The 46,834-nt window shown below is 67.1% G+C and carries 51 protein-coding genes and 1 pseudogene; 15 read left to right on the forward strand and 37 right to left on the reverse strand.

The window, feature by feature from the left end; all coding sequences use genetic code 11:
- The 4 genes from VE759_RS16250 to VE759_RS16265 all read right to left on the reverse strand — a co-directional run.
- Nucleotides 1–688 (reverse strand): acyl-CoA thioesterase domain-containing protein (locus VE759_RS16250; RefSeq protein ID WP_324934263.1); only part of this gene is annotated, 688 nt, incomplete at its 3' end.
- 37 nt (nt 689–725) lie between these two features.
- Complete coding sequence (locus tag VE759_RS16255; protein WP_324934265.1) at nt 726–1,571, reverse strand: sugar phosphate isomerase/epimerase; 846 nt, start codon at nt 1,569–1,571, stop codon at nt 726–728.
- Nucleotides 1,572–1,625: 54 nt separating this feature from the next.
- Nucleotides 1,626–2,570, reverse strand: coding sequence for a hypothetical protein (locus VE759_RS16260; RefSeq protein WP_324934267.1), 945 nt, complete (start codon nt 2,568–2,570; stop codon nt 1,626–1,628).
- Complete coding sequence (locus VE759_RS16265; RefSeq protein WP_324934269.1) at nt 2,567–3,571, reverse strand: Ppx/GppA phosphatase family protein; 1,005 nt, start codon at nt 3,569–3,571, stop codon at nt 2,567–2,569. Before VE759_RS16265 ends, VE759_RS16260 begins: the two co-directional genes overlap by 4 nt.
- 147 nt (nt 3,572–3,718) lie before the next feature.
- On the opposite strand from VE759_RS16265, the gene VE759_RS16270 reads away from it, so the two are divergent.
- The 3 genes from VE759_RS16270 to VE759_RS16280 all read left to right on the forward strand — a co-directional run bounded on the left by VE759_RS16270 (nt 3,719) and on the right by VE759_RS16280 (nt 5,308).
- The gene (locus VE759_RS16270; protein ID WP_324934271.1) at nt 3,719–3,916 is read left to right on the forward strand and encodes a hypothetical protein; all 198 of its coding nucleotides are present in this window, start codon (nt 3,719–3,721) and stop codon (nt 3,914–3,916) included.
- 310 nt (nt 3,917–4,226) lie between these two features.
- The gene (locus VE759_RS16275) at nt 4,227–5,012 is read left to right on the forward strand and encodes a hypothetical protein (RefSeq protein WP_324934273.1); all 786 of its coding nucleotides are present in this window, start codon (nt 4,227–4,229) and stop codon (nt 5,010–5,012) included.
- A complete protein-coding gene (locus tag VE759_RS16280) occupies nt 5,009–5,308 on the forward strand; it encodes a YciI family protein (RefSeq protein ID WP_324934275.1) in 300 nt (99 codons plus the stop codon). The genes VE759_RS16275 and VE759_RS16280 overlap by 4 nt, the downstream gene beginning before the upstream one ends.
- Nucleotides 5,309–5,327: 19 nt before the next feature.
- Here VE759_RS16280 and regX read toward each other — a convergent pair whose 3' ends face one another.
- The 3 genes from regX to VE759_RS16295 all read right to left on the reverse strand — a co-directional run bounded on the left by regX (nt 5,328) and on the right by VE759_RS16295 (nt 8,120).
- Nucleotides 5,328–6,014, reverse strand: coding sequence for a two-component sensory transduction protein RegX (gene regX, locus VE759_RS16285; protein WP_324934277.1), 687 nt, complete (start codon nt 6,012–6,014; stop codon nt 5,328–5,330).
- Nucleotides 6,015–6,026: 12 nt separating this feature from the next.
- Entirely contained in the window at nt 6,027–7,193 is a 1,167-nt protein-coding gene (locus VE759_RS16290) for a sensor histidine kinase (protein WP_324934279.1), read from the reverse strand.
- Nucleotides 7,194–7,325: 132 nt separating this feature from the next.
- On the reverse strand, nt 7,326–8,120 hold the full coding sequence (locus tag VE759_RS16295; protein WP_324934281.1) for a PaaX family transcriptional regulator C-terminal domain-containing protein: 795 nt from the start codon (nt 8,118–8,120) through the stop codon (nt 7,326–7,328).
- 94 nt (nt 8,121–8,214) lie between these two features.
- On the opposite strand from VE759_RS16295, the gene VE759_RS16300 reads away from it, so the two are divergent.
- Entirely contained in the window at nt 8,215–9,366 is a 1,152-nt protein-coding gene (locus tag VE759_RS16300; RefSeq protein WP_324934283.1) for an aromatic ring-hydroxylating oxygenase subunit alpha, read from the forward strand.
- A 45-nt stretch (nt 9,367–9,411) separates the two neighbouring features.
- Here the strand turns inward: VE759_RS16300 and VE759_RS16305 are convergent, their stop codons facing one another.
- From VE759_RS16305 to VE759_RS16325, 5 genes and pseudogenes are all read right to left on the reverse strand, one after another.
- Nucleotides 9,412–9,546, reverse strand: coding sequence for a hypothetical protein (locus VE759_RS16305; protein ID WP_324934285.1), 135 nt, complete (start codon nt 9,544–9,546; stop codon nt 9,412–9,414).
- Between the two features lie 148 nt (nt 9,547–9,694).
- On the reverse strand, nt 9,695–10,444 hold the full coding sequence (locus tag VE759_RS16310; RefSeq protein ID WP_324934286.1) for a phosphoglyceromutase: 750 nt from the start codon (nt 10,442–10,444) through the stop codon (nt 9,695–9,697).
- A gap of 12 nt (nt 10,445–10,456) precedes the next feature.
- Nucleotides 10,457–10,951 carry a YbjN domain-containing protein gene (locus tag VE759_RS16315; RefSeq protein WP_324934288.1) on the reverse strand — a complete coding sequence of 165 codons (495 nt, stop codon included), beginning with the start codon at nt 10,949–10,951 and terminating at the stop codon, nt 10,457–10,459.
- 38 nt (nt 10,952–10,989) lie between these two features.
- Nucleotides 10,990–12,216, reverse strand: a pseudogene (gene mshA / locus VE759_RS16320) (D-inositol-3-phosphate glycosyltransferase); the annotation flags it as partial.
- 20 nt (nt 12,217–12,236) lie between these two features.
- Nucleotides 12,237–13,517, reverse strand: coding sequence for an ROK family protein (locus VE759_RS16325; RefSeq protein WP_414687934.1), 1,281 nt, complete (start codon nt 13,515–13,517; stop codon nt 12,237–12,239).
- Between the two features lie 160 nt (nt 13,518–13,677).
- Between VE759_RS16325 and VE759_RS16330 the strand changes: the two genes are divergently transcribed.
- Nucleotides 13,678–14,424, forward strand: coding sequence for an SDR family oxidoreductase (locus tag VE759_RS16330; RefSeq protein ID WP_324934292.1), 747 nt, complete (start codon nt 13,678–13,680; stop codon nt 14,422–14,424).
- On the opposite strand, the gene VE759_RS16335 is transcribed toward VE759_RS16330, so the two are convergent.
- Nucleotides 14,402–15,661 carry a L,D-transpeptidase gene (locus VE759_RS16335; protein ID WP_324934294.1) on the reverse strand — a complete coding sequence of 420 codons (1,260 nt, stop codon included), beginning with the start codon at nt 15,659–15,661 and terminating at the stop codon, nt 14,402–14,404. The genes VE759_RS16330 and VE759_RS16335 overlap by 23 nt on opposite strands.
- 58 nt (nt 15,662–15,719) lie before the next feature.
- Nucleotides 15,720–16,772 (reverse strand): UDP-N-acetylmuramate dehydrogenase, encoded by a 1,053-nt coding sequence (locus VE759_RS16340; protein WP_324934296.1) that lies wholly within the window; start codon nt 16,770–16,772, stop codon nt 15,720–15,722.
- A gap of 26 nt (nt 16,773–16,798) precedes the next feature.
- On the opposite strand from VE759_RS16340, the gene VE759_RS16345 reads away from it, so the two are divergent.
- The 3 genes from VE759_RS16345 to VE759_RS16355 are packed head-to-tail and all read left to right on the forward strand — an operon-like array spanning nt 16,799 to nt 19,082.
- Entirely contained in the window at nt 16,799–17,305 is a 507-nt protein-coding gene (locus VE759_RS16345) for a DUF2505 domain-containing protein (RefSeq protein WP_324934298.1), read from the forward strand.
- Nucleotides 17,306–17,328: 23 nt separating this feature from the next.
- Nucleotides 17,329–18,141 (forward strand): carbon-nitrogen hydrolase family protein, encoded by an 813-nt coding sequence (locus VE759_RS16350; protein ID WP_324934300.1) that lies wholly within the window; start codon nt 17,329–17,331, stop codon nt 18,139–18,141.
- Nucleotides 18,138–19,082 carry a DUF2993 domain-containing protein gene (locus VE759_RS16355; protein ID WP_324934302.1) on the forward strand — a complete coding sequence of 315 codons (945 nt, stop codon included), beginning with the start codon at nt 18,138–18,140 and terminating at the stop codon, nt 19,080–19,082. The genes VE759_RS16350 and VE759_RS16355 overlap by 4 nt, the downstream gene beginning before the upstream one ends.
- Nucleotides 19,083–19,088: 6 nt before the next feature.
- Here the strand turns inward: VE759_RS16355 and deoC are convergent, their stop codons facing one another.
- From deoC to VE759_RS16385, 6 genes are all read right to left on the reverse strand, one after another.
- Nucleotides 19,089–19,763, reverse strand: a complete 675-nt coding sequence (gene deoC / locus VE759_RS16360) for a deoxyribose-phosphate aldolase (protein WP_414687935.1) — start codon at nt 19,761–19,763, stop codon at nt 19,089–19,091.
- Nucleotides 19,763–20,158 carry a DUF2599 domain-containing protein gene (locus VE759_RS16365; RefSeq protein ID WP_324934354.1) on the reverse strand — a complete coding sequence of 132 codons (396 nt, stop codon included), beginning with the start codon at nt 20,156–20,158 and terminating at the stop codon, nt 19,763–19,765. The genes deoC and VE759_RS16365 overlap by 1 nt, the downstream gene beginning before the upstream one ends.
- A gap of 6 nt (nt 20,159–20,164) precedes the next feature.
- Nucleotides 20,165–20,440 carry a DUF2516 family protein gene (locus tag VE759_RS16370; protein ID WP_324934304.1) on the reverse strand — a complete coding sequence of 92 codons (276 nt, stop codon included), beginning with the start codon at nt 20,438–20,440 and terminating at the stop codon, nt 20,165–20,167.
- Between the two features lie 43 nt (nt 20,441–20,483).
- Nucleotides 20,484–21,077 carry a heparin-binding hemagglutinin gene (locus VE759_RS16375; RefSeq protein WP_324934306.1) on the reverse strand — a complete coding sequence of 198 codons (594 nt, stop codon included), beginning with the start codon at nt 21,075–21,077 and terminating at the stop codon, nt 20,484–20,486.
- Between the two features lie 67 nt (nt 21,078–21,144).
- The gene (locus VE759_RS16380) at nt 21,145–21,588 is read right to left on the reverse strand and encodes a helix-turn-helix transcriptional regulator (protein ID WP_324934356.1); all 444 of its coding nucleotides are present in this window, start codon (nt 21,586–21,588) and stop codon (nt 21,145–21,147) included.
- 43 nt (nt 21,589–21,631) lie between these two features.
- Nucleotides 21,632–22,921 (reverse strand): DUF445 domain-containing protein, encoded by a 1,290-nt coding sequence (locus VE759_RS16385; protein ID WP_324934308.1) that lies wholly within the window; start codon nt 22,919–22,921, stop codon nt 21,632–21,634.
- A 78-nt stretch (nt 22,922–22,999) separates the two neighbouring features.
- Here VE759_RS16385 and VE759_RS16390 point away from each other — a divergent pair, with 78 nt between their 5' ends.
- Nucleotides 23,000–23,698: a TetR/AcrR family transcriptional regulator gene (locus VE759_RS16390; RefSeq protein ID WP_414687936.1), complete on the forward strand. Its 699-nt coding sequence runs from the start codon at nt 23,000–23,002 to the stop codon at nt 23,696–23,698.
- Nucleotides 23,699–23,709: 11 nt separating this feature from the next.
- Nucleotides 23,710–24,564 (forward strand): PPK2 family polyphosphate kinase, encoded by an 855-nt coding sequence (locus VE759_RS16395; RefSeq protein WP_324934310.1) that lies wholly within the window; start codon nt 23,710–23,712, stop codon nt 24,562–24,564.
- Nucleotides 24,565–24,578: 14 nt separating this feature from the next.
- Here the strand turns inward: VE759_RS16395 and VE759_RS16400 are convergent, their stop codons facing one another.
- The 3 genes from VE759_RS16400 to VE759_RS16410 form a co-directional block, all read right to left on the reverse strand.
- Entirely contained in the window at nt 24,579–25,439 is an 861-nt protein-coding gene (locus tag VE759_RS16400; protein ID WP_324934312.1) for a 3-hydroxybutyryl-CoA dehydrogenase, read from the reverse strand.
- 185 nt (nt 25,440–25,624) lie between these two features.
- A complete protein-coding gene (gene aceA, locus VE759_RS16405; protein ID WP_324934314.1) occupies nt 25,625–26,911 on the reverse strand; it encodes an isocitrate lyase in 1,287 nt (428 codons plus the stop codon).
- Between the two features lie 269 nt (nt 26,912–27,180).
- Nucleotides 27,181–27,975 carry an acyl-[acyl-carrier-protein] thioesterase gene (locus VE759_RS16410; RefSeq protein WP_324934316.1) on the reverse strand — a complete coding sequence of 265 codons (795 nt, stop codon included), beginning with the start codon at nt 27,973–27,975 and terminating at the stop codon, nt 27,181–27,183.
- A gap of 122 nt (nt 27,976–28,097) precedes the next feature.
- Between VE759_RS16410 and ramB the strand changes: the two genes are divergently transcribed.
- Both ramB and VE759_RS16420 read left to right on the forward strand, forming a co-directional pair.
- A complete protein-coding gene (gene ramB / locus VE759_RS16415) occupies nt 28,098–29,516 on the forward strand; it encodes an acetate metabolism transcriptional regulator RamB (protein ID WP_324934318.1) in 1,419 nt (472 codons plus the stop codon).
- A complete protein-coding gene (locus tag VE759_RS16420; RefSeq protein WP_324934320.1) occupies nt 29,513–30,046 on the forward strand; it encodes a carboxymuconolactone decarboxylase family protein in 534 nt (177 codons plus the stop codon). Before ramB ends, VE759_RS16420 begins: the two co-directional genes overlap by 4 nt.
- 13 nt (nt 30,047–30,059) lie before the next feature.
- Here the strand turns inward: VE759_RS16420 and VE759_RS16425 are convergent, their stop codons facing one another.
- From VE759_RS16425 to adh, 6 genes are all read right to left on the reverse strand, one after another.
- Entirely contained in the window at nt 30,060–30,329 is a 270-nt protein-coding gene (locus VE759_RS16425) for a hypothetical protein (protein WP_324934322.1), read from the reverse strand.
- On the reverse strand, nt 30,326–31,720 hold the full coding sequence (gene lpdA, locus VE759_RS16430; RefSeq protein WP_324934324.1) for a dihydrolipoyl dehydrogenase: 1,395 nt from the start codon (nt 31,718–31,720) through the stop codon (nt 30,326–30,328). Before lpdA ends, VE759_RS16425 begins: the two co-directional genes overlap by 4 nt.
- A gap of 10 nt (nt 31,721–31,730) precedes the next feature.
- On the reverse strand, nt 31,731–32,411 hold the full coding sequence (locus VE759_RS16435; RefSeq protein WP_324934326.1) for a hypothetical protein: 681 nt from the start codon (nt 32,409–32,411) through the stop codon (nt 31,731–31,733).
- A 142-nt stretch (nt 32,412–32,553) separates the two neighbouring features.
- A complete protein-coding gene (locus tag VE759_RS16440) occupies nt 32,554–32,832 on the reverse strand; it encodes a putative holin (protein WP_324934328.1) in 279 nt (92 codons plus the stop codon).
- A 27-nt stretch (nt 32,833–32,859) separates the two neighbouring features.
- Nucleotides 32,860–33,366, reverse strand: coding sequence for a DUF779 domain-containing protein (locus tag VE759_RS16445; RefSeq protein WP_324934330.1), 507 nt, complete (start codon nt 33,364–33,366; stop codon nt 32,860–32,862).
- A 66-nt stretch (nt 33,367–33,432) separates the two neighbouring features.
- On the reverse strand, nt 33,433–34,956 hold the full coding sequence (adh, locus tag VE759_RS16450; RefSeq protein WP_324934332.1) for an aldehyde dehydrogenase: 1,524 nt from the start codon (nt 34,954–34,956) through the stop codon (nt 33,433–33,435).
- Between the two features lie 146 nt (nt 34,957–35,102).
- Between adh and VE759_RS16455 the strand changes: the two genes are divergently transcribed.
- Nucleotides 35,103–37,112, forward strand: coding sequence for a prolyl oligopeptidase family serine peptidase (locus VE759_RS16455; protein ID WP_324934334.1), 2,010 nt, complete (start codon nt 35,103–35,105; stop codon nt 37,110–37,112).
- Here VE759_RS16455 and VE759_RS16460 read toward each other — a convergent pair.
- From VE759_RS16460 to VE759_RS16475, 4 genes are read right to left on the reverse strand one after another with little or no spacing between them, the layout of a single operon-like run.
- Nucleotides 37,109–37,957, reverse strand: coding sequence for a hypothetical protein (locus VE759_RS16460; RefSeq protein ID WP_324934336.1), 849 nt, complete (start codon nt 37,955–37,957; stop codon nt 37,109–37,111). The genes VE759_RS16455 and VE759_RS16460 overlap by 4 nt on opposite strands.
- 9 nt (nt 37,958–37,966) lie before the next feature.
- The gene (locus tag VE759_RS16465) at nt 37,967–39,490 is read right to left on the reverse strand and encodes an aldehyde dehydrogenase family protein (RefSeq protein ID WP_324934338.1); all 1,524 of its coding nucleotides are present in this window, start codon (nt 39,488–39,490) and stop codon (nt 37,967–37,969) included.
- A gap of 33 nt (nt 39,491–39,523) precedes the next feature.
- A complete protein-coding gene (locus tag VE759_RS16470) occupies nt 39,524–40,036 on the reverse strand; it encodes a mycothiol transferase (RefSeq protein ID WP_324934340.1) in 513 nt (170 codons plus the stop codon).
- Nucleotides 40,037–40,053: 17 nt separating this feature from the next.
- The gene (locus VE759_RS16475; RefSeq protein WP_324934341.1) at nt 40,054–40,434 is read right to left on the reverse strand and encodes a VOC family protein; all 381 of its coding nucleotides are present in this window, start codon (nt 40,432–40,434) and stop codon (nt 40,054–40,056) included.
- Between the two features lie 47 nt (nt 40,435–40,481).
- On the opposite strand from VE759_RS16475, the gene VE759_RS16480 reads away from it, so the two are divergent.
- Nucleotides 40,482–42,212 carry an N-acyl-D-amino-acid deacylase family protein gene (locus VE759_RS16480; protein WP_324934343.1) on the forward strand — a complete coding sequence of 577 codons (1,731 nt, stop codon included), beginning with the start codon at nt 40,482–40,484 and terminating at the stop codon, nt 42,210–42,212.
- Nucleotides 42,213–42,216: 4 nt separating this feature from the next.
- Here VE759_RS16480 and VE759_RS16485 read toward each other — a convergent pair whose 3' ends face one another.
- Both VE759_RS16485 and groL read right to left on the reverse strand, forming a co-directional pair.
- Nucleotides 42,217–43,089 carry a hypothetical protein gene (locus VE759_RS16485; protein WP_324934360.1) on the reverse strand — a complete coding sequence of 291 codons (873 nt, stop codon included), beginning with the start codon at nt 43,087–43,089 and terminating at the stop codon, nt 42,217–42,219.
- 152 nt (nt 43,090–43,241) lie between these two features.
- A complete protein-coding gene (gene groL / locus VE759_RS16490; RefSeq protein WP_324934345.1) occupies nt 43,242–44,864 on the reverse strand; it encodes a chaperonin GroEL in 1,623 nt (540 codons plus the stop codon).
- Between the two features lie 240 nt (nt 44,865–45,104).
- Here groL and VE759_RS16495 point away from each other — a divergent pair, with 240 nt between their 5' ends.
- A complete protein-coding gene (locus VE759_RS16495; RefSeq protein ID WP_324934347.1) occupies nt 45,105–45,596 on the forward strand; it encodes a cupin domain-containing protein in 492 nt (163 codons plus the stop codon).
- Here the strand turns inward: VE759_RS16495 and VE759_RS16500 are convergent.
- Nucleotides 45,593–46,411, reverse strand: a complete 819-nt coding sequence (locus VE759_RS16500; protein ID WP_324934349.1) for an HAD-IIA family hydrolase — start codon at nt 46,409–46,411, stop codon at nt 45,593–45,595. The genes VE759_RS16495 and VE759_RS16500 overlap by 4 nt on opposite strands.
- A 42-nt stretch (nt 46,412–46,453) precedes the next feature.
- On the reverse strand, nt 46,454–46,834 hold a 381-nt coding region (locus VE759_RS16505), incomplete at its 5' end, for a PH domain-containing protein (RefSeq protein WP_324934350.1).

The following is a 46,834-nucleotide window of genomic DNA, read 5'->3' on the forward strand; positions in this document are numbered from 1 at the left end:
GCACCGTCGGCGCCCAGCCGGTGCGACCGACCGCGAACGTCACCGGCATCGAGATGTCGCCGCACATCAACGCGAACAAGATGTCGGGCGCCATGCCGCGGGGCCGGACCCAGATCTGGATCACCGGCGGCTTGCCCGCGGGGGTGCTCTCGGTGCGCACGCTGGACATCAGCGGCCGGATGTCACACCCCTCGGCGTAATTGAAAGTGCCCGCCATCGGGTGATCCGGGCCGATCGGGTCGATGTCCGGCGGCGGCTCCGGAGCCATCAGTGCCACGGCGGGGTTCACGGTCAACAGCGGCGGAACGTGGTGCTCGGGCTCGCCGAGCGTGACCACCGCGTGCACCGCCGCCCGGTCGTTTTCGACGAGTTCGACGTCAACGACGCTTACTCGGCGGCCGGGTTTGCGGACGAATGTGTGTACGCGCAACCGGCCGGGCGCGGGCGCCGACAGGTAGCTCGTCGACACCGCGATTGGCTGCATCGATCCGGTGTTGGCGGTGTTGGCGCTGCGGGCGGTGCCGTGGGCGGTGCGGGCCGCCGCGGCGCACAGCGCCATCATCACGCCGCCGTGCAGCTTCGGCCCGACCGTCCAGTGCTCGTTGAGCTCGGCGTCGTAGATGCCGGTTCGGCCGCTGTGTTCGACCTGGCGCAGCGCCATCGCATCGCTGAACAGCGTTGATCCCATGGACTTCCTTCGGTTCAGCGCAACACGGGCGTCAGGTTCAGCGCAACAGGTGCGTCCGGGCGAAGTCCAGCGACTCCTTCAGCAGTTCCTCGCGCTGGTCCTCGGTGCGCACCCCGGACGTGGTGACCTCAAGGATCACATGACCGGAGAAGTCGCCCGCGGCCAGCATCTGGCAGATCTCCACCGCGGGCTGGGTACCGCGGCCCGGCACCAGGTGCTCGTCGGTGGAAGCGCCGGTGCCGTCGGTGAGGTGTAAGTGTGCCAGTCCGGAGCCCATGCGTGCGGCCATGTCCAGCGCGTCGCTGCCCGCCGTCGCGGTGTGCGACAGGTCGAGCGTGTAATGCGCGTGGTTGCCGTCCAGCGGGTCGTAGGACGGCGCGAATGCCGAGATCGCGGGACCGGGCCTGCCGCCGCGTTTACGCATCCGCTCGACCGACGTCGTGCCGGCGCCGAAGAAGCGGTCGGCCCGGAACGGGAACATGTTCTCCACCGCCACGTGCACGTCGCTGGCCGCCTCGAGCCCGGCCACCTGTTCGGTGAACCCCTCGGCGTAGCGGCGCTGCCAGCGAAACGGCGGATGGATCACGACGGTCTGCGCGTCGAGCTGCTCGGCGGCGCGCACGCTGCGGTCGAGCTTGGTGATCGGGTTCGCTCCCCACACCCGCTGCGAGATCAGCAGACACGGCGCGTGCACGGCCAGCACCGGCACCCGATAGCGCTTGGACAGTTTGGCGATCGCGTCGATGTCCTGGCTGACCGATTCGGCCCACACCATCAGCTCGACGCCGTCGTATCCCAGCCGGGCGGCGTACTCGAACGCGGCTTCGGTCCTCAGCGGGTAGACCGAGGCGGTCGACAGACCGACCTTGATGGCGGGGCGCACAGTGTTTTTCTGGGCTCGTCTGGTGGGCTCTGCTGGTCGCCGTCGCTCCTGCACCTAGCCTGATTGCAGCAGTGCAAGCGGCCCCAACGTGACCAGCGCCCCGACCGCGACGGCGATCAGCGTGCTGCCGATGTCCTCGGTCTTGCGCACCACCCGCACGGCAATGACCAGGCCGAGGATCACCAGCACGGACAACACCAGCGCGACGATGTTGTTCCACTTCCACAGCTGGTCGAACGCCAGGAACAGGCCCGCGCCGAACGCGACCGCGACGATCGACTGTGCCACGACCAGCCCACCGCGCAGCGCTTTCTGCATGGTGGTCTGCGGTGCAGTGCCGAGCGGGCCGCCCGCGGCCGCATCGTGCTCGGCGGTCGGGTCCTCGTCCAGCACGTCGTCGTGGCCGGTGTGGCCGCTGTGGCCGGTGTGGCCTGTGTGGCCGCCGAAGAGGTGCTCGCGCTCACCCCGCAGATAAGGAGGCAGGTCTTCCTCGTCGTCCAACTCGGCGTGCTCGTCGAGCGCGACACCGCGAGCACGGTCGTCGTCCACGTCGTCATCGAGCACATCGTCATCCAGCGGGTCGGGCACCATGTGTTCGGCGCGGACACGCTCGGCGCGAACGCCACGTTCGGCGCGGACGCGCCGGGGTCGGGCGGGCCGCAGCGATTCGATGTAGTCGTCGAGATCGGGTTCGTAGCGGCTGGGGTGTGGCCCGCGCTCGTCGCGGCGGACCGGTTCCGGCTCGGTGAGCGGTTCGGCTTCGCGCTCCGCCGTCCCGTTGGTCGGCGCCAGGTCGAGCGCGTCGGTGTGGTCGAGGTGGTCGCTGCCGTGGATGGTCGGGATCTCGCCGGTCAACTCGGCGACCGTCACCGCTTCGTCGTTGCCGCGCCGACGCCTGCGCCTGCCGCTGATCGGGGGTGACCCGATGGTGCCGTTGCGCGCGAGCAATTCGGCCACGGAGATGGGCCGGGATGCGGGGTTGTCGTGTGGTTCCGTCATCGTGCACTGCCCCTTGGCCGACTAGCTACCTGACGTTCGGCATCCGCAACCGACGTGTCTACCAGGGCTGTTCCGTCGGCTTCGCTGTCGAGTTTCCGCAGAATCAACCCTTCGCGCAACGCCCACGGGCATATATCCAAGCTTTCTATCGACAGCGCTCTCATCGTTGCCTCGGCCACCAGCGCACCGGCCACAATCTGTGGCGCCCGGTCGGCACTCACTCCTTCCAACTCTGCACGGTCGGCGGTAGTCATCCTCGAGATGAACGCGATCAACTGCCGCAGCCCGGTCGCTGTCAGTGTCCTCTTCACCATGGGGCCGGCGCCGGAAGGTGCCGCGCCGGTGAGTCGTGCCAGCGACCGAGCCGTCTTCGATGACGCTACTGCCAGATCTGGGCTGCCCGCCTTGAGCAGCGTGCGGGCGGCCTCGGCCAGCTCGTTGTCCAGCCAGTCGCGAAGCATAGCGACCCTGCGTCGGCCGGGCGGATCGTCGGGTAGCCACTCGCGGGTCAGCCGGCCCGCCCCGAGGGGCAGCGACAGCGCCACGTCGGGTTCCTCGTCCACGCCGCTGGACAGCTCCAGCGATCCACCGCCGATATCGACGTTGGTGATGCGGCCCGCGCTCCAGCCGTACCAGCGGCGGACCGCGAGGAAGGTCAACCGCGCCTCGTCGACTCCGTTGAGCACTTGGAGGTCGACGCCGGTTTCGGCGAACACCCGGGCCAGCACGTCCTCGGAGTTCTTCGCGTCGCGCACCGCGGAAGTGGCGAACGCCATCAATTCCGCGCAGCCCGAGCTGGTGGCGATCTTGGCGAATTCGTCGAGGGTTGAGATCAGCTTGTCGGCGCCGCGCCGGGTCAGCTTTCCGGAGCTGTCGATGGCCTCGGCCAGCCGCAGCGACGCCTTCGTGGAGCTCATCGGTGTCGGGTGGCCACCGCGACGGGCGTCCACCACCAACAGGTGAACGGTATTGCTGCCCACGTCGAGCACGCCTAATCGCACGTCACCAACTTAGTGCGTTTGCAGGCGAAGTGCGGTTACCGGCGAAGTGCGGTTACCGGCGAGTTCCGTGCCGGCATCACATATGCTCCCTGCGCAAGCTCGATGACGGGTGGCGCCGCGTGGAGTTGAGACCGTCTACCGTGCGAATTGCCAGGGGCGAAGGTCTGGCGGCGCTCGGGCGACGTGGTGATGTATATCGCCGACCCGAGGGCGTCCGTCGATCGGTTGCTGGCGGCGATCGAGGGCCGCGCCGATGGCAGCGACCCGAAGGCGTTGGTTACCAATCGGCTCGGCGCGCTGGTCCATGGCCCGGATGCGGCACGGGCCTGCCGTTGCGTGACGTGATTTCGACCACGCAGCAATCAATCATGATTTTGCGGGGCCGGGTCGGTGCCGATCCCGTCGGTCCCGAAGGCGCCGGCAGGTTCTCCGGCGACCGGTCATCGACCTGGCTGCGGGAAACACATCCGGCCTCGGCCGCCCGGGTGGCAGTCGCCGCCGCGGCGGCCGAACCGTTGCCACTGGGATACCGACGGCCAAGCCGCACAAGGTCTCCGGGCGCGAGCACCAACCTCACCGAAACCCGTTAGAACGGAATGGCATCCGTTTGCGGTGATGTCGTCATGAACGGCTTGGGAAGGGTACGTTAATCATCGTGAGCGGATCGCATCCCGGCGAGGTCGAACTGGACTTCGCCCGCGAGTGGGTGGAGTTCTACGACCCGGACAATCCCGAGCACCTGATCGCCGCCGACCTGACATGGCTGCTGTCGAACTGGACATGCGTGTACGGCACCCCGGCCTGTCGGGGCACGGTCGCGGGCCGGCCGGATGACGGCTGTTGCTCGCACGGGGCGTTCATGTCCGACGACGACGACCGCGCTCAGCTCGACGACGCGGTGACGCGGCTGACCGACGAAGACTGGCAGTTCCGCGAGAAGGGTCTGGGCAAGAAGGGCTATCTCGAGATGGACGAGTACGACGGCAAGCCCAACCTGCGGACCCGGAAATACAAGGGCGCGTGCATCTTTCTGAACCGGCCCGGGTTTTCCGGCGGGATGGGGTGCGCGCTGCACATCAAGGCGCTGAAGCTAGGCGTGCCGCCGTTGACGATGAAGCCGGAAGTTTGTTGGCAATTGCCGATTCGGCGCAGCCAGGAGTGGGTGACACTGCCCGACGGCACGGAGGTGCTCAAGACCACGATCACCGAATACGACCGGCGCGGCTGGGGCGAGGGCGGCCACGATCTGCACTGGTATTGCACCGGTGACCCGGCCGCCCACGTCGGCAAGCAGCAGGTGTGGCAGAGCTGTGCCGCGGAGCTGACCGAGCTCATCGGCGAGAAGGCCTACGCGGAGCTCGCGGCCATGTGCAAACGCCGGGCCGGGCTGGGGCTGATCGCCGTGCATCCGGCGACGCGTGCCGCGGAACGCCCGCGATGAGAGACAAGCTGTTCTTCTTCCGGCTGGTGCCGCCGCGCGCCGACTTCGCGCAGACGATGACCCCCGACGAGCAGGACGCGATGGCTCGCCATGCGCAGTACTGGCGGCAGTTGATGGTCGACGGCCGCGTCGTGGTGTTCGGACCGGTCGCCGATCCGGAGGGTGTGTGGGGCCTCGGTGTCGTGCGCGCCGACTGTCATGAGGAGGTCGTCGGGCTGGCGGAGCAAGACCCGGCGATCTCGTCGGGCCTGTGCACCTTCGACGTCTACGAGATCATGGGCGGTGTGACGGGCTGAACGCGCTGACCGATGCCGGTCAGCCCTCCAGCTTGTATCCCAGACCGCGGACCGTAACCAGGTGCACTGGGTTGGCCGGATCGGCCTCGATCTTGCTGCGCAGCCGCTTGACGTGCACGTCGAGGGTCTTGGTGTCGCCGACATAGTCGGCGCCCCACACCCGGTCGATAAGCTGCCCGCGGGTGAGCACCCGTCCGCTGTTGCGCATCAGATACTCGAGCAGATCAAACTCCTTGAGCGGCAACGTGATCGGCTCGCCGTTGACCGACACCACGTGGCGCTCGACATCCATGCGGACCGGCCCGGACTCCAGCACGCCGTCGCCGAGACCAGAGTCGTCGACGTCGCTGCCGCGGCGCAGCACCGCGCGAATCCGCGCGATCAGCTCGCGGGCCGAATACGGCTTGGTGACGTAGTCGTCGGCGCCCAACTCCAGCCCCACGACCTTGTCGATCTCGCTGTCGCGGGCCGTGACCATGATCACCGGAACGCTCGACCGGGACCGCAGTTGCTTGCACACGTCGGTGCCGCTCATCCCGGGCAGCATCAAGTCCAGCAGCACGATATCGGCGCCGGCACGGTCGAATTCGGCCAACGCGGCAGGGCCGTTGCCGACCACCGTTGCCTCGAATCCCTCCTTGCGCAGCAAAAATGCCAGGGGGTCGGCCAGGGACTCCTCGTCCTCAACGATCAGGACACTGGTCACGAGGTTCGCCTCTCATCCTTCCGACTCGACGTCGGTTTCTCGATACACCGGGAGCGACAACGTGAACGTCGAACCCGTTCCCGGTTGACTCCACAGCCTGATGGTTCCGTTGTGGTTGGCGGCGACGTGTTTGACGATCGCCAGGCCCAGCCCGGTGCCGCCGGTCTGGCGCGATCGCGCATTGTCGACCCGGAAGAACCGTTCGAACACTCGCTCCTGATACTCGCGGGCAATGCCGATACCGCGGTCGGTGACCGCGATTTCGATGTTGCCGCCGCGCTTACGACGGCTGATCGACACCGGCGAGCCGGGCGGCGAATACGAGATCGCATTCGACACAAGATTGGCCAGCGCCGTGACCAGCAGTGTTTGGTCACCCAAAACCCGATAACCGGAAGGCTTGTCAGTGGTAATCGCGATGTCGGCGTTGTCGGCGGCGACTTTCGATCGCGAAAGCGCCTCGGCGACAACGGTATCGACGTCGACGGCGGCCAGGTCCGGCAGCGGCTCGCCGCCCTGCAGCCGCGACAGATCGATCAGCTCGCTGACCATGTTGGCCAGCCGCTTGTTCTCCGCGAGCACCTTCTCGCCGAAGTGGCGCACGGTGTCGGGGTCGTCGACCGATTCCAGCAGGGCCTCGGCCAGCACCCCCATCGCGCCGACCGGCGTCTTCAGTTCGTGGCTGACATTGGCCACGAAGTCCCGGCGAGTGGCCTCCACTCGCACCACCTCGGAGTCGTCGTCGACGTAGATCACCGCGAAGCGGCGGTCCTCCTCGGTGAGCAGCCGGACATGACCGCGCACGGACAGCCCGGACCGGCCCGCGGCGAGCCGGCCCGGCGTCAGGTCGATGTCGACGTCCTCGCCGGTGGTGAGGGCATGCTGCGCGGCCTCCCACGCCCGCGGGTCGAGCAGCCGGTCGCCGACCAGGCCCAGTTCCTGAGCCCTGGCATTCATGAACACCACATCGCGTTGATTGTCCACCACCGCCACGCCGGTGGGCGCGAGTGCGACGATGCGCTGCAGCATTTGCGACACCGTCAGGCCGGCTTCCTGGGCCGCGGTGCGCCGCTCACGTTCTTCGAAGCGGGGGAGCAGATAGCCGCCGACGGCGAAACCTACCCCCAGTGCCAGCAGAGCCGACACCGCGGCGACGAGCACCGCGGCTATCACAGTCACAGCGAAATCGTACGCATCGGGTGAACGTCACCCCAGCAGCGTGCGGCTAATTCTGGACATCTCACAGATACCCACGCTGGAGTTCCATCGCTGTTCACCGACTGTTCTCCAATTTCGAGTGGCGAACCGCTACTAGAGCAGTCGGAACGCGGCATTCATCCGCCGCTTGAAGGCGTCGTCGAAACGATGGTACGTGCGCCGCAACGACGTTGCCGGCCAATCCTCGGGCATAAGGGGCACCGGCAGCAGCGGATCGAGCTGAAGATGGCGGACGACCGCCACCGCCAAAGCGAACTGGTTTCTGAAGTTGGCGGTGGAGCCGGGAGTCGTCGCGCGATTGAGTTCGTCGTCCATTGCCGCGATCAGCCGCCTGGCGTCACGCGCCCACGCGTCGAGGCCGAAGATCGACCGCACCATGTCGACGTCGATGTCGGAGTCGGCCGCTCGGAAGTGGACGCACTGGCCATCCAGGATGGCCCGCAATTCGGGCGACCGGTCGGGGTCGAGGTTGTCCGGCCGGATCCAGACGCCCTCCTTGATCTCGGCGAGATGCAGGGCCGCGGCGGCTTTTCGGAGTGCAACACGGTCGGCGGCCGAGCGGCGTTCCCGGGAGACCACGGCGAGTTCCCACTGCCCGTTCCATCGGCGCGCGGTGGTTTCGGGATGGGCGGCGTCGTCGACGCGGTGGCGCCGGTCCAGCAGGTGACCGGTCAGCGCATAGCTGCCGTCATCGCTGACGAGCTCGCCGCTGGAGACCATTCGCCACAGGCAGGTACGCGTGGCGCCGGCACTGATCCCGAACAGCGACGCGACCGCGATCAGTGCCGCCACCGGAAGGCGCGGCTCGTCGGCACCCAACAATGCCGATGCGAGCACGGAACGAGCAGTCAGCGGGCGGTCTCCGATGAGATCGTCAACCGATCGCATGCCGGTCAACGTATCGCATGCCGGGTATCGCATCCCGGTCAACGTATCACAGATGTATTGACACGCGATGCTCAGACGGTGATACTCAACTGGCATGAACATTCCTGCGACGGCGACGCTTGCCGACGATGCCGAGATCGTTCGTCGTGTCCTGGCGCACATTGACGCCGGATCGACCGACGAAGGCGAGGCCTGGTGCGAACCGGTCGCGAATTATCTTGATCCGGAGCGCTTTTCAGACGAGTTTCGACTGTTGCGTTCGCTGCCGAGTGTGTTCGTCCCGTCGGCGGCGATACCGAATTCAGGCGATCACATCGAGCGGACCGCGTTCGGCGTGCCGCTGTTCGCGGTCCGTGGGCCCGACCGCAAGGCGCGGGTGTTCCGCAACGTGTGCCGCCATCGCGGCGCGGCACTGGTCGATGGACGGGGCTGTGGGCACGCGCTGGTCTGCCGGTACCACGGTTGGACGTATCGGCTGGACGGCGCGCTGGCCCATGTTCCTCATCAGGACGGGTTCCCCGATCTCGACCGGTCATCGCGCGGGCTGGTCGAGGTGGGGTGCGGCGAGGTCGAAGGCTTGATCGTCATCGACGCGCTGGACACCGGCGCGTTCGACACCGGCGGGGCCGAGAATGCGCTGAGCGACGGAGCTGTATGGGCCGAGAAGCTGCTGCCGGCCTCGCAGCTCATTCGCGTCGAGTCGACGCTGCGAGCGATGAATTGGAAGGTGCTCGTCGAGCAGTTTCTGGAGGGCTACCACATCCGCAGCACACATCGGCAGACGTTCTACCCATTGCAGTACGACAACCTCAACATCGTCGAAACATTCGGGCCGAACTGCCGGATCACGTTCCCCTACCGCAATATTGAACGGTTCCGCGATCGTCCGCGGTCGACCTGGACCGCTGATCGACACCTGACGTTCGTGTACCAGTTGTTCCCGAACGCGATGCTAGCGACGTTCCCCGACCAGGTCATCCTGGTCGTGATCGACCCGGTGGACATCGACCACTCGACGGTGACCACCTACGCGATGACGGCGCCCGCGGCGGTGGCGGCGAAGGCGCCGGGCGCCGCACCCAACCTGCTGGAAGCGGGCGCACTCGAAGACAACGAAATGTCGGCCTCCGTTCAGCGGGGCCTGGACAGCGGCGCGAACACCTTCCTGCAGTTCGGCCGCCACGAGAGTGCGATCGGTCACTTCCACGCGGTGCTCGACGAGCGCCTTGCGGGCGTTGCGCGCTAGCGCTACTTAATGCCGTACTTAATGCCGCCGGATCGTCGGGCGCCGCTAGAAGTCCTTCCACTGCTTTGGTTCCAGGCCCGTCTTCTTGTCCAGGTATTGCAACAGCGCATGGGCGGCCAGTTCGATGTGCGTACTCGTCCCAGGAATGGGTTTGCAGGAAGGCGTTCTGTGCCTCGGCACGCGGCTGCACCTCTGCCCAGTCGCTCTGTTGAACGTACTGGCGGGCGTCGATGAGCGTGCGCGCCTTGGCGACCGCGGCTTCGTTGAGAAGGTAGGAGGCCATCGCCTCATTGTCCGCCGGGCGTGCTGCGCTACTTGGCGCCCTGCGCTACTTGGCGCCCTGCGCGGCGACCGCGGCCGCACCGGCCGCGGCGGCCTCCGGATCGAGATACTGCCCGCCGGGAACGCACGGCCTGAGGTTGTCGTCGAGGTCGTAGCGCAGCGGGATACCGGTCGGGATGTTCAGGCCGACGACCTGCTCCTCGGACATGTCGTCCAGGTATTTGACCAGCGCGCGCAACGAGTTGCCGTGGGCGGCGACCAACACCGTCCTGCCGTACCTCAAGTCCGGCACGATCACATCGGTGTAATACGGCAAGAAGCGGGCCACCACGTCGGCCAGGCACTCCGTCAGCGGTCCACCGCTGATGTTGGCGTACCGGGGATCGGTGTCCTGGCTCCACTCGGTGCCCCGCTCGATCGGCGGCGGCGGGGTGTCGTAGCTGCGCCGCCACGCCATGAACTGCTCCTCGCCGTACTTGTCGCGGATCTCGGTCTTGTTGAGGCCCTGCAGCGCGCCGTAATGCCTCTCGTTGAGCCGCCAGCTGCGCCTGACCGGAATCCACAGCCGATCGGCGGTGTCCAACGCCAGGTGCGCGGTGGTGATCGCCCGCCGCAGCACCGACGTGTACAAGATGTCCGGCAACAGGCCATGCTCGGCGATCAATTCGCCGCTGCGCACCGCCTCGGCCCTGCCCCGTTCGCTCAGGTCGACGTCCACCCAACCGGTGAACAGGTTCAGCGCATTCCATTCGCTCTCGCCGTGGCGAAGCAGCACCAGCGTTCCCACGTCAGCCATGGCAGGAGTCTCTCACGGTGCGTTTTGTCCGTCCTCGTCGATCAGGTGCCGGAAGGCCTCCAGGTTCTTCAACGACTCGCCACGCGACACTCGCCACGCCCATTCCCGCCGGATCGAAGTACGAAAGCCCAACTCCAGCAACGTGTTGAAGTCGGATTCCACCGCCTCAAGCACCTGGCCCAGCACCCGGTCCAGCTCCTCTGCGGTGACCGCCTCCCGGGCGATCTGGCCGACGAGGTATACATCGCCGATGTTGTCCAGGGTGTAGGCCACCCCGTAGAGCCGACGATTGCGCTTGAGCAGAAACCGGTACACGCCCTCGTGGTTCTCGTCGGGCTTGCGGCAGACGAATGCCTCCACCCGCACCGAATGCTCCCCGATCGTCAACATCGTGTTGGTCTTGAGTTTGCGCTCCCCCGGCAGCTCGACAATCAGTCCGCCGGCGTGGCGGGAGTAGGTCAGTTCCCGCTCGGCCAGCGCGGCCTCGATCGTGGTCTCGACACTCACGCCCGCGCCCACTGATGTCCGTTGTGCCGCATCATCGTGATCGCCCGCCGGTACGCGGCCAGCAGCCCGTCGACGGTATGACCCCACGAGAAGTTCGCCGCATGGGCGACGGCGGCGCGGCTCATCGCGCGGGTATCGCCGCCCAACAGGCCGCCGATCGCGGCGGTCCACCGGTCGACGTCGTGGCCGTGCACCAGCGCCCCGGTGGTGCCGTCGCGCACCGCGACCGGCAGCCCGCCGACCGCGGCGGCCACCACCGGCGCTCCGCAAGCTTGCGCCTCGACGGCAACGAGCCCGAACGACTCCGAATAGCTCGGCACCGCAACCAAATCGGCGGCGCGGAACACCGTCACCAATTCCTCGCGGGACTGCGGCGGCAGGAACGTCACCCGCGACGAGATACCCAACTCGGCGGCAAGCCGAACCAGCCCGTCGGGTGCCTGCAGACCGCTGCCGGACGGTCCGCCGGCCACCAAGATCCGCAGCCGGCCGAACCGATCGGTCAGCCGCGCCGCGGCGCGCAACAGAATGTCGGGCGCCTTGAGCGGCTGGATCCGGCCGACGAACGCGACGACCTGCTCGTCGGGTCGCAACCCGAGTGACGCGCGGGCCAACCCGCGATCACCGGGGGTAAACAGCTGCAGGTCGACGCCGGGGTGCACCACGTCGATGCGGTTGGGGTTCGCGTGATGCAGCGAAACCAGTTGGCGCGCCTCGTCTTCGGTGTTGGCGATCAGGCGGTCCGCCTCGTCGACCACCTGCTGCTCGCCGACCGCCCGCAGCGGCGGCTCGGGCGCGTCGCCGTCGGCCAGCGCGGCGTTCTTGACCCCTGCCAGCGTGTGCGCGGTGTGCACCAGCGGCACCGCCCAGCGGTCCCGGGCCAGCCAGCCGACCTGCCCGGACAGCCAGTAGTGCGAGTGCACGATGTCGTAGTAGCCCGGCTCGTGAGTGGCCTCGGCGCGCAGCACGCCCGCCGCGAACGAGCACAGCTGCGTTGGCAGGTCGTATTTATCCAGCCCCTCGAAGGGGCCGGCGACGACGTTGCGCACCAGCACGCCGGGCGCCACGTGCACGACCGGCGGATCGGCCGATGACGTTGCCCTGGTGAAGATCTCCACCGCCACCCCGCGGGCGGACATCTGCAGCGCGGTTTGCAGCACGTAGACGTTCATGCCGCCGGCGTCGCCGATGCCCGGCTGTGCCAACGGAGAGGTGTGCACCGACAACACCGCCACGCGCCGGGGCGTCGCATCGATTTGCCGCACACCCCATGTCTACAGGACGGCTACGCGGACACCTCCGGGCGGCGCGTCAGCGCGCGTCGCATCGCGCCGATTGGATCGGCGTACAGCCCACCGAGTGACACCACTCCGGCGCCGGCCTCCTGCACCCGGTTGCCGAACACGGTGACCCGGATATCGCGCGGCGGCAGCACACAACGGGCCGTGTAGGCCGCATCCACCAGACTCATCCCTTCGGGATATTCGGTGAACGCCTGGCCGCCGACTACCACGTCGTCGGGGTTGAGCATGTCGCGGAGCAGCGCGACCGCCTCGCCGAGCACCCTGGCCCGCTCGCCCAGCAGCTCACGCGCCGGTTCACTGCCCTGCCGCGCGGCCCGCAACAGCGTGGCGAGCGTCGCGTTGGCGCCCCGGGCCGACACGATCCGCAGCCGTTGTGCCGCGGCCAGCACCGCCTCGTCGCTGACCGTCGACTCCAGCCGGCCCGAGCCGCCCAGCAGCTCCGATTGCGCGGGCAGCGCGGCGATCGTGCCCGGGCCGCTGGCCGGGGTGTGCACTCGGCCGTCGATCACCAACGCGTAGCCGACCGTCTCGCGGGCGTAGATGTAGAGGCATGATCCCCGGTCGCTTCGCTCCTGCCCGCCGGGCCTCGACGACGACCCTGCGGCAAACCGGCGCATCCCGAGCAGCAACTCCGCGCCGGCCATCGCGTCGACGTGCGACGCCACCGACACCGGCAGGCTAAGCGTCTCGGCCAGCACGGGGCCGACCGGCGCGTCGGTCCAACCCAGCCGCGCATGCTCGACGTGCCCGGTGGTGCCGTCGACCGCGCCGCCGATCGCCACGCCGACCCATAGCGGGCGGCGGCGGTGCCAGCGGCTCAGATAGCGCCGGGCGCTGCCGGCCAGCGATTCCAGCGCCGCCTTCTGCGCGGTGCGCGGCGTCGACGTCTCGACGACGTCGAGCGTGCGGCCGAACAGGTCGGTGGCCACGATGCTGGTGGTGCGGGCCCCGATGTGCAGCCCGAGGGTCAGGAACGGCTCCTGATTGACCTCGATTGGCACGCGGGGCCGCCCAATCGCCCCGGACACCGCCAAATCGGCGCGCTCGCGCAGCAGTCCGGCATCAAGCAGCGCGGTGACCTGACGATTGACCGTCGCGATGGACAGCGATGTCACTTCGGCGATGACATCGCGGGCGATCGGCCCGCGCATCCGCGCCGCGCCGAACACCGATGCCGCGGCGGCGTCGGCCACACACAGCGACGGCGCGATGACGTGGTGGCGGGTCCGAAGCGGATGAATCGTCAGGGCGGTGGTTCGCACGGTGGTCGTCCTTGGTTGTCGGTCCGGCGGATGCTGGCCACGCCTGGCGACTCGAAGGGACGCGGCAGCGATCAGGCGTGGCGGATACCGGGGCGACAACACTGCGGTGCGAACACGCCTAGAACTTAGCATGGCTTGTTGCCGAACTAGAGTTGGGCAGATGACCACACCACAGTCGGGTCGCCGGGTCGCGGTGGTCACCGGCGCCAGTTCCGGGATCGGCGAGGCCACCGCGAGAACCCTTGCAGCCCAAGGATTTCACGTGGTGGCGCTGGCCCGGCGCGCCGAGCCGCTCAAGGCTCTGGCCGACGAGATCGGCGGCACTGCGGTTGTGGCCGACGTCACCGACCAGGCCGCGATCGACGAGCTCGCGGCCGGCCTGGACCGGGTGGACGTGCTGGTCAACAACGCCGGCGGCGCGAAAGGCATGGAACCCGTTGCCGACGCCGACGTGGACCACTGGCGGTGGATGTGGGAGGCCAACGTGCTGGGCACGCTGCGGGTCACCCGCGCGCTGCTGCCGAAGCTGATCGAGTCCGGCGACGGGTTGGTCGTCACGGTCACCTCGATCGCCGCGTTCGAAATCTACGACGGCGGTGCCGGCTACACCTCGGCCAAGCACGCCCAGAGCGCACTGCATCGCACGCTGCGCGGCGAGTTGTTGGGAAAACCGGTGCGGCTCACCGAGATTGCGCCGGGAATGGTGGAGACGGAGTTCTCACTGGTGCGGTTCGGCGGTGACCAGCAGAGGGCCGACGCCGTCTATGAGGACATGACCCCGCTGGTCGCGCAGGACATCGCGGAGGTCATCGGGTTCGTTGCGTCCCGGCCGTCGCACGTGGACCTCGATCTGATCGTCATCCGGCCGCGCGACCAGGCGTCGGCTACCCGCCGGGTCGGCCGTTGACCGGTTGAGGCGCGCCGGACGGCGTGGCGGGCGCGGTACTCGGCATGCCGGGCGGCGGCTGCGTGCCCGAAAGCGCCGACATCGCAACCCAGGTGTCCCAGTCCACGGCCCAGTCCCAGATGTCACCGTCGGAGTATGACAGCCGGATCGACGTGCCGGTGACCTCGACCGGGTCGCCGTAGATCGCGCTGTTGAAGTACTGAATCGCGTTGTCCAGGTTCAGATTGATGCAGCCGTTGGTCACGTTCGTATTGCCTTGGGCGCCAAGACTTTCGGGGTTGCAGTGGATAAATTCACCGTTGTTGGAGATGCGCACCGCGTACCGTTCGTGCACGTTGCTGTAACCCGCGGCCGGATTGGACATCCAGAAGTCGGCGTGCTTCTCGCTCACCACGTGGGTGCCGGTGCGAGTGACGTTGCGCGGCTGGTCGGCCTCGCCGTAGCTGCACGGGAAGTCCATGATGACGGCGCCGTCCTGGTTGAGCACCTGAATGCGATGAGACGGGGCATGAGCCTTGACGATCTGCCGGCGCCCGATCGTGAAGTGCAGCGACAAGTCCTCGGCGCCGTACTCGCCGTCGCCGAACGAGACACCGTAGATCTTGGCTTCGACGGTCACGTTCGTCCCGGGCTGGTAGTACTCCTTGGTGCGCCAGTGCGCCCGCGAGCCCTGCTTCTCGTCGGGCAGCCACGCCCAGCTGCCCTCGGTCTGCGGGTCGGTGGTGACCCTCAGCGCCCGCTCGACCGCGGCCTTGTCGCTGATCGAGGAGTTGAACTGCAGGATGATCGGCGCGGCGACGCCGACGCTCTGGCCGTCGGCGAGCTGGAACTGCCCGCTGACCGTTTTGTGCGGCTTGACCGTGGTGAAGCCGCCGCTCACCGGCATCACGGTGCCGTCGCGGCCCACCACCGAGCCGCCCCAGGTGTACTCGACGCCGTAACCGAGCGGTTCGGTCACGGCGAAGGAGGTGCGGTCGTGGCTAACCGATCCCGCGACCATCTTGCCGTCGGAATTGGTGAGCGTGACCCGCTGGAACCAGCCGTCGCGGACGTCGGCGCCGACCGGCGCGGTCGGCACGATGTCGCTGGCGCCGTTGGCCGGCCGATACGTCACGGTCGGCTTCGGCGGCGGCGCCGATTGCGACTGTTTGCTAGAACCGCCGAAACACGACGCCAGCGCACCCGGCGCGACCACTCCGACCGCGAACACCGACAGTACCCTGCGTCGACTCAACATCGGCGAAGGATTGGCTGGGGTCACGTCGACACAGGATACGGGGACCCGATGGCAGTTGCTAAATCGTCACTCCTACCAGGACCGGCTCGGGGGCCAGCGCGATGCCGAAGACCGCCTGAACGCCGTCCCGCACGGTACGGGCGAGCCGTACCACATTGTCTGACGTGGCGCGGCCGCGGTTGGTGATTGCCAGGGCGTGTTTCGTCGACAATCGCGCCGGTGCGTCCGCCCCGGGGTAGCCCTTGCTGAAGCCGGCCCGCTCGACCAGCCAGCCGGCCGCCAGCTTGACGCCGGGGTTGGCGGGCCAGTGCGGCACCGCGGTGTCGAACCGCTGTTGCAGCCGCTCGAAGTCCGCCGTGCCGATCACGGGGTTGGTGAAAAACGAACCGACGCTCCAGGTGTCGTGGTCGGCCGCGTCGAGCACCATGCCCTTGCGGGTGCGCAGCGCGAGCACTGCGTCGCGCACCCGCGCCGGATCGGTGCGCTCCCCCGGCTCGGCGCCCATGGCGGTAACCAGCTCGCCGTAGCGCAGCGGCGCGCTGCGACCCGACGCGTCGAGTTCGAACTCCACCTCGAGCACGACCGCGGCGTCCGAATGCTTCAGCACGCTGCGGCGGTAGCCGAAGCCGAGCGCCTGCGGCAACACCCAGCCGACGTCGCCGGTGCGCCGGTCAAACAGCCGCACCCGGGTAAGCGTGTCGGCCACCTCGACGCCGTACGCGCCGACGTTCTGCACCGGGGTTGCGCCCGCCGATCCCGGGATGCCGGACAGGCACTCCAGGCCACCGAGGCCGTGCGCCAGCGCGGTGACGACGACGTCGTCCCACAACGCGCCCGCCTCCGCGCGCACCCGGCAGCCGTCGACGGTGATCTCCGTGTTGGCGAGGCGCACCACGGTCAGATCGGTGAGATGGTCGGCGATCACGACGTTCGACCCGCCGGCCAGCACCAGCGGCCGGGCGTCGTCCAGGTCGCGCAGCGTCGTCACGATCTGCTCGGTTGAGGTGCAGGTGATCAGCCGCCGTGCGACGGGGCCGACGCGCAGTGTGGTGTGCGGCGCGAGCGGCACCCGCTCGGACACCAGTGCCCCTGCATACGCCGAACTGGTCACGGCGGCTAACGGTAGCCTGGCCTGCTATGCCGCGTTCATTCGACTTATCGGCCGAATACAAGGCCACCGTCGAAGAAGTGCATCACGCGCTCAGCGACGAGCACTATTGGCTGGCGCGGCTGGCCGACTCCGGCGCGGACATCGCGACCTTGGATTCGATGACCGTGGCCGCTGACGGCGGCGTCGAAGTCGCCACCACCCAAACGGTGCACTTGGACCGGCTGCCCGCGTTGGCCACCCAATTCCACCACGGCGACGTGCACATCGTGCGCGGCGAGAAGTGGGGCCCCATCACCGGCGGCGAAGCCCACGCCGAGGTCACCGGCCGCATCGCCGGCGCGCCCGCGTCGCTGTCGGGCAAAGCCGATCTGGTGCCGACCGAGACCGGCTCGCGGCTGCAGTTCAACGTGACCATCGAGGTCGACATCCCGCTGGTGGGCGGCAAGATCGAGTCGTTCATCGGCGGCAAGCTGGCCGAACTTCTCATCGCGGAGCAACGATTCACGACGGCGTGGATCGCCGAGAACGCATAGGCAGCACCGCTAGGCTTGCCGTCATGCGCATTGCGTTGGCGCAAATCAAAAGCGGCACCGACCCGGTGGCCAACCTTGATCTGGTCGCCGAGTACACGCGGAGGGCGGCGCACGCGGGCGCGCGGCTGGTCGTGTTCCCGGAGGCGACGATGTGCCGTTTCGGGGTCCCGCTCGCGCCGGTGGCCGAACCGCTCGACGGGCCGTGGGCGGCGCGGGTGCGCGAGATCGCGGCGGATGCTCACACCGTCGTCGTCGCCGGCATGTTCACGCCGAGCGCCGACGGTCGGGTGTTCAACACGCTGGTGGCGACCGGGCCCGGTGTCGACGCCCACTACGACAAGATCCACCTCTACGACGCGTTCGGTTTCACCGAATCGCGCACCGTGGCACCCGGGCGAGAACCCGTGGTAATCACGGTCGACGGCGTCGACATCGGGCTGACCACCTGCTACGACATCCGCTTCCCGGCGCTGTACGTCGAGTTGGCGCTGCGTGGCGCGCAGCTCATCGTCGTGAGCGCGTCGTGGGGCTCCGGGCCCGGCAAGCTCGACCAGTGGACGCTGCTGGCCCGGGCCAGGGCGCTGGATGCGGTGAGCTTCGTGGCGGCGGCCGGCCAGGCGTATCCCGGTGACGAGCTGGCCAGGCTGCCGACCGGCGCCGGCGGCAGCCTGATCGCATCGCCGCTCGGCGAGGTGGTGGATCAGGCTGATGCCGAGCCGCGGCTCGTCGTCGCCGACATCGACCTCGACCAGGTCACGGCCGCCCGCGACACCCTTGCGGTGCTCAGGAACCGCTCAGGGTTCGTTCAGGTTGGTAAGGCAGAATCTCGCGCGTGACAAATCCGCAGGGCCCGCGGCCCGCCGATCACACCGCGTGGGCCCGCCCCGCCGACACGCCCACTCAGGCCGCCCGCGTGCCGCCGGGCACACCACCGCCACCCGGATATCCGGCCGCGTCGGTGCCGCCGGGCGCACCGCCGCCGCCACCCGGATATCCCGGACACCCCGCCGCCGCGCCAACACCGGAGGGCCCAAAACTGCGACGCCGCTTCCGCCTTCGCGACCCGCTGTCGATCGTCCTGATCGTCGTGATCGTGGTGGCGCTCATCGCCGCCGGCCTGCTCGCCGGTGAGTTGTACGCCCGCCACGAGGCCAACAACCGGGTGGCCGCCGCCACCGAGTGCGTGGTGCAGGACAGCGCAAGCGTGTCGTTCGGGCCGACGCCATTTCTGTTGCAGCGGATGACCGGTCACTACGGCAACATCTCAATCCAGACCGCCGGCAACCAGATTCGCAGCGCCAAGGGCATGAAAGCCGACGTGCGCATCGACGACGTCCGACTGGAGCCGACCGCCAACTCGAAGGGCACCATCGGGGCGCTGGACGCGACAATCACCTGGTCGGCCGAGGGCATCAAGCAGACTGTGCAGAGCGCCATCCCGCTGTTCGGCAGCTTCCTCAGCGGCGTCAAGACCAACCCGTCCAACGGCACCATCGAGCTGCAGGCCGCGATCGGCGGCGTCACCGCCAAGCCGCAGGTGGTCAAGAACGGGATCGGAATGCAAGTCGTGAGCCTGAACGGGCTGGGCTTCACGCTGCCCAGCGAGACCGTGCAGCCGGCGCTGGACGCGTTCACCACCCAATTGACTCAGAACTACCCGCTCGGCATCCACGCCGACAGCGTGCAAGTCACGAATACCGGTGTGGTTGCCCATTTTTCGACACGCAACGCGGCGATCCCGCCGGGCAACACCGACCCGTGCTTCGCGAATCTGTAACGGCTGCTAGCGGCGGAATCCGTCGAGCACCGCGCGGGTGCCCGACAGCCCGAGCCGGGTGGCGCCCGCTTTGATGAGCGCGCCGGCCTGTTCGGCGCTGCGGATGCCGCCGCTGGCCTTGACGCGTAGCCCGACGCCCGACATCAATTCCACCGCACGGGGCGACGCGCCACCACACGGGTGAAAGCCCGTCGACGTCTTGACGAAATCCGCGCCGACGTCCCTGGCGATCCGGCACACGTCGACTACCAGTGGCGACCCGCATAGTTCGAGTAATGCCGCGGACTCGATGATGACCTTCAGCGTCGCCGTGGGGACGGCGCCACGCACCGCCGCGATGTCGGCCTCCAGTGCGTTCCAGTCGCCCGCCAGCGCAGCGCCGACGTCGATGACCATGTCGATCTCGGCGGCGCCGTCGTCGACGGCCTTGGCGGCCTCGTGCGCCTTGATCGCGCTGAGGTGTTTACCCGACGGGAAACCCGCCACCGCGGCGATCGGCAGCCCGGCCCGATTGGCGCTGATCGCTGCTCTGGCGACGGGCACCATCGACGGTGACACGCACACCGCGTACACGCCCAATTCGGCGGCCTCGGTGATGAGGGCGGCCACGTCGGCGACGGTGGCTTCCGGCTTGAGCAGCGTGTGGTCAACCATCCCGGCCACCTCGGCCCGGGTGAGCATCAGAACGGTTCTTGGCTGCCACCGGGGTTGCAGCCCGAGGCGACCATTTGAGAGTCGTCGACGACCGGTCGCCACGGCTCCAGATTCCAGCTGACCTTCCCCGGCTGGGCGAATTCGGCCAGTTGCCAGTGGCAGACGAATTGCTGGCGCATGCCGGGGGTGTCGGCGTCGGGCGACAGTGCGAGCACCTCGGACCAGGCCTCGTCGGGGCCGACGAAGTTGGTGCTGGCCGCCCGGCCGGCCTGCGTGGGGTACACCCGCAGGCTAGAGAGGTCGCCCCAATGCGCCCACTGGGTGTGGTCGATGAACGGCGGGGCGGGGGCGGTGTCTGCGTGAGCGGGGGCCGCGACGACGATCGGCACCGCCGCTGCCGCAGCGGCCAGCGTTGCGCGCAGCATCCGTTAGCGCGATTTGCCTTGAATCTCGAGTATTTTCGGGCGAACGTCCACGAGGTACACGCCGGCGGCCACGGCGGCGATCGCGATGCCGGTGATGCCGAGAACCAGGGCCACCAACACGGCCGCGCCGAGTATCACCAGCCAGACCGGCTTGGTCAGCTTCTCGGCGGCGGTGTAGGCGTCGGGGCGCTGCAGCGCGGCGTGGATGAAGGAGTAGACCGTCGTGACCAGGACGGCGATCTGCAAAACGAACAGGACGGTACCCACCAAGTGGCTCACAGTTAGTAAGCCTATGCGGATACCGTCCCGGCCGTCGACTCAGTTACTTTTGGGTGACCTTCTTGGCGCCCTTCTTGGCCGGCGGCGCCTTCTTCGCGGAGGCCGTCTTGACCGGCGCCTTCTTCGCCGAAGCCTTCTTGCCTGCGTCCTTGCGCGGGAGGTCGACGCCGACCAGCTTCGCGGCACGCTCGCCGACCGCGCGGGTCTGGGTGGCGACGTTACCCAGCGCCTCCTCGGTCAGCTCGCGGTAGCCCTCGAGGCGCCCGCGGCCCTCCTCGAACGCGGGCTGGCTGCGCAGCCGCTCCAACGCGGCCTCGCCACGCTCGACCAGGCTCTGATAGGTGGTCTGGGCCTGCTCCAGGTAGCCCTCGGCCGCCCTGCGCAGCTCCTCGCTGGAGAGTCGGCCGCGCAGCTCCTCGGTGCGCCGCGGCAGCTCTTCCTGCAGCTTGGTCAGCCGCTCACGGGTGTCGTCGGCCCGGCTGCGAGCGGTGGTGCGGGCCTCGCCGGCCTGCTCGCGCAGGTTGGCCACGAGCTCGTTGACCGTCGCGAGCGCAAGATCGGCGGCGCCGACGGCCGCGAGCAAGGGAGTCCGCAGGTCGTCTACGGTGGGCTGGTTCTTTTGGGTCTTCTGGGCCATGGTGGTACTTCCTTTCAACGGATCATGTCTGTCGTTCTAGTACGAAATCGCGATCATCTGAAGACCTTTAGGCAGTTGTCGGCTCCTCACGGGCAGCTTCGTTCTGTTGGCAAAACGAGGAATAGATGTCGAGCAGAACCTGCTTCTGCCGTTCGGTGATCGCCGTGTCGGTGATGATGGCGTCGCGCACCGCGCTGGTTTCGGTGGGCTCGAGGATTCCGGCCCGCACATAGAGCACTTCCGCGGAAACGCGTAATGCCTTGGCGATCTGATTGAGCACTTCGGCAGAGGGTTTGCGCAATCCGCGCTCGATCTGGCTGAGATACGGATTGCTGACACCGGCCTTTTCGGCCAACTGCCGCACCGATACCTGCGCCGCTTCGCGCTGCGCCCTGATGAAGCTGCCGATGTCCTGGGCGGCGCTGGACACCACGGCGGCAATATCGCCCTCTTGTGGGGTCACGGTTTCACCACCTGTGCGCGATGGGTATCGGTACGTACAAACCACCATACGACGTAGTGCTAGCTTTTGCAAGCACTCAGTTAGCACTGCGCTAAAACAGTAGCTGAGCTGCGGAATAGATGATCAATCCGGCCAATGCGCCGACCACAGTGCCGTTGATGCGGATGAATTGCAGGTCGCGCCCGACATGTAATTCGATGCGCCGGCTGGCCTCCTCGGCATCCCACCGCTCGACCGTCTCGGTGATGATCGCGGTGATCTCCACGCCGTACTCCGACACCAGGTGCTTGGCCCCCCGGATGATCCAGTCGTCGACCTTGTCGCGCAGGTCGGCATCGTCGCGCAGCGACTCGCCGATGTGGACGACGGAGTCGGCGATACGGGTGCGCAGCGCGCTGGACGGGTCGTCGACGGACTCCAGGACTATCCCTTTGAGCGCCCGCCAAGCCGTTTCGGCGGCGTTGGCGATCTCGTCGCGGGCCATCAGCTGCTCCTTGACGGCCTCGGCGCGGGCGATCGTCGCCTCATCGTGCTGAAGGTCCTCGGCGAACTCGAACAGGAAGCGGTTGGCAGACCGGCGCAGCTCGTGGTCGGAATTGCGGCGCACCTTGTCGGTGAAGTCCATCAGCTCGCGGTGGATGCGATCGCCGACGAGATGATCGACCCAGCGCGGCGACCATGTCGGTGAATCACGCTCCACCACACGCTGGATGACGTCGCCTGCGTTCAACGACCACTGGAACGCGCGGTCGGCGAGCAGTTGAATGAGGGCCTGCTGGCGGTTCTCGGCCAGCAAGGTACCAAGCACCCGGCCCACCGGCGGCCCCCACTTCGGCTCGGCGATGCGCTTGATAATCATGCGGTCCAGCACGTGCTGCACGTCGTCGTCGCGCAGCATCTCGACGAGCAACCGCAGCGCGTTTGATGCCTCGGTCGCCACCCGGGTGGCGTGGGAGCGGTCGGCCAACCACTTGCCCAATCGGCTGGGGATCTGTGCGTCGCGCAGTTTGACCTCGACCACCGTCGGGGACATGAAGTTCTCCCGGACGAAGGTGCCCAGGCCCTCGCCGAGCTGGTCTTTCTTGCGCTTGATGATCGCGGTGTGCGGAATCGGGATGCCGAGCGGGTGCTTGAACAGGGCGGTGACCGCGAACCAGTCGGCCATCGCGCCGACCATTCCGGCCTCGGCCGCCGCGCCGACGTAGCCGACCCATGCGCCGGCGCCCTCGGCCTGTGCCCACCGGCAGCCGAGGAAGATCGCGGTGGCGCCGAGCAGGAAGCTCAGCGCCACCATCTTCATTCGGCGCAGCTGGCTGCGCCGCTGAGCATCGGCGCTCGCATCCACCGCGAACACGCCGTCCAGCTCGGCTCGATGTGCCACAACACCATCATCCCGCGAACCGCGCCGTAGTATCGAGGAGGACTAGTGGAACGGACATCCGCGATAGTGGTAGAGCAGATACCCCCGCCGCCGGTGGTCAAGACCGATGGCCGCAAGCGGCGATGGCACCAGCACAAGGTGGAGCGCCGCAACGAGTTGGTTGACGGCGCGCTCGAGGCCATCCGACGCCGTGGCCGCCACATATCCATGGACGAAATCGCGGCCGAGATCGGCGTGTCGAAGACGGTCCTGTACCGCTATTTCGTCGACAAGAACGACCTGACCACAGCGGTGATGATGCGGTTCGCGCAGACCACGCTGATCCCGAACATGGCCGCCGCGCTGACGGCGAACATGGACGGCTTCGACCTGGTGCGCGAGATCATCCGGGTCTACGTCGACACTGTCGCGGCCGAGCCCGAGCCGTATCGGTTCGTGATGGCCAACAGCTCGGCCAGCAAGAGCAAAGTGATTGCCGACTCGGAGCGAATCATCGCCGGCATGATCGCGGTCATGCTGCGCCGGCGCATGCAGGAGGCGGGGCTGGACACCCACGGGGTGGAGCCGTGGGCGTATCTGATCGTCGGCGGCGTGCAGCTGTCCACACACTCGTGGATGTCTTACCCGCGGATGAGCTCCGACGAGCTGATCGATTATCTGACCATGCTGTCGTGGAATGCGCTGTGCGGGATCGTCGAAGTCGGCGGCTCGCGGGAGAAGTTCAATGCCCAGCCGCATCCATCACCGATCCTGCCGTCGCGCCAACCCGCTGAGTAGTCTCTGGCGGTATGCCGGAGCTCTGGAGCCGCGAACCCCGCAAGGTGCTGGCCTTTCGTGCCGGCGACAAGGTGGCCGACATCCATACCAGCGCCACACCGGGATTCACCGGCCAGAAGGATGACGCGCGGCGGGTGCAAGAGGAGCGCAATGCGCGGTTCGCCGAGCTGCAGGAGATGTTGTACGCCAGCAGCAAAAGCGAGGCCCGGGACAACCGCTCGGTGCTGCTCGTGCTGCAGGGCATGGATACGGCGGGCAAGGGCGGCATCGTCAAGCATGTTGTCGGTGCGGGTAATCCGCAGGGCATCCGCTACACGGGCTTCGGCGTGCCGACGCTGAAGGAGAGGGCCCACCACTATCTGTGGCGCATCGTCAAGGCACTGCCGCCGGCCGGCCACATCGGGGTTTTCGACCGCTCGCACTACGAGGATGTGCTGATCGTGCGGGTGCACAACTTGGTGCCGCCCGAGGTGGTAGGCGCGCGCTACGACGAGATCAACGCCTTCGAGAAACAGCTCGTCGACGGCGGCACGACCCTGGTGAAGGTCGCGATGTTCGTGTCGCTAGAGGAACAGAAGCAGCGGCTCATGCAGCGGCTGGAGCGGCCGGACAAGTACTGGAAGTACAACCCGCACGACGTGGACGAACGCCAGCTGTGGCCGGCGTATCAGGATGCCTACCAGGCGATTCTCGACCGGTGCTCGACGGAATACGCGCCGTGGTATGTCATCCCTTGCGACAAGAAGTGGTACAGCCGGCTGGCAGTCACCGAGCTGTTGATCGAGGCGCTCACTGAGCTTGAGTTGTCCTGGCCGGCACCGGCTTTCGACGTCAAAGTTGAAAAGAAGCGGCTTGCGGCGCTCTAGTACTTGTAGAAGCCTTAGTACTTGTAGAAGCCTTGACCCGACTTCTTGCCCAGCAGGCCGGCTTCGACCATCCGCTGCAGCAGCGGCGGCGCGCCGTACTGCTGCTCCTTGAACTCCTCAAACATCTTGTCGGCGATCAACTTCAACGTGTCGAGCCCAACGAGATCGGACAGCCGCAGCGGGCCCATCGGATGCGACAGACCAGCGACCACGGCCTTGTCGATGTCCTCGACCGTGGCGAAGGCGGTTTCCACCATCCGGATCGCTGACAGCAGATAGGGCACCAGTAGCGCGTTGACTACAAACCCCGATCGGTCACTGCAGCGCACCACCTGCTTGCCCAGCACTGAGCTGGCGAACTTCTCGGTGCGCGAGATCGCGGCCTCGGAGGTCACCAGGGTGTTGACGAGTTCCACGAGCGGCAGCACCGGAACGGGGTTGAAGAAATGCAGGCCGAGCACGCGGCCCGGATTTTGGGTGGCCGCGGCCAGTTTCATGATCGGGATGCTCGACGTGTTCGAGGCCAGTACCGCGTCCGGATCGGTGATCTCGCGGTCCAGCTCGGCGAAGATCTTGCTCTTGACGGTCTCATCCTCGACCACCGCTTCCACCACCAACTGGCGGTCGGCGAGGTCGGACAGGCTGGTGGTGAACGTGAGCTTGGCAAGGGCATGGTCGCGTTCGCGCTCGGTGACCTTGCCCGAACTGACTCCGCGCTCAAGCGACTTGACGATGCGAGCGCGTCCGGCGGTGGTCAGCGCCTCGGTCGGCTCGTACACGAGGACGTCGACGCCCGCCCGCGCCGACACCTCGGCGATACCGGCGCCCATCTGCCCCGCCCCGATTACCCCCACTCGCTGGATCGCGTCGGTCACGACTTCTCCACTCATTCCCTAAACAGCATCAGGCCCCGCCCAACATGGCGGGCGGGGCCTGCGCTGTCAACCCTTGCGGATCAGTGGCTGCAGCCTATCGGTTCGGGGTGTCCGCGGGCTGCCGCCGGCTCAGCGTCAGTGGAACTGACCCTCTTCGTCGTCAGTGGAACTGACCCTCTTCGTCGTCAGTGGAACTGACCCTCTTCGGTCGAGTCCTTCAGCGCCGTCGTCGACGAGTTCGGGTCCACCGTGGTGGCGATCCGGTCGAAGTAGCCGGCGCCGACCTCACGCTGGTGCTTGGTCGCGGTGTAACCGCGCTCCTCGGCGGCGAACTCGCGCTCCTGCAGCTCGACGTAGGCGCTCATCTGATTGCGGGCGTAGCCGTAGGCCAGATCGAACATCGAGTAGTTCAGGGCGTGGAAGCCGGCCAGCGTGATGAACTGGAACTTGAAGCCCATTGACGCCAGCTCCTTCTGGAACTTCGCGATGGTCGCGTCGTCGAGGTGCTTGCGCCAGTTGAACGACGGCGAGCAGTTGTACGCCAGCATCTGGTCGGGGAATTCCGCCTTGACGCCCTCGGCGAACCGCTTGGCCAGGTCGAGGTCGGGAGTGCCGGTCTCCATCCAGATCAGGTCGGCGTACGGCGCGTAGGCCTTGGCCCGCGCGACGCAGGGCGCCAACCCGTTCTTCACCCGGTAGAAGCCCTCGGGTGTGCGTTCTCCGGTGATGAATGGCTGATCGCGCACGTCGACGTCGGAGGTGATCAGCGTGGCCGCCTCGGCGTCGGTGCGGGCGATCACGACCGTCGGCACGTCCGCGACGTCGGCCGCCAACCGGGCGGAGGCCAGTGTGCGGATGTGCTGCTGGGTCGGAATGAGCACCTTGCCGCCAAGGTGACCGCACTTCTTCTCGGAGGCCAGCTGATCCTCCCAGTGCGAACCCGCGACGCCGGCGGCGATCATGGCCTTCTGCAGCTCGTAGACGTTCAGCGCGCCACCGAAGCCCGCCTCGCCGTCGGCCACGATCGGCACCAGCCAGTTCTGCACCGACCTGTCGCCCTCGACCTTGGCGATCTGGTCGGCACGCATCAGGGCGTTGTTAATCCGGCGAACCACCTGTGGCACCGAGTTCGCGGGGTAGAGGCTCTGGTCTGGGTATGTGTGTCCGGAGAGGTTGGCGTCACCGGCCACTTGCCAGCCGGACAAGTAGATGGCCTTCAGGCCGGCGCGCACCTGCTGCACGGCCTGATTTCCGGTCAGCGCACCGAGCGCGTTGACCCATTCCATGTCGTGCAGCTGATCCCAGAGGATCTCGGCACCCCGTCGGGCCAGCGTGTTTTCCTCCACAACGGTGCCCTGCAGGGCGACGACGTCCGCTGCGGTGTACTCGCGCTTGACGTTCGTCCAGCGCGGGTTGGTGTCCCAGTCGCGCTGAATGTCCTCGGGTGACTTCGGTTTGCCGACGGTCGACATCTCCGGTGCTCCTTCGTTCCTGTAGCCGCTGACACGTTGCCCGTCTGCGCTGACTTGTTAACACATCGACGGCTTTAATCTCGTGCTGAGACGAGCATGCCACGGCGGATATGTGCAGGTCCAGCCGTTTAGTTGCCAATTTCCGCCACACGTATCGCGGGTTTTTGCAAATCTTGCAAATCCGGCAACTTGCTTGACCGTTTCAGTAGCTACTGGTCAGTAACCGCATAGATGCAGGTCAACGCCGGGATTTGCAGGTCAGCGGGGAGTCAGAGGGCGAATATCGCCGCGATGGCCTTGGCGTCCTCCCCGACGGCGTATGTGAGGGTTGTAACAGTCTTGTTAGCAAGCTCTTCACCGAACTCGTCGGTGGAGCCGGCGGGGTGGACGTGCGCCAAGATCTCCAGCTTGTCGCAAAGCGCGACGGGCGCCTCGTGCTCGATGATCACCCGGATGGGGCCGTGCAATAGCTCGGGCGTCGCCGACAAATAATCCTCGACGACGCTCCAGTAGACGCAGTTGTTCATGTGGTCGAACAGGTCGATGTCGGTGAACCGGACGGGATATTCGCGAATCTGGTCGGCGGAGTCGCGGGAGCCCGGCTTGAGGTAGGCCTTCCACTTCAGCCGGTCCACGTCGGTGGTGCGGCGCAGACCCTCGAGGAAGTCGTCGGCGATCCGGGACGGCATCTGGGTGTCGCGGTTGATGTTGATCCAGAACGCCTCGGACTCCACCAGGCCGCCCTTGCGGCCGTCGATGCGCACGCGCATCTCGCACCAACGGTTCGAGGTGCCGCTACACCACCGGCGCAGCCGCAGCATGTCCTGGAATTCGATGGGCTTGATCAGATCGATGATCGTGCGGCGAACGATCCACAGCGGATGGGTGTCGTTGTGACCCAATTCGCGGAGGTGGTCCTGGCCCACGTCCTGGATGTGGCGGGTGGCGGCGTCGAGCCGCAGCCGGCCGGTGGCATCGATGTCGGCCACGCGCAGCGGCCACTCCCGGTTGAAGACGTCGGGATGGCCGTCCAACACCGGCATCATCGTTTTGGCCAGGCTCATGGCTGTGCCTCCCTGCCTCCTCCATTCGACCCGCGATCATGCCAAACCCTCTTTGAGGGTGCCAGGCCCCCGCTTGCCAAGGCTGCTAAGCACATATTCGCAAGCCGAGTAGGCTGACGAACGTGGCCAAGACATTTGTCGGCTCCCGGGTGCGACAGCTGCGCAGTGAACGCGGGTTCAGCCAGGCAGCGCTGGCGCAAATGCTGGAGATCTCGCCAAGCTACCTCAACCAAATAGAACACGATGTACGGCCGCTGACGGTTGCGGTGCTATTACGGATCACCGAGGTGTTCGGGGTCGATGCGACATTCTTCGCCTCCCAGGATGACACCAGGCTAGTCGCCGAGCTCCGCGAGGTGACGATGGACCGCGACCTCGGTATCGGCGTCGACCTCAGCGAGGTCGCCGACATCGTCAACGCCCACCCCACGCTGGCGCGGGCGATGGTGAACCTGCACCGGCGTTATCGGATCACCACCGCGCAGCTGGCCGCCGCCACCGAAGACCGCTTCGCCGATGGCAGCAGCGGCAGCGGCTCGATCACGATGCCGCACGAGGAGGTGCGCGACTACTTCTATCAGCGGCAGAACTATCTGCACGAGCTCGATACCGCCGCCGAGGATCTGACTGTCCGCATGCGCATGCATCGCGGTGACCTGGCCGGCGAGCTCGCGCGGCGGCTCACCGACGTGCACGGCGTGCACATCGTCAGGCGGATCGACCTCGGCGACACGGTGCTGCACTGCTACGATCCCGCGAGCAGAACGATGGAGGTCAGCAATCACCTGTCGGCGGGCCAGCAGGTGTTCAAGATGGCCGCCGAGCTTGCGTACCTCGAATTCGGCGACCTGATCGACGAGATGGTCGACGAGGGCAAGTTCACCAGCGACGAGTCGATCAAGCTGGCCCGGTTGGGACTGGCCAACTACTTCGCGGCGGCGACGGTCTTGCCGTACCGCCAATTCCACGACGTCACCGAGAACTTCCGCTATGACATCGAGCGGCTGTCGTCGTTCTACCAGATGAGTTACGAGACGATCTGCCACCGCCTTTCGACGCTGCAGCGGCCGTCGATGCGCGGTGTCCCGTTCTCGTTCGTGCGGGTCGACAAGGCTGGCAACATGTCAAAACGTCAGTCGGCCACCGGTTTTCACTTCTCCTCCAGCGGTGGCACATGCCCGCTGTGGAACGTATATGAAACATTCGCCAACCCTGGCAAGATCCTGGTGCAGATCGCACAGATGCCCGACGGGCGCAACTACATGTGGGTGGCGCGCACGGTGGAGCGTCGCGCGTCCCGCTATGGTCAACCCGGCAAGACGTTCGCGATCGGGCTGGGCTGCGAGCTGCGACACGCGCACCGGCTGGTGTACTCGGAGGGACTGGACTTGTCGTCTGACAACGCCACGCCGATTGGGGCGGGCTGCCGGGTGTGCGAGCGGGACAATTGCCCGCAGCGCGCCTTCCCCGCGCTGGGCAGGGCGCTGGATCTCGACGAGCACCGCAGCACGGTGTCGCCGTACCTGGTGAAGCAGGCGTGAGCCGGCTACCCGTCGGCGGGTTTCGCGAGCTCGGCGTTGTCAATTGGGTTTTCAGCGCGTTGGCGGCTCGCGTCATGCGGCTGCCGCGGGTGCACCTGTTCACCACGCTCGGTCAGCACAAGCGGCTGTTCTGGTCGTGGCTGCCGCTCGGAGCCATGCTGCTGGGTCTGGGCAAGTTGCGACGTCGCGACACCGAGCTGGTGATCCTGCGGGTGGGACATCTGCGTGGCTGCGAGTACGAGCTGCAACAACATCGCCGCATCGCGCTACGCCGCGGGATCGACACGGAGTTGCAGGCCAAGATCTTCGAGGGCCCGGGCGCCGACGGGCTCAGTGACCGGGACGCAGCGTTGTTGACGGCCACCGACGAGATCATCGAAACCCGGACGATCTCGCCGCAGACGTGGCAGTGGTTGTCGCGTCACCTCGAGCGGACGCAGCTCATCGAATTCGTCACGTTGGCGGGGCAATACGACGCGCTGGCCGCGACGATATCCGCGCTCGAGATACCGCTGGACTTTCGAGACTAGCCCCGTATCAGAATCACAGATAAGTGACACCGAGCACGGACAACGACAACAGGATTGGCGAAATCGGCAGGCAACACAGGAATGCCGCCCAGACATCGGAGCGTCGCCGATGCATCCGCCAGCCCAACCAGACCGCCGCCGCGCCGCACAAGAAGAACAGCGCCGACGCGACGAGCACCCAATGGTTGACGGCCGAAGTCGCGATGGCAAGCGAAATCGCCACCAACCAAACGATGTGCCCGACCACCAACCCGCCGATACCGGCGACGACCGTCGATCTCAAAAGTTGATCATGTGACCGACGAGACCGTGGAAGCATTCCTGCAGCGCCTCGGACAGCGTTGGATGGGTGTGCACGTTGCGGGCAAGCTCATTGGCGGTCAAATCCCACTTCTGCGCCAGCGTCAGCTCGGGCAGCAGCTCGGACACGTCGGGGCCGACGAGGTGCCCGCCCAGCAGCTCGCCGTATTTCCCGTCGGCGACCAGCTTCACGAAACCGCTGGCGTCGCCCAACCCGTGTGCCTTGGCGTTCGCCGTGAAGGGGAACTTCGCGACATTCACGTCGTAGCCCTCGTCGCGGGCCTGCTGCTCGGTGAGCCCGAAGCTGGCGACCTGTGGTTGGCAGAACGTCGCGCGCGGCATCATCCGGTAGTCGCCCAACTCCAAAGTCTCGGCGCCGGCGATGGTTTCGGCGGCAACAACACCCTGAGCCTCGGCGACGTGGGCCAGCTGCAGCAGTCCGGTGACGTCGCCGATCGCATAGATGTGCGGGACGTTCGTGCGCATCCGGCCGTCGATGCCGATGGCGCTGCGATCGGTCAGGTTCACGCCCGCCGCGTCGAGTCCGTAGTCCTCGACGTTGGGACGGAAACCGATGGCCTGCAGCACCTTTTGCGCCTTCAGTTCGCTGGAGTCGCCGTTCTTGCTGACGCTGACCGTGACCTGTGAACCGTCGTCGGTGATGCCCTCGACCTTGGTGCCGGTGAGCACGTTGACGCCCAGCTTCTTGAACTGCTTCTCGATCTCCTTCGACACGTCGGCGTCTTCGTTGGGCAGCGCACGCGGCAAGAACTCCACGATCGTGACGTCCACTCCGTAGTTCGCCAGCACGTAGCCGAATTCCATGCCGACCGCGCCGGCACCGGCGATCACGATCGACTGCGGCAGCTCGCGCGACATGATCAGCTCTTCATATGTGACGACGTTCTCCGACAGCGACGTGCCGGGCACCAGCTGGGTGTGGCTGCCGGTCGCGATGATCACGTTGTCGAAGGTCACCTTCTCGTTGCCGCCGTCGTTGAGGTCGACCGACAGGGTGTTCGCGTCGGTGAACGTGCCGCGGCCGTGGATCTCGGTGATCTTGTTTTTCTTCATCAGGAAGTGCACGCCGTTGACCCGGCCCTCGGCAACCTTGCGGCTGCGGTCGAACGCCACCCCATAGTCGAAGGTCGCCTCGCCGCTGATCCCGAACAACTTGGCCTGTTTGGTGAAGATGTGCGCCAATTCGGCATTGCGCAACAGCGACTTCGACGGGATGCAGCCGACGTTGAGGCACACCCCGCCCCAATACTTGTTTTCTACGACCCCGGTCTTCAGGCCAAGCTGCGCGGCTCGAATGGCCGCGACATATCCGCCTGGTCCGGCACCGAGAACGACGACGTCATAGTGGGTCACCCGGCCAACCCTAGTAGGGAATCAGCCCCACCAGGCAGTGGCCCACTCGTTCGCAGTAATAGAGGCCATGCACCACCGCGGCGCCCGCGAGCGCCGCGAACGGGGCGGTCATCACCGCGATCGCGAGTGCCGAGACAACCGGTTTGTGCTGAACCATCGCCAGCAGTAGCCCGCCGACGGTGCAGACGATGGTGCAGACCAGCACCAGAAACACCGGCAGCGTCTTGTCGATCGAGTGATACCAGTAGTAGTAGAGCGCGAGCCCGGTGAGCGCGGCCGGGATCCACACCGCCGCCAACATCAGCACGAACATCCACCGTTTCAGGTAGTTGTATTGGCCAGGGACCACAACGGGTTGCGCCGGCACCGCGATCGGCTGCGAGGGCGGCGTTTCTGCTATGGGCTCACTGGCCGGTGCGGTCTGGTAGGCCGGCTCGGGGTTGGGCTCGGGGTCGGGGGCCGGCTGGGCCTCGGACGCCGGCGCTGGCTCGGGTGCCGGCTGGGCCTGGGTGGCCGGCGCTGGGTCAGGGACCGGCTGGGGCTCGGTGACGGGCTCGGGCGTCAACTCTGTGTCGGGGGCCAACTCGGTGTCGGGGGCCAACTCGGGGTTGGGGGCCGGCTGGGGGTTGGAGGCCAACTCGGGGTTGGGGGCCGGATGGGCATCGTCAACCTGCGCGGGGTCGGCCGTCATGTCGAGTGGTTTCAAGTTGTCGACTGGGTTCGGGTGTCCATTGAGACTCGCCTCGGTGGGCGGCCCGCCGCCCATCGTTTGTCGCGCCTGGCGTTGGCGATTCCAGCCGATCGGCGCGCGATGCGCACCACGGCGCGATTGCTCAGGCACCGTAGACCGCCTGAATCAGCACCAGCACGCCGAACCATCCCGGTGCCAGCGCGAGCACGAACGCACCCAGTGTCGTTATCCACCGTCGCGACGAGAACAAAATCAGCAACAGCCCGATGGCGCTGGGAACTCCGAGCACTAACGCGATCACCACGTCGGGCCGAACATGGGCATCCACCAGCAGCGTCGTAGCGACCGCGGCGGCTATTCCGACCGCGGTCCCAGTGAGCATCGCGCTGGTCAGCAACCATGCGCGCGGGAGCGGTATCACCGTTAAAACAGTAGCGTTAATTCCGCGCTAGCCACGATCCCACGCCGAGCCATCACGCCCGGCCGGCACCGGGCATGCATCCGCCGCCTCGGCGACCACCACCGCACCGGCGGGTGGCGGCGGGCGCTCGCCGCGCGCGTAATCGGCGCCCCGCAGCGGCGGGTTGGCCGCAAGCAGCTCGAGTTCGTCGGGTGTGAACGCTCTTCCGCGGCTGAGGAACCGCATGCCCTCCGGGGCCTCCATGCTGAAGCCGCCGCCCCGCCCGGGGACCGCGTCGATGACCAGCTGAGTGTGCTTCCACGCGTCGAACTGCGGACCCGAAATCCACACCGGCGCGTCCTCGAGGACGCCCAGCAGCACATCGCGGTCGCCGACGATGAACTCCCCGTCCGGGTAGCACATCGGCGACGATCCATCGCAGCAGCCGCCGGACTGGTGAAACATCACCCGGCCGTGCCGCTTCTGCAGCCGATGCAGCAATTGGGCGGCGGTCGCGGTGATCAGCGCCCGGGCGGGCGGAGACTGCGCGCCCATCTTCGGTGCCCTCGCTTCCTCGCGCAAGCGCTCGTCAGTGCTTTTGCTTCCTCGCGCAAGCGCTCGTCAGAAGAACCCCTGGGCTTTGTCGCTGTAGGAAACGAGCAGGTTCTTGGTCTGTTGGTAGTGGTCGAGCATCATTTTGTGATTTTCGCGGCCGATGCCCGATTGCTTGTAGCCACCGAACGCCGCGTGGGCCGGATAGGCGTGATAGCAGTTGGTCCACACCCGGCCGGCCTTGATGTCGCGCCCGGCCCGGTAGGCGGTGTTGCCGTCGCGGCTCCACACCCCGGCGCCCAGGCCGTAGAGGGTGTCGTTGGCGATGCGGATCGCGTCGTCGTAGTCGATGAACGACGTGACGGCCACGACGGGCCCGAAGATCTCTTCCTGGAAGATCCGCATCGAGTTGGTGCCGGTGAAGATTGTGGGCTGCACGTAGTAGCCACCCGACAGGTCGCCGCCCAACTCGGCGCGCTCGCCGCCGGTGACGATCTTGGCGCCTTCGCTCTTGCCGATCTCGATGTAGGACAACACCTTTTCCAGCTGATCGTTGGAGGCCTGGCTGCCGATCATGGTCTCGGTATCCAGCGGGTCGCCCTGGCGCACGGCCTTGGTGCGGATTGCCGCCAGCTCCAAGAACTCGTCGTAGATGTCGGCCTGAATCAGGCTGCGCGACGGGCAGGTACACACCTCGCCCTGATTGAGGGCGAACATCGTGAAACCTTCCAGGGCCTTGTCCTGGTAGTCGTCGGCGGCGACCATCACATCGGAAAAGAAGATGTTCGGGCTCTTGCCGCCCAGCTCCAGGGTGACCGGAATCAAGTTCTGAGAGGCGTATTGCATGATCAACCGGCCGGTGGTGGTCTCACCGGTGAACGCGATCTTGGCGATCCGATTGCTCGACGCCAGCGGCTTGCCCGCCTCGAACCCGAACCCGTTGACCACGTTGACCACCCCGGGCGGCAGCAGGTCCCCGATCAGGCCCATCAGATACAGGATCGAGGCCGGGGTCTGCTCGGCCGGCTTCAACACCGCGGCGTTGCCCGCGGCCAGCGCTGGGGCCAGCTTCCAGGTGGCCATCAGGATCGGGAAGTTCCACGGAATGATCTGACCCACCACCCCCAGCGGCTCGGGGAAGTGATAAGCCACGGTGTCGTCGTCGATCTGCGACAACGAGCCCTCCTGGGCGCGGATCGCCCCGGCGAAATAGCGGAAATGATCCACCGCCAACGGCAGATCCGCGTTCAGCGTTTCCCGGATCGGTTTGCCGTTGTCGAAGGCCTCGGCCAACGCCAGCGCCGGCAGGTTCTCCTCGATACGGTCGGCGATCTTGTTCAAGATGACCGCGCGTTCCGCCGGTGCGGTCTTGCCCCACGCCGGTGCGGCGGCGTGCGCGGCGTCCAACGCCTTGTCGATGTCGGCCTCGGTCGAGCGTGGCACCTCACAGAACGACTGCCCGGTCACCGGGGTGGGATTCTCGAAGTACTCCCCACCCACCGGAGCCACCCACTCACCGCCGATGAAGTTGCCGTAGCGCGATTCATACGACATCAGCGAGCCCTCGGCACCGGGTCGGGCATACACAGTCATGAGTCACTCCCTTGTCAGCGTTGACGTATGACACGTTGTAATACGAGTCACATTACCGCCGGACGACGCCTTTTTAATCCGGCGGTCCACGTGGTGCTGGCGCACCGTCCGGGCCACGCGGCGGACTGACCGCCGCTGCGGCCACAATGGGGTTCGTGACTGACGACCCCTACCTGTGGCTCGAGGAGATCGCCGGTGACGACGCGCTCGATTGGGTGCGGCGACACAACGAGCCGACGCTCGCGGAGCTCGGTGACGGCCGGTTCGAGCGGATGCGCGCCGAGGCGCTCGAAGTGCTCGACACCGACGCACGCATCCCCTATGTAGTGCGCCGGGGCGAGTATCTGTACAACTTCTGGCGCGACGCCGACAACCCACGGGGGCTGTGGCGGCGCACCACCCTCGAGCAATACCGCAGCGACACGCCCGAATGGGACGTGCTGCTCGACCTCGACGCCCTTGCCGGCGCCGACGGGGAAAGCTGGGTGTGGGGCGGTGCCGATGTCATCGAACCCGAGTACACGCTGGCACTGATCATCCTGTCGCGCGGCGGCTCCGACGCGGCGATCGTCCGCGAATTCGACATGACAACCAGGCAATTCGTCGCCGACGGATTCACGTTGCCGGAGGCCAAGACTCAGGTCAGCTGGGAGGACAAGGATACCGTGCTGGTTGGCACCGACTTCGGCGCCGGCTCGCTGACCGACTCCGGATACCCTCGGTTGGTCAAACGGTGGCGCCGCGGCAGACCCCTCGAGGACGCCGAAACGGTGTATTCCGGCTCGAGTAGCGACGTGATGGTCGGGGCATCGGTCGACCGCACACCGGGATTCGAACGCACCATGGTGCGACGCGCGATCGACTTCTTCAACGACGAGGTATACGAGCTCCGAGGCGACGAGCTGGTCCTGATTGACGCACCTACCGACGCCACCGTGTCGGTGCACCGCCAATGGCTGCTGATCGAGTTGCGCACCGACTGGACCGTCGCGGACACGACGTACCGGGCCGGTTCGCTGCTGGCCGCCGACTACGACGAATTCCTCTCCGGTACAACGCCACTGCACGTGGTTTTCGAACCCGACGAGCACACCTACCTGCACCACTATGCGTGGACCCGCGAGCGGCTGGTCGTCGTCACGCTGCACGACGTGACCAGCCGCGTCGAGATCGTCACCCCCGGCACCTGGCACGCCGAGCCGGTGCCCGACTTACCGGCCAACGCCAACACGGTGATCGTCGCCGCCGACGATATGGGTGACGAAATCTTCCTTGACTCAAGCGGATTCGCCGCACCATCGCGACTGCTGCACGGCGTCGCCGGTGGGCCGCTGCATCAGATCAAGTCGGCGCCGGCGTTCTTCGACGCCGACGACATCGAAGTGACGCAGCATTTCACCCCTTCGGTTGACGGCACGGCGATACCGTACTTCGTTGTCGGCCAGCGTGATTCGACTGGGCCGCGGCCGACGTTGCTGAGCGGCTACGGCGGCTTCGAGGTGGCTCGCACACCCGGCTACGACGGGGTGCTCGGTCGATTGTGGCTTGCCCGGGGCGGTACCTATGTGCTGGCGAACATCCGCGGCGGCGGCGAATACGGCCCGACCTGGCACACCCAGGTGATGCGAGAGGGCAGACACAAGGTCGCGGAGGACTTCGCCGCCGTCGCAGCAGACCTGGTGAACCGCGGCATCACGACCGTCGAGCAGCTCGGTGCGCATGGCGGAAGCAACGGAGGCTTGTTGATCGGCATCATGCTGACGCAGTACCCCGAGCTGTTCGGCGCGCTGGTCTGCAGCGTGCCGCTGCTCGACATGCGCCGCTTCCACCTGCTGCTCGCCGGCGCGTCATGGGTCGCCGAGTATGGCAACCCCGACGACCCGGCCGACTGGGAATTCATCAAGAAATACTCTCCGTACCAGAATATTTCGGCCGATCGGCGCTATCCGCCGGTGCTGATCACCACGTCAACCCGAGACGACCGGGTGCATCCCGGCCACGCTCGCAAGATGACCGCCGCGCTGGAGGCCGCCGGCCATCCGGTCTCCTACTACGAGAACATCGAGGGCGGTCACGCCGGTGCCGCCGACAACGCGCAGACCGCGTTCAGGTCAGCGCTGATATTCGAATTCCTGCACCGCAAGTTGAGCGGCTAACCCGCCTTCCGCAGCGAGCCGAGCATCGTCGTGATGATGCCGAACACGACCAGCGCGCCGCCGGCGGCGAGCGTGAGGTTGAGCCATTGGTGCAGGCTGCCTTCGGCGTATCCGACCATCACGTCGGCGACCTTGCGCACGTCGCCGGTGGTGTGGTTGAGCGCGTCATCGATGTAGCGACGGCCGACTTCCATCGCCGCCCAGCCGCCCGCCCCGACCAGCAATGCCGAAACACCAAGAGCTGCAATGGCTTTGCCGCGCCTACGGGCGGCGGCCAGGGTTAGCAACGCGAAGATACCGGTCAGCACCGCGGCGCCGATGCTCACCCACGGCCCCCACGTCGCCACGCGATGCAGCTGACCGGGATGCACGTCGGCCGGAGTCACCGCCACCGGGACCTCCACGGTGGCGGGCACGTCAATGTTCCACCCGCTCAACATCTGTTGAAACGCGGTGTCGGACAACATCGGCGCAAGGTCGACACGCCAACGTCCCTGCGAGTCCCGCGATTGGTTCGACGAATCGGTGAACATCCAGGCGTGCGCGACCCGGTTGGCGTTCGCGAACTGGCGCGGGAAGTCGGGACTTGCGGAGTACGCCGTCGCCACGCCCCGCACCAGGCTCTGGTTGACCGAAATCCCGCGTTGGTTCGCCAGCGCCACGACCTGCGTGGTCAGCTCGGAGGCCATGGCGTCTTGGAGCCGCGGGTCCTTGGCGGCCTTCTGCGCCAACGCGGCATAGCCGTCGACGTCGACGAGGGTTTTCTGGGCCCACCCCGCCGGAACGGCCACCGCGAGGGCCACCGTGGTGACGAGCCACAACAGCATCGTCGCCACGAATCGCACCCGCCAACCCTAGCGGTCGCGGGCGATGCGGCGGGGACGACGCAGCGCCATCCACGCCATCTGGCGGTTCATCCGCTGTGCGGCCTTGGGTGAGGACGAGTAGTAATACATGCCCGACCCGAACGTGATCCGCGGCTCGACGACGGTCTCGATGCGACAGTACTTGCGCAGCCCCTCGGCGCCGCCGAACCGGGCACCGAAGCCCGATTCCTTCCAGCCACCCATCGGCGCCGTCGTGCACATCAGGTTGGCGACCACGTCGTTCACGTTGACGGCACCGCAATCGAGCTGCAGTGCAACCTCTTTGGCGCGATCGTGGTCGCGAGAGAACACCGACGCCGACAACCCGTACGGGCTGTCGTTGGCCAGCTTGACGGCCTCGGGGACGCTGGTGACTTTCATGATCGGCAGTGTGGGACCGAACGTCTCCTCGGTCATGCACTCCATCGAGTGGTCGACATCGACCAGCACCGTGGGCTGATAAAAGCTGCCCGGCCCGTCACCACGACGGCCGCCGGTCAGCACCCGCGCGCCCTTGGCCTTCGCGTCGGCGACGTGGCGATCGACGACCGCCAGCTGCTGGTCGTCGATCATCGACCCGAAGTGCGGCCCGTCGCCGGCGCCCATTTGCAGCGCCTTCACGTCACGCACCACCGCGTCGACGAAGCGGTCGTACACCGGTTCCATCACGTAGATCCGCTCGACCGACACGCACATCTGACCCGCGTTGAACAGGCCGCCCCACACCGCGGCATGCGCCGCCAGGTCGACGTCGGCGTCCTCGAGCACGATCATCGGGTCCTTGCCGCCCAGCTCGAGGCTGACCGGGGTGAGCCGGCGCGCCGCGCGTTCCATGACCTTGCGCCCGGTCGCGGAGGAACCGGTGAACTGCACGAAGTCGACGTTGTCGACGACCGCCTCGGAAACTTCTCGTGCGCCCTGCACCAGCGCGAACACGTCCGGCGCGCCGGACTCACGCCACCCCCGCACCAGCACCTCGGCGGTCAACGGCGTGCGCTCGGACGGCTTGAGCAGCACCGCACATCCGGCGGCCAGCGCGCCCAGCGCGTCCATCATCGCGTTGGCGACCGGGAAGTTCCACGGCGCGATGATTCCGACGACCCGACGGGGCCGGTAGTGCACCGTGATCTTCTTGACCGCCAGCGCGGCCAACGGCGCGGGCTTGGTTTCCGGCGCGAGCGCCTTCGCCATCGTCTTGATGTAGTACGAGATGATGATCAGCAGCAGCGGCACCTCTTGGACGGCGTCGGCGCGCGACTTGCCGGTCTCCTTGATCAGCAGGTCTTCGATCTCGCCGCGGTGCTCCTCGAGCCAGATCGCGAACTTGGCCAGTGCCTTTGCCCGCCCCTTCGGGCCCATGTCGTCCCAGCCGCGCTGCGCCTCGGCGAGTTTGGCGGCGATCGCCGGCACGTCGGCGGGGTTCGTCCAGCGGACCTCCCCGGCGACGGCGCCGGTGGCCGGGTTGCGGATTGTGCCGGTCTCGGGCATCTGAACGGGGCGTGTCGCGGTCATGAGCTCATGCTAGTCACGGTGGTGAGCCTGATCTCACGGGGCGATACCACGCAGGTACGCGGCCTGGCCGAGGTGCTGGGCGCAGTCGTCGACGATGCTGACCAGCCGGGCGCTGGCGGTGACGGGCGGGTTCCAGTTGCGATCGACGACCCGTTCCAGGTCCGCGTCGCTGAGCGTGGTGACGAAGTTCAGCGTCATGTCGTGCACCGCGTGGTAGTAGCCGGAAAGCAGCTCGGCGGGGGCTTTCACCTTGGCCGCCTCGGTGGGGCCGTGCCCGTAACCGGTGTCGTCGCGGGGCAGGTCGAGCCCGAAGCGGTCCACCCAGCCGTCGCGCGTCCAGACTTCCTCGGTCTTCGCGATGTCACAGACCTGCAGGTCCTGCACGCGGGCACTGTGCCAGATCAGCCACGCGATGCTGTTGGCCGCTGGCGTCGGCCGGTATGTCGACAGCTCGTCGGTCAGCCCGTCGGTGAGGTCGTCGACGTGTTCGATCAGGCGGGTGAACGAGTCGCGCAGCAGCTCCTGCGCGGCGGTGAGATCGGCCATGTAGCCGAAGCTACTCGTCAGCTTTCCGGTGCTGCGCCGTGGAAGACCGCCTCGACGTTGTTGCCGTCGGGATCACGTACGAACGCGCCGAAGTAGCCGGGGTGGTACTCGGGCCACAGTCGCGGTGCGTGCAACGACTCGGCGCCCAGCTGCAGGGCGGCGTCGTAGAACGCCCTGACCGCGGCGATGTCCGCGGCCTGAAACGCGACGTGGATTTCGCGGTTGGAACCCATGTCCTTGCCATCGGCGATCCAGAAGTCGGGATGGCCCTCCGTTCCGTAGCCGATCGCTACGCCGTAATCCATCTGCCGCGTGTAGCCCAAGATGCCGAGGACGTGGTCGTAAAACTGTTTGGCGGCGTCGAAATCGCTGCAGTTGATACCGAAGTGATCGATCATCGCCACATCCTGGCATGTCGCGGTGACCCCGCCGTAGAGTCCATTAAATGAGCTTCGATCTGCTAATTAAGGGCGGCACGATCGTCGACGGCCTCGGCGGTCAGCCGTATCGGGGCGAGGTCGCGGTATCGGATGGCGTGATCGCCGCGGTCGGGGCGGTCGAGGGCGAGGCGGCGCGGCAGATCGACGCGACGGGGCTCTTGGTGACGCCCGGGTTCGTCGACCTTCATACCCACTACGACGGCCAGTCGATCTGGTCGGATCGGCTGACGCCGTCCTCGCAGCACGGCGTGACCACGGCGGTGATGGGCAATTGCGGCGTCGGCTTCGCGCCGTGTCGCCGCGCGGACCACGACGTGCTCGTCGACGTGATGGCCGGTGTGGAGGACATTCCCGGTGTGGTGATGGTCGACGGCCTGCCGTGGGACTGGGAAACGTTCCCGGAGTACCTGGCGGCGGTCGACGCTCGCCAGCGCGACATCGACGTCGCGGCGTATCTGCCGCATTCACCGCTGCGGGTGTACGTGATGGGCCGGCGCGGCGTCGATCGGGAGCCGGCGACGGCCGACGACCTGGCGCGGATGCGCGAGCTGGCCAAGCAGGCCATCGAAGCCGGTGCGATCGGGTTCGCGTCATCGCGATTTGCGTTGCACAAGACCGAAAGTGGATCCGCGATCCCGACCTACGGCGCCGCGCAGGCCGAGATCGCCGCGATCGCACGCGGCGTCGCCGACGGCGGTGGCGGGCTGATTCAGTTCGTGCCCGACATCCCCGCGGGCGGCTACGCGACGGTGCTGCAGCAGGTGTTCGAGGCGGCCCACGACGTCGGGCTGCCGGTCACGTTCACGCTGGCGACGGGCAACACCGGCGATCCGATCTGGCCGGACGCGATCACGATGATCGAGAAGTACAACGCCGACGGCGGCAGCATCACCGCGCAGTTGTTCCCTCGCCCAATCGGTTTGGTGATCGGCCTGGAGCTGACCGGTAATCCGTTCGTGTTCTATCCGAGCTACCGCAAGCTGGCGCACCTGCCGCTGGCCGAACGGGTGGCCGAGATGCGCAAACCCGAGGTGCGGGCACGCATTCTCGCCGACAAGCCGAGCGCCGACGGGAATCCGCTGCTGCATCTGGCGCAGGCGTGGGAGTGGATCTTCCCGCTCGGCGACGAGCCGGACTACGAACCGGACCCGTCGACGAGCATCCTCGCCCGCGCGACCGCACGCGGCGTCGCGCCGATGGAGGAGGCCTACGACCGGCTGCTGGACGACGACGGGCACGCGATGATGCTGGTGGCAATGGCCAACTACGAGAACAACTCGCTGGACACGGTGGGCCGGCTGCTGCGGCGCGACGACGTCGTGCTCGGTCTCGGCGACGGCGGCGCGCACTACGGGATGATCTGCGACGCAAGCTTCCCGACGTTCGTGCTCGCGCACTGGACACGGGACCGGGCAACCGGGCGGATGAGCGTGGCCGATGCGGTGCGCGAGCTCACGTCGGTGCCGGCTCGGGTCGCCGGACTGAACGACCGCGGCCGAATCGCCGTGGGCTACAAGGCCGATCTGAACGTGATCGACTACGCCGCGCTGAAGCTGCATCGCCCGGTGATCACCCACGACCTGCCCGCCGGCGGGCGTCGGCTGAATCAGACCGCCGACGGCTACGTCGCGACCATCGTGTCGGGCCAGACGATCGCCGAGAACGGAGTGGCCACCGACGCTCGTCCGGGCAAGCTGGTGCGCGGCCGCCAACCCACGCCGTCGGCCCAGCGCTGAGCGGTCACCACGTCTTGGGGCAGCCGCGCGCGATGAGCGCCGCGCCGACACGGTTGAGAAAGACTTCCGGTTGGTTATGCAGCATGCCGCTGGTCAATCTGATGTCCGTCCAACCCAGCTCCGGCAATCTGCCATATCGCTCGACGTCGCGAGTGCGTTGCTTCGAATCGGTCCAATGTTGCGCACCCTCGAAATCCACGCCGACGCGCCACTTGCGCCAGCCCATGTCGATGCGGGCCACCACGAACCCGTACTCGTCGAACACGGGTATCTGGGTCTCTGGACGCGGAAAGCCGGCTTGCACCAACAGCAATCGCGTCAGCGATTCGTAAGGCGACTCGGCGCCGCCATCGACCAGGTCGAGCGTCCGGCGCAGCTGACGCAGCCCACGGGCACCCGGATGCCCGACGATGACGGCCTCAATGTCAACGAGCTTCACGTCCGTTGCGTTCATCAGTGCGTCGATGCGTTGGACAGCCGCCGTCAGCGGTGTGTGCCTACCGATGTCGAATCCCGTCCGGGCAGCGGTCGTCACCGGCATGCCGTCGATGAGCTGGGTTTCACCCGGCGCGAGCTCGTCGGCATGTACCAACAGGCCGGCGGGCGGTCGCCTGTTGGTGTGAACGAGCTCGGCGGGCTGGTTTGGCTCGATCCACTTGGCGCCGAGCACCGACGCGGCGGACAACCCAGCGACGACGCCGCGGCGCTTTGACCACAGCCAAGCGGCTCGAGCGCGCTGGGTCGCCGAGAGTTCCGCGGCGCGTGGCACATAGACACCCGGGTAGACGGGGTAATAAGACCGGCGCAGCTCGCGAACGGATACCTTGCCGGCCTCGACGGCGTCCCAGCCGCTAAACGGCCATCGCAACTCCGCCATGGTGGAGAGGCTGTCATTGCGGGCCGACATGCTCGCGAGTGTGCGGATTTTTACGCCGGCGCGGCGTGTCGCGTACGAAACCGCACACTCGGGCGGCGGCCCAACGAAAAACCCGACCTGCGGTAGGCAGGCCGGGTTTTTCGTTGGCGGGCTTAGAAGTCCATGCCGCCCATGTCGCCGGCGCCTGGAACGGCCGCCTTCTCCTTCTCCGGCTTGTCGGCGACGACCGCCTCGGTGGTGAGGAACAGGCCCGCGATGGACGCCGCGTTCTGCAGCGCCGAGCGGGTGACCTTCACCGGGTCGGCGACGCCGGCACCGAGCAGGTCCTCGTACTCGCCGGTCTCGGCGTTGAGGCCGCTGCCGGCGGGCAGGTTGCGCACCTTCTCGGCGACAACACCGGGCTCCAGGCCGGAGTTGAACGCGATCTGCTTCAGCGGGGCCTCCAGCGCCAGCTTGACGATGTTGGCGCCGGTGCGCTCGTCACCGTTGAGGCTCAGCTCGTCCAGCGTCGGCGCCGCCTGCAGCAGTGCCACGCCGCCGCCGGCGACGATGCCCTCCTCGACGGCCGCCTTGGCGTTGCGGACCGCGTCCTCGATGCGGTGCTTGCGCTCCTTGAGCTCCACCTCGGTGGCGGCACCGGCCTTGATCACCGCAACACCGCCGGCCAGCTTGGCCAGGCGCTCCTGCAGCTTCTCGCGGTCGTAGTCGGAGTCGCTGTTCTCGATCTCCTGGCGGATCTGCGCGACGCGGCCGGCGATGGCCTCGGGGTCGCCCGCGCCTTCGACGATCGTGGTCTCGTCACGGGTCACGACGACCTTGCGGGCCTTGCCCAGCAGTGCCAGGTCGGCGTTCTCCAGCGTCAGGCCGACCTCCTCGCTGATCACCTGACCGCCGGTGAGGATCGCCATGTCCTGCAGCATCGCCTTGCGGCGGTCACCGAAGCCCGGGGCCTTGACGGCGACGGACTTGAAGGTGCCGCGGATCTTGTTGACGACCAGCGTGGACAGCGCCTCGCCCTCGACGTCCTCGGCGATGATCAGCAGCGGCTTGCCGGCCTGGATCACCTTCTCCAGCAACGGCAGCAGATCCTTGACGGTCGACACCTTCGAGGCGACGAGCAGAATGTAGGGCTCCTCGAGAACCGCTTCCTGACGCTCGGCGTCGGTCACGAAATAGCCCGAGATGTAGCCCTTGTCGAAACGCATGCCCTCGGTCAGCTCGAGCTGCAGCCCGAAGGTGTTGGACTCCTCGACGGTGATGACGCCCTCGTTGCCGACCTTGTCCATCGCCTCGGCGATCAGCTCGCCGATCGACGGATCACCGGCGGAGATGCCGGCGGTGGCAGCGATCTGCTCCTTGGTCTCGACCTCCTTGGCCGACTTGAGCAGCGTTTCGGTCACCCTCTCGACGGCCTTGTCGATGCCGCGCTTGAGGCCGAGCGGATTTGCGCCCGCGGCGACGTTGCGCAGCCCCTCGCGCACCAGCGCCTGCGCGAGCACGGTCGCCGTCGTCGTGCCGTCACCGGCGACGTCGTCGGTCTTCTTGGCGACTTCCTTGACCAGCTCGGCGCCGATCTTCTCGTACGGGTCCTCCAGCTCGATCTCCTTGGCGATGGACACGCCGTCGTTGGTGATCGTGGGGGCGCCCCACTTCTTCTCCAGGACGACGTTGCGGCCCTTGGGCCCCAACGTCACCCTTACCGCGTCGGCGAGGCTGTTCAGGCCCCGCTCCAGGCCGCGGCGGGCCTCTTCGTCATACGCAATTGTCTTGGCCATTGCGAAGTGATTCCTCCGGATCGGGGATGACACGTCCTGGTCGGGTGCAGTGCCCGCGACGGACGACCGCAGTTGTCATGGGCCCCGCCCAGACACCCGGGTCTCACCGTCCCGACCTAGCACTCACGGGACGCGAGTGCCAAAGTCATTCTTAGCACTCACCCATGCCGAGTGCAAGAACGCCGCGCCACTACGACGACGAACGCCGGTTCAGCCGGTCGGCTGAGGCAGAGTGGGGCCATGTCACTTGTCGTGCCGCCCTATCCCCCGCCTCGATACACCAACGACGAGCCCGAGGTCAGCGCCACGCTGCGGCGTGCCGAGGAACCTCCCGACTACGAGTCGTTCGGCGTCGCCTACCACTACCTGGCCAACCAGCACCAGACCGACGGCGACTACGGCCTGTACCGCGTCAGCATCGGGCCGGCCGGCGGTGGGCCGGGACCGCATTTCCACCGCGCGATGTCGGAGGCATTCTTCGTGTTGTCCGGGACGCTGAAGCTCTACGACGGCCGCGACTGGATCGACGGAACTGCGGGCGATTTTCTCTACGTCCCGCCCGGCGGAATCCACGGCTTCCGCAATGAGGCCGACGAACCGGCGTCGACGTTGATGCTGTTCGCCCCCGGCGCGCCGCGGGAGCACTACTTCGAGGGCCTGGCCAAGCTCGGCGACATGACCGAAGAGGAACGCCGCGAATGGTTCATCGCCAACGACAACTTTTTCGTCTAGAGCTCGAGCAGCCCGGGAAGGTCGGCGACGGAGTCGATGATGTGGTTGGGCTGCATCGCGAATTCATCTGCGGCCCAACGGTCCAACGTGTCCTGGCGGAACTTGCCGGTGCGCACCAGCACCCCGGTCATGCCGACGACCTGCGCGGCCAGCACGTCGTTGTTGAGGTCATCGCCGATCATGTACATCTGCTCGGGGTCCACGCCGAGCCGGGCGGCGGCGGCCAGAAAGCCCGCCGGCGCGGGTTTGCCGACCGCGGTGGCCTGGCGACCCGACGTCTGCTCCATCCCGATCAGGTACATGCCGGTGTCGAGGCGTAACCCGTCGCTGGTGGTCCACGACGTGCTGCGGTGCATCGCCACCACCGGCACGCCCCGGGCCATCCAGTCGTAGACCCAGCTCAACGCCACATGGCTGTACTCGGGTCCGGCGCCGCCGAGCAACACCACGTCGGGGGCGTCGGGCGTTCGGGGGCCGCTGAAGTCGGTGGAATTGACGATGTCGATGCCGGGCATGTCCTCGACGATCTGCGACCCGTGGTTGACCAGAAAACAGCGGGCGTGCGGATAGCGGCTGCGGACGAAATCGGCGGTCAGCACGCCCGCGGTGATCACCTCGTCGGCTCGCACCGACATGCCCGCGTCGGCCAGCGCGTCGGCGATCTGCTGGCGGGTCCTGGTGGTGGTGTTGGTCAGATACGAGCAGGCGATCTGCTTGTCGGCCAGGATGCGCAGCGTCTCGGCCGCGCCGGGAATCGGCTTCCACGACGTCACCAGCACGCCGTCGATGTCGAACAGCACTCCACCGACGGCCATGGTGCCGACAGTAAACCGCGGCGGCGTTGCTGCAACCGGAGGTCACCGGCGGGCCCAGCTGCTGTCGGCCACCCACGGCGAAGCCTCGGCGGCAACCGACCAGGCCATCTCGGCCGGGACATCGATCACCCGGTAGCGCTTGCGCCCCGCGGCGGTCGCCGCCACCAACGTGGCCACACCGGCGCGGCGTTGCAGCAGCGTCTGCCGCACCGTCCAGCCGATGATCCCCGCGCACGCGATGCAGTCACGGCGCCGCTGCAGGCTTCCGCTGCGCGCGACCAGCCAGCCGCCGCCGACCCGGTGCCCGAGCGAGCGCACCCGATCGGCGGCCAGCAGCGCGCAGCCCACCGCGACGGGCAGCCACACCGCCCACAGCCACGCGGGAAGGCCGACCGTCGCCTCGGCCACCGCAAGCGCCGCCGC

Origin of the sequence: Mycobacterium sp. (assembly GCF_035640695.1) — a bacterium.
Taxonomy (GTDB): Bacteria; Actinomycetota; Actinomycetes; order Mycobacteriales; family Mycobacteriaceae; genus Mycobacterium.

Excerpts from the sequence above, each read along its gene's own strand:
- VE759_RS16260 (WP_324934267.1), bottom strand. The coding sequence starts at position 2,570 with ATGACGGAACCACACGACAACCCCGCATCCCGGCCCATCTCCGTGGCC.
- VE759_RS16280 (WP_324934275.1), top strand. The coding sequence starts at position 5,009 with ATGAGAGACAAGCTGTTCTTCTTCCGGCTGGTGCCGCCGCGCGCCGAC.
- VE759_RS16295 (WP_324934281.1), bottom strand. The coding sequence starts at position 8,120 with ATGCGATCGGTTGACGATCTCATCGGAGACCGCCCGCTGACTGCTCGT.
- VE759_RS16300 (WP_324934283.1), top strand. The coding sequence starts at position 8,215 with ATGAACATTCCTGCGACGGCGACGCTTGCCGACGATGCCGAGATCGTT.
- VE759_RS16310 (WP_324934286.1), bottom strand. The coding sequence starts at position 10,444 with ATGGCTGACGTGGGAACGCTGGTGCTGCTTCGCCACGGCGAGAGCGAA.
- VE759_RS16330 (WP_324934292.1), top strand. The coding sequence starts at position 13,678 with ATGACCACACCACAGTCGGGTCGCCGGGTCGCGGTGGTCACCGGCGCC.
- VE759_RS16335 (WP_324934294.1), bottom strand. The coding sequence starts at position 15,661 with ATGTTGAGTCGACGCAGGGTACTGTCGGTGTTCGCGGTCGGAGTGGTC.
- VE759_RS16345 (WP_324934298.1), top strand. The coding sequence starts at position 16,799 with ATGCCGCGTTCATTCGACTTATCGGCCGAATACAAGGCCACCGTCGAA.
- VE759_RS16350 (WP_324934300.1), top strand. The coding sequence starts at position 17,329 with ATGCGCATTGCGTTGGCGCAAATCAAAAGCGGCACCGACCCGGTGGCC.
- deoC (WP_414687935.1), bottom strand. The coding sequence starts at position 19,763 with ATGCTCACCCGGGCCGAGGTGGCCGGGATGGTTGACCACACGCTGCTC.
- VE759_RS16375 (WP_324934306.1), bottom strand. The coding sequence starts at position 21,077 with ATGGCCCAGAAGACCCAAAAGAACCAGCCCACCGTAGACGACCTGCGG.
- VE759_RS16380 (WP_324934356.1), bottom strand. The coding sequence starts at position 21,588 with ATGGTGGTTTGTACGTACCGATACCCATCGCGCACAGGTGGTGAAACC.
- VE759_RS16395 (WP_324934310.1), top strand. The coding sequence starts at position 23,710 with ATGCCGGAGCTCTGGAGCCGCGAACCCCGCAAGGTGCTGGCCTTTCGT.
- aceA (WP_324934314.1), bottom strand. The coding sequence starts at position 26,911 with ATGTCGACCGTCGGCAAACCGAAGTCACCCGAGGACATTCAGCGCGAC.
- VE759_RS16410 (WP_324934316.1), bottom strand. The coding sequence starts at position 27,975 with ATGAGCCTGGCCAAAACGATGATGCCGGTGTTGGACGGCCATCCCGAC.
- VE759_RS16435 (WP_324934326.1), bottom strand. The coding sequence starts at position 32,411 with ATGACGGCCGACCCCGCGCAGGTTGACGATGCCCATCCGGCCCCCAAC.
- VE759_RS16445 (WP_324934330.1), bottom strand. The coding sequence starts at position 33,366 with ATGGGCGCGCAGTCTCCGCCCGCCCGGGCGCTGATCACCGCGACCGCC.
- adh (WP_324934332.1), bottom strand. The coding sequence starts at position 34,956 with ATGACTGTGTATGCCCGACCCGGTGCCGAGGGCTCGCTGATGTCGTAT.
- VE759_RS16455 (WP_324934334.1), top strand. The coding sequence starts at position 35,103 with ATGGGGTTCGTGACTGACGACCCCTACCTGTGGCTCGAGGAGATCGCC.
- VE759_RS16465 (WP_324934338.1), bottom strand. The coding sequence starts at position 39,490 with ATGACCGCGACACGCCCCGTTCAGATGCCCGAGACCGGCACAATCCGC.
- VE759_RS16470 (WP_324934340.1), bottom strand. The coding sequence starts at position 40,036 with ATGGCCGATCTCACCGCCGCGCAGGAGCTGCTGCGCGACTCGTTCACC.
- VE759_RS16475 (WP_324934341.1), bottom strand. The coding sequence starts at position 40,434 with ATGATCGATCACTTCGGTATCAACTGCAGCGATTTCGACGCCGCCAAA.
- VE759_RS16480 (WP_324934343.1), top strand. The coding sequence starts at position 40,482 with ATGAGCTTCGATCTGCTAATTAAGGGCGGCACGATCGTCGACGGCCTC.
- VE759_RS16485 (WP_324934360.1), bottom strand. The coding sequence starts at position 43,089 with ATGGCGGAGTTGCGATGGCCGTTTAGCGGCTGGGACGCCGTCGAGGCC.
- groL (WP_324934345.1), bottom strand. The coding sequence starts at position 44,864 with ATGGCCAAGACAATTGCGTATGACGAAGAGGCCCGCCGCGGCCTGGAG.
- VE759_RS16495 (WP_324934347.1), top strand. The coding sequence starts at position 45,105 with ATGTCACTTGTCGTGCCGCCCTATCCCCCGCCTCGATACACCAACGAC.
- VE759_RS16500 (WP_324934349.1), bottom strand. The coding sequence starts at position 46,411 with ATGGCCGTCGGTGGAGTGCTGTTCGACATCGACGGCGTGCTGGTGACG.